This is a genomic window from Streptosporangium saharense (genome assembly GCF_014203715.1).
GTDB classification, from domain to species: Bacteria; Actinomycetota; Actinomycetes; order Streptosporangiales; family Streptosporangiaceae; genus Streptosporangium; species Streptosporangium saharense.
This window is the reverse complement of sequence record NZ_JACHJP010000003.1, coordinates 287,769-344,524: the sequence shown is the minus strand read 5'-3', so window position 1 is coordinate 344,524 and position 56,756 is coordinate 287,769. Positions and strand designations below refer to the sequence as shown.

Annotated in this window: 53 protein-coding genes and 1 pseudogene (2 of these 54 cut by a window edge); 28 read left to right on the top strand and 26 right to left on the bottom strand. The window is 70.0% G+C overall.

Going from position 1 to position 56,756, the window contains the following annotated elements; genetic code table 11:
* From FHS44_RS17545 to FHS44_RS17510, 8 genes are all read left to right on the top strand, one after another.
* Positions 1-240 carry the 3' portion of an iron chelate uptake ABC transporter family permease subunit gene (locus FHS44_RS17545; RefSeq protein WP_184715908.1) on the top strand. The gene continues 798 nt to the left of window position 1, outside the view, so only the last 240 of its 1,038 coding nucleotides appear in the window; its start codon lies off the left edge, out of view; the stop codon is at positions 238-240.
* Positions 237-1,283 (top strand): FecCD family ABC transporter permease, encoded by a 1,047-nt coding sequence (locus FHS44_RS17540; protein WP_184715906.1) that lies wholly within the window; start codon positions 237-239, stop codon positions 1,281-1,283. The genes FHS44_RS17545 and FHS44_RS17540 overlap by 4 nt, the downstream gene beginning before the upstream one ends.
* Positions 1,284-1,307: 24 nt before the next feature.
* Positions 1,308-2,111 (top strand): ABC transporter ATP-binding protein, encoded by an 804-nt coding sequence (locus FHS44_RS17535; RefSeq protein ID WP_184715904.1) that lies wholly within the window; start codon positions 1,308-1,310, stop codon positions 2,109-2,111.
* Positions 2,112-2,190: 79 nt separating this feature from the next.
* The gene (locus FHS44_RS17530; RefSeq protein WP_184715902.1) at positions 2,191-2,700 is read left to right on the top strand and encodes an RNA polymerase sigma factor; all 510 of its coding nucleotides are present in this window, start codon (positions 2,191-2,193) and stop codon (positions 2,698-2,700) included.
* The gene (locus FHS44_RS17525) at positions 2,697-3,479 is read left to right on the top strand and encodes a hypothetical protein (protein ID WP_184715900.1); all 783 of its coding nucleotides are present in this window, start codon (positions 2,697-2,699) and stop codon (positions 3,477-3,479) included. The genes FHS44_RS17530 and FHS44_RS17525 overlap by 4 nt, the downstream gene beginning before the upstream one ends.
* Positions 3,476-4,177, top strand: a complete 702-nt coding sequence (locus FHS44_RS17520; protein WP_184715898.1) for a hypothetical protein — start codon at positions 3,476-3,478, stop codon at positions 4,175-4,177. The genes FHS44_RS17525 and FHS44_RS17520 overlap by 4 nt, the downstream gene beginning before the upstream one ends.
* The gene (locus tag FHS44_RS17515) at positions 4,174-4,974 is read left to right on the top strand and encodes an ABC transporter permease (protein WP_184715897.1); all 801 of its coding nucleotides are present in this window, start codon (positions 4,174-4,176) and stop codon (positions 4,972-4,974) included. The genes FHS44_RS17520 and FHS44_RS17515 overlap by 4 nt, the downstream gene beginning before the upstream one ends.
* Before the next feature lie 14 nt (positions 4,975-4,988).
* Positions 4,989-5,855 (top strand): ABC transporter ATP-binding protein, encoded by an 867-nt coding sequence (locus FHS44_RS17510; RefSeq protein ID WP_184715894.1) that lies wholly within the window; start codon positions 4,989-4,991, stop codon positions 5,853-5,855.
* Between the two features lie 3 nt (positions 5,856-5,858).
* Here FHS44_RS17510 and FHS44_RS17505 read toward each other — a convergent pair whose 3' ends face one another.
* Entirely contained in the window at positions 5,859-6,296 is a 438-nt protein-coding gene (locus FHS44_RS17505; protein WP_184715892.1) for a hypothetical protein, read from the bottom strand.
* Between the two features lie 70 nt (positions 6,297-6,366).
* On the opposite strand from FHS44_RS17505, the gene FHS44_RS17500 reads away from it, so the two are divergent.
* From FHS44_RS17500 to FHS44_RS17490, 3 genes are read left to right on the top strand one after another with little or no spacing between them, the layout of a single operon-like run.
* Positions 6,367-7,053, top strand: coding sequence for a response regulator transcription factor (locus tag FHS44_RS17500; protein ID WP_184715890.1), 687 nt, complete (start codon positions 6,367-6,369; stop codon positions 7,051-7,053).
* The gene (locus tag FHS44_RS17495) at positions 7,050-8,324 is read left to right on the top strand and encodes a sensor histidine kinase (protein ID WP_184715889.1); all 1,275 of its coding nucleotides are present in this window, start codon (positions 7,050-7,052) and stop codon (positions 8,322-8,324) included. The genes FHS44_RS17500 and FHS44_RS17495 overlap by 4 nt, the downstream gene beginning before the upstream one ends.
* Before the next feature lie 57 nt (positions 8,325-8,381).
* Entirely contained in the window at positions 8,382-8,744 is a 363-nt protein-coding gene (locus tag FHS44_RS17490; protein WP_184715887.1) for a PepSY domain-containing protein, read from the top strand.
* Positions 8,745-8,775: 31 nt separating this feature from the next.
* Here FHS44_RS17490 and FHS44_RS17485 read toward each other — a convergent pair whose 3' ends face one another.
* Both FHS44_RS17485 and FHS44_RS17480 read right to left on the bottom strand, forming a co-directional pair.
* A complete protein-coding gene (locus FHS44_RS17485) occupies positions 8,776-9,123 on the bottom strand; it encodes a YciI family protein (RefSeq protein WP_184715885.1) in 348 nt (115 codons plus the stop codon).
* Positions 9,124-9,292: 169 nt separating this feature from the next.
* A complete protein-coding gene (locus tag FHS44_RS17480; RefSeq protein WP_184715883.1) occupies positions 9,293-9,913 on the bottom strand; it encodes an HNH endonuclease family protein in 621 nt (206 codons plus the stop codon).
* A gap of 404 nt (positions 9,914-10,317) precedes the next feature.
* On the opposite strand from FHS44_RS17480, the gene FHS44_RS17475 reads away from it, so the two are divergent.
* From FHS44_RS17475 to FHS44_RS17465, 3 genes are all read left to right on the top strand, one after another.
* Positions 10,318-11,517 carry a thiolase family protein gene (locus FHS44_RS17475; protein ID WP_184715881.1) on the top strand — a complete coding sequence of 400 codons (1,200 nt, stop codon included), beginning with the start codon at positions 10,318-10,320 and terminating at the stop codon, positions 11,515-11,517.
* Positions 11,514-13,598 carry a 3-hydroxyacyl-CoA dehydrogenase NAD-binding domain-containing protein gene (locus tag FHS44_RS17470; protein WP_184715879.1) on the top strand — a complete coding sequence of 695 codons (2,085 nt, stop codon included), beginning with the start codon at positions 11,514-11,516 and terminating at the stop codon, positions 13,596-13,598. Before FHS44_RS17475 ends, FHS44_RS17470 begins: the two co-directional genes overlap by 4 nt.
* Positions 13,599-13,699: 101 nt before the next feature.
* The gene (locus FHS44_RS17465; RefSeq protein WP_184715877.1) at positions 13,700-14,077 is read left to right on the top strand and encodes an SSI family serine proteinase inhibitor; all 378 of its coding nucleotides are present in this window, start codon (positions 13,700-13,702) and stop codon (positions 14,075-14,077) included.
* A gap of 3 nt (positions 14,078-14,080) precedes the next feature.
* Here the strand turns inward: FHS44_RS17465 and FHS44_RS17460 are convergent, their stop codons facing one another.
* On the bottom strand, positions 14,081-15,574 hold the full coding sequence (locus FHS44_RS17460) for an amino acid permease (protein WP_184715875.1): 1,494 nt from the start codon (positions 15,572-15,574) through the stop codon (positions 14,081-14,083).
* Between the two features lie 155 nt (positions 15,575-15,729).
* Here FHS44_RS17460 and FHS44_RS17455 point away from each other — a divergent pair, with 155 nt between their 5' ends.
* A complete protein-coding gene (locus FHS44_RS17455) occupies positions 15,730-16,398 on the top strand; it encodes a DedA family protein (protein ID WP_184715873.1) in 669 nt (222 codons plus the stop codon).
* On the opposite strand, the gene dxs is transcribed toward FHS44_RS17455, so the two are convergent.
* Positions 16,343-18,277, bottom strand: coding sequence for a 1-deoxy-D-xylulose-5-phosphate synthase (gene dxs / locus FHS44_RS17450; RefSeq protein WP_184715871.1), 1,935 nt, complete (start codon positions 18,275-18,277; stop codon positions 16,343-16,345). The genes FHS44_RS17455 and dxs overlap by 56 nt on opposite strands.
* A gap of 119 nt (positions 18,278-18,396) precedes the next feature.
* On the opposite strand from dxs, the gene FHS44_RS17445 reads away from it, so the two are divergent.
* Both FHS44_RS17445 and FHS44_RS17440 read left to right on the top strand, forming a co-directional pair.
* Complete coding sequence (locus tag FHS44_RS17445) at positions 18,397-19,329, top strand: neutral zinc metallopeptidase (protein ID WP_184715869.1); 933 nt, start codon at positions 18,397-18,399, stop codon at positions 19,327-19,329.
* A gap of 411 nt (positions 19,330-19,740) precedes the next feature.
* Positions 19,741-20,511 (top strand): neutral zinc metallopeptidase, encoded by a 771-nt coding sequence (locus tag FHS44_RS17440; RefSeq protein WP_184715867.1) that lies wholly within the window; start codon positions 19,741-19,743, stop codon positions 20,509-20,511.
* A 740-nt stretch (positions 20,512-21,251) separates the two neighbouring features.
* Here the strand turns inward: FHS44_RS17440 and FHS44_RS17435 are convergent.
* Positions 21,252-22,001 carry a hypothetical protein gene (locus tag FHS44_RS17435; RefSeq protein WP_184715865.1) on the bottom strand — a complete coding sequence of 250 codons (750 nt, stop codon included), beginning with the start codon at positions 21,999-22,001 and terminating at the stop codon, positions 21,252-21,254.
* 197 nt (positions 22,002-22,198) lie between these two features.
* Here FHS44_RS17435 and FHS44_RS17430 point away from each other — a divergent pair.
* A pseudogene (locus tag FHS44_RS17430) lies at positions 22,199-22,961 on the top strand (transposase family protein).
* 362 nt (positions 22,962-23,323) lie between these two features.
* On the opposite strand, the gene FHS44_RS17425 reads toward FHS44_RS17430, so the two are convergent.
* From FHS44_RS17425 to FHS44_RS17405, 5 genes are all read right to left on the bottom strand, one after another.
* Entirely contained in the window at positions 23,324-24,097 is a 774-nt protein-coding gene (locus FHS44_RS17425) for a M48 family metalloprotease (RefSeq protein ID WP_184715863.1), read from the bottom strand.
* Positions 24,098-24,480: 383 nt separating this feature from the next.
* The gene (acnA, locus tag FHS44_RS17420; RefSeq protein WP_184715861.1) at positions 24,481-27,249 is read right to left on the bottom strand and encodes an aconitate hydratase AcnA; all 2,769 of its coding nucleotides are present in this window, start codon (positions 27,247-27,249) and stop codon (positions 24,481-24,483) included.
* 195 nt (positions 27,250-27,444) lie between these two features.
* Positions 27,445-28,173, bottom strand: coding sequence for a metal-dependent hydrolase (locus tag FHS44_RS17415; RefSeq protein ID WP_184715859.1), 729 nt, complete (start codon positions 28,171-28,173; stop codon positions 27,445-27,447).
* A gap of 193 nt (positions 28,174-28,366) precedes the next feature.
* Complete coding sequence (locus FHS44_RS17410; protein ID WP_184715857.1) at positions 28,367-29,002, bottom strand: hypothetical protein; 636 nt, start codon at positions 29,000-29,002, stop codon at positions 28,367-28,369.
* Between the two features lie 263 nt (positions 29,003-29,265).
* On the bottom strand, positions 29,266-30,525 hold the full coding sequence (locus tag FHS44_RS17405) for an MFS transporter (protein WP_184715855.1): 1,260 nt from the start codon (positions 30,523-30,525) through the stop codon (positions 29,266-29,268).
* Positions 30,526-30,663: 138 nt separating this feature from the next.
* Here FHS44_RS17405 and FHS44_RS17400 point away from each other — a divergent pair, with 138 nt between their 5' ends.
* Both FHS44_RS17400 and FHS44_RS40190 read left to right on the top strand, forming a co-directional pair.
* A complete protein-coding gene (locus FHS44_RS17400) occupies positions 30,664-31,416 on the top strand; it encodes a PadR family transcriptional regulator (RefSeq protein ID WP_184715853.1) in 753 nt (250 codons plus the stop codon).
* 7 nt (positions 31,417-31,423) lie between these two features.
* Positions 31,424-32,059 (top strand): DUF1707 SHOCT-like domain-containing protein, encoded by a 636-nt coding sequence (locus FHS44_RS40190; RefSeq protein WP_221460922.1) that lies wholly within the window; start codon positions 31,424-31,426, stop codon positions 32,057-32,059.
* Between the two features lie 33 nt (positions 32,060-32,092).
* On the opposite strand, the gene mug is transcribed toward FHS44_RS40190, so the two are convergent.
* From mug to FHS44_RS17375, 4 genes are all read right to left on the bottom strand, one after another.
* Positions 32,093-32,668 (bottom strand): G/U mismatch-specific DNA glycosylase, encoded by a 576-nt coding sequence (gene mug, locus FHS44_RS17390; RefSeq protein WP_312863691.1) that lies wholly within the window; start codon positions 32,666-32,668, stop codon positions 32,093-32,095.
* Positions 32,669-32,677: 9 nt separating this feature from the next.
* Positions 32,678-34,087 carry a sugar porter family MFS transporter gene (locus tag FHS44_RS17385; protein WP_184715851.1) on the bottom strand — a complete coding sequence of 470 codons (1,410 nt, stop codon included), beginning with the start codon at positions 34,085-34,087 and terminating at the stop codon, positions 32,678-32,680.
* Positions 34,088-34,257: 170 nt separating this feature from the next.
* Complete coding sequence (locus tag FHS44_RS17380) at positions 34,258-35,415, bottom strand: VLRF1 family aeRF1-type release factor (protein WP_184715849.1); 1,158 nt, start codon at positions 35,413-35,415, stop codon at positions 34,258-34,260.
* 121 nt (positions 35,416-35,536) lie between these two features.
* Positions 35,537-36,463 (bottom strand): LLM class F420-dependent oxidoreductase, encoded by a 927-nt coding sequence (locus FHS44_RS17375; protein WP_184715847.1) that lies wholly within the window; start codon positions 36,461-36,463, stop codon positions 35,537-35,539.
* 160 nt (positions 36,464-36,623) lie between these two features.
* Between FHS44_RS17375 and FHS44_RS17370 the strand changes: the two genes are divergently transcribed.
* The 5 genes from FHS44_RS17370 to FHS44_RS17350 all read left to right on the top strand — a co-directional run bounded on the left by FHS44_RS17370 (position 36,624) and on the right by FHS44_RS17350 (position 41,949).
* Positions 36,624-37,697: a glycoside hydrolase family 18 protein gene (locus FHS44_RS17370; protein ID WP_184715845.1), complete on the top strand. Its 1,074-nt coding sequence runs from the start codon at positions 36,624-36,626 to the stop codon at positions 37,695-37,697.
* 60 nt (positions 37,698-37,757) lie between these two features.
* Positions 37,758-38,507 carry a Clp protease N-terminal domain-containing protein gene (locus FHS44_RS17365; RefSeq protein ID WP_184715843.1) on the top strand — a complete coding sequence of 250 codons (750 nt, stop codon included), beginning with the start codon at positions 37,758-37,760 and terminating at the stop codon, positions 38,505-38,507.
* Positions 38,508-38,605: 98 nt separating this feature from the next.
* Complete coding sequence (locus tag FHS44_RS17360; RefSeq protein WP_184715841.1) at positions 38,606-39,181, top strand: DUF1269 domain-containing protein; 576 nt, start codon at positions 38,606-38,608, stop codon at positions 39,179-39,181.
* 75 nt (positions 39,182-39,256) lie between these two features.
* Positions 39,257-41,383: a TerD family protein gene (locus FHS44_RS17355; RefSeq protein ID WP_184715839.1), complete on the top strand. Its 2,127-nt coding sequence runs from the start codon at positions 39,257-39,259 to the stop codon at positions 41,381-41,383.
* Between the two features lie 263 nt (positions 41,384-41,646).
* Positions 41,647-41,949, top strand: coding sequence for a hypothetical protein (locus FHS44_RS17350; RefSeq protein WP_184715837.1), 303 nt, complete (start codon positions 41,647-41,649; stop codon positions 41,947-41,949).
* A gap of 225 nt (positions 41,950-42,174) precedes the next feature.
* On the opposite strand, the gene FHS44_RS17345 is transcribed toward FHS44_RS17350, so the two are convergent.
* Positions 42,175-43,422, bottom strand: coding sequence for a class I SAM-dependent RNA methyltransferase (locus FHS44_RS17345; protein ID WP_184715835.1), 1,248 nt, complete (start codon positions 43,420-43,422; stop codon positions 42,175-42,177).
* Between the two features lie 62 nt (positions 43,423-43,484).
* Positions 43,485-45,527, bottom strand: coding sequence for an APC family permease (locus FHS44_RS17340; protein ID WP_184715833.1), 2,043 nt, complete (start codon positions 45,525-45,527; stop codon positions 43,485-43,487).
* A gap of 115 nt (positions 45,528-45,642) precedes the next feature.
* Here FHS44_RS17340 and FHS44_RS17335 point away from each other — a divergent pair, with 115 nt between their 5' ends.
* Both FHS44_RS17335 and FHS44_RS17330 read left to right on the top strand, forming a co-directional pair.
* Positions 45,643-46,308, top strand: coding sequence for a potassium channel family protein (locus FHS44_RS17335; RefSeq protein ID WP_184715831.1), 666 nt, complete (start codon positions 45,643-45,645; stop codon positions 46,306-46,308).
* Complete coding sequence (locus tag FHS44_RS17330; RefSeq protein ID WP_184715829.1) at positions 46,308-46,979, top strand: potassium channel family protein; 672 nt, start codon at positions 46,308-46,310, stop codon at positions 46,977-46,979. Before FHS44_RS17335 ends, FHS44_RS17330 begins: the two co-directional genes overlap by 1 nt.
* Positions 46,980-47,039: 60 nt before the next feature.
* Here the strand turns inward: FHS44_RS17330 and FHS44_RS17325 are convergent, their stop codons facing one another.
* The 6 genes from FHS44_RS17325 to valS all read right to left on the bottom strand — a co-directional run bounded on the left by FHS44_RS17325 (position 47,040) and on the right by valS (position 53,782).
* A complete protein-coding gene (locus FHS44_RS17325; protein ID WP_184716607.1) occupies positions 47,040-47,702 on the bottom strand; it encodes a DUF3159 domain-containing protein in 663 nt (220 codons plus the stop codon).
* A gap of 32 nt (positions 47,703-47,734) precedes the next feature.
* Positions 47,735-48,127: an OB-fold nucleic acid binding domain-containing protein gene (locus FHS44_RS17320; protein WP_184715827.1), complete on the bottom strand. Its 393-nt coding sequence runs from the start codon at positions 48,125-48,127 to the stop codon at positions 47,735-47,737.
* A gap of 48 nt (positions 48,128-48,175) precedes the next feature.
* The gene (locus tag FHS44_RS17315) at positions 48,176-48,868 is read right to left on the bottom strand and encodes a DUF3710 domain-containing protein (RefSeq protein ID WP_184715825.1); all 693 of its coding nucleotides are present in this window, start codon (positions 48,866-48,868) and stop codon (positions 48,176-48,178) included.
* A 57-nt stretch (positions 48,869-48,925) separates the two neighbouring features.
* Positions 48,926-49,369, bottom strand: a complete 444-nt coding sequence (gene dut, locus FHS44_RS17310) for a dUTP diphosphatase (protein WP_184715823.1) — start codon at positions 49,367-49,369, stop codon at positions 48,926-48,928.
* A gap of 289 nt (positions 49,370-49,658) precedes the next feature.
* A complete protein-coding gene (locus FHS44_RS17305) occupies positions 49,659-50,837 on the bottom strand; it encodes an AI-2E family transporter (protein ID WP_184715821.1) in 1,179 nt (392 codons plus the stop codon).
* Positions 50,838-51,241: 404 nt separating this feature from the next.
* A complete protein-coding gene (gene valS, locus FHS44_RS17300; RefSeq protein ID WP_184715819.1) occupies positions 51,242-53,782 on the bottom strand; it encodes a valine--tRNA ligase in 2,541 nt (846 codons plus the stop codon).
* A 129-nt stretch (positions 53,783-53,911) separates the two neighbouring features.
* On the opposite strand from valS, the gene FHS44_RS17295 reads away from it, so the two are divergent.
* Complete coding sequence (locus FHS44_RS17295) at positions 53,912-54,208, top strand: DUF4235 domain-containing protein (RefSeq protein ID WP_184715817.1); 297 nt, start codon at positions 53,912-53,914, stop codon at positions 54,206-54,208.
* A 50-nt stretch (positions 54,209-54,258) separates the two neighbouring features.
* Here FHS44_RS17295 and FHS44_RS17290 read toward each other — a convergent pair whose 3' ends face one another.
* From FHS44_RS17290 to FHS44_RS17280, 3 genes are all read right to left on the bottom strand, one after another.
* Entirely contained in the window at positions 54,259-55,632 is a 1,374-nt protein-coding gene (locus FHS44_RS17290; protein ID WP_184715815.1) for an alpha,alpha-trehalose-phosphate synthase (UDP-forming), read from the bottom strand.
* A 53-nt stretch (positions 55,633-55,685) separates the two neighbouring features.
* Positions 55,686-56,567, bottom strand: coding sequence for a hypothetical protein (locus tag FHS44_RS17285; RefSeq protein WP_184715813.1), 882 nt, complete (start codon positions 56,565-56,567; stop codon positions 55,686-55,688).
* 79 nt (positions 56,568-56,646) lie between these two features.
* A protein-coding gene (locus tag FHS44_RS17280; protein ID WP_184715811.1) for a DUF4193 domain-containing protein crosses the window boundary here: on the bottom strand, positions 56,647-56,756 show its 3' portion. The gene runs 190 nt beyond the window's last position; 110 of the gene's 300 nt are visible here — the last part of the coding sequence; its start codon lies beyond the right edge, outside the window — the gene reads right to left on this strand; it ends in the stop codon at positions 56,647-56,649.

Genomic DNA, 56,756 nt, shown 5'->3' with positions numbered 1-56,756 from the left:
GGGCCGATCGGGTTCGTCGGGCTGATGGTCCCGCACGTCGTCCGCTGGTTCGTCGGGCCCGACCAGCGCTGGATCATCCCCTACACGATCGTGTGCGCGCCGATCCTGCTCACGGTCGCCGACGTGGCCGGGCGGGTCGTGCTGTCGTCGCAGGAGCTGCGGGTCAGCGTGGTGACCGCCTTCGTCGGCGCCCCGGTGCTGATCCTGCTGGCCCGCCGCGCGAAGGTGAGCGCCCTGTGACCCCGGTCGACTTCGGGCGCGGGACGCTGGTCGTGCGCACCCGCGCCCTCTCCCTGCGCCTGGACACCAGGACGATCGTGACGACGACGGTCTTCCTCGCCCTGGCCGTCGTGGTGCTGCTGCTCTCGCTGGCCTCGGGTGAGGCCCCGATCCCGCTGCCGCGGGTCGTGCGCGCCCTGTTCGGCGGTGGAACGGCCGCCGAACACATGGTCGTCGTCGACTGGCGGCTGCCCAGGGCGCTGCTGGCCGTACTGCTCGGCGCGGCCCTCGCCGTCAGCGGCGCGATCTTCCAGTCGCTGACCCGCAACCCGCTCGGCTCCCCGGACGTCATCGGGTTCTCCGCGGGCTCCTACACCGGCGCGCTTGTCGTCATCGTGATCATCGGCGGCGGCTACTACCAGATCGCCGCGGGCTCGCTCGCCGGTGGCCTCACCACCGCGGTGCTGGTCTACCTGCTGGCCTACCGCAGGGGCGTCCAGGGGTTCCGGCTGATCATCGTCGGCATCGGGGTCACCGCCATGCTCGGCGCCGTCAACACCTGGCTGGTCCTGACCGCCAGCCTCAACGAGGCGATGCAGGCCGCCACCTGGGGGGCCGGGTCCCTGAACGGGCTCGGCCACGACCAGCTCTGGCCGGTGCTGACCGTCACGGCGGTGCTGCTGCCCGTCACGATCGCCTTCGGCCCTGTCATGCGGCAGCTCGAACTCGGTGACGACGCCGCGGCCGCGACCGGGGTGCGTGGCGGTACGGCCAGGCTCGCCCTGGTGGTCGTGGGCGTCGCCTCGACGGCGCTGGCCACGGCGGCGGCGGGGCCGATCGCCTTCGTCTCCCTCGTGGCGCCGCAGATCGCCCGGCGGATCACCGGCACCTCCGGCGTCGCCCTGATCCCCTCGGCCGCGCTGGGAGCACTCCTGCTCGGCGCCGCCGACCTGGCCGCGCAGCGCCTGTTCGCCCCGTCCCAGCTTCCGGTCGGCGTGATGACGGTCTCCATCGGCGGGTGCTACTTCGTCTGGCTGCTGCTGCGCGAGTCCAACCGGAGCTGACCACCACCCCCGTACAGGAGCGCCATGACCACCACCCAGGCCCCCCGGCTGCGCGCGGACGGCGTCACGATCGGCTACGACAGGCGGGTCATCTCCGCGAACCTGTCGCTGCGGATCCCCGACGGCTCGTTCACCATGATCGTCGGCCCCAACGCCTGCGGGAAGTCCACCCTGCTGCGCGGCCTGTCCGCGCTGCTGCGGCCCACGGCCGGGCGGATCGTCCTCGACGGCAGGACGATCACCTCCTACCGGTCCAAGGAGGTCGCCCGCCTGCTCGGCCTGCTGCCGCAGAGCTCGATCGCCCCCGAGGGCATCACCGTCGCCGACCTGGTCGCCAGGGGCCGCTACCCGTACCAGAAGCTCATCAGGCAGTGGTCGGCCGCCGACGAGGCCGCCGTGGTGTCCGCGATGCGGGCGACCGACGTCACCGGCCTGTCCGCCCGGCACGTGGACGAGCTGTCCGGCGGCCAGCGCCAGCGGGTCTGGATCGCCATGGTCCTGGCGCAGGAGACCCCGCTCCTGCTGCTGGACGAACCAACGACCTTCCTCGACATCGCCCACCAGATCGAGCTGCTTGAGCTGCTCACCGACCTCAACCGTGACGGCCGTACGATCGTCGCCGTCCTCCACGACCTCAACCACGCCGCGAGGTACGGCACGCACCTCGTCGCCATGAAGGACGGCGCCGTCCACACCGAGGGCCCGCCCGCCGAGGTCGTCACCGAGGCCGTGGTCGGCGACGTCTTCGGCCTGCCGTGCACCGTCGTCGCCGACCCCGTCTCCGGCACCCCCATGGTCGTCCCCCTGGGCCGTAGCAGACAGCCGTGAACCCCGGCCTGGGCGCGCCGCTACAGACCCGTCGAACGGGCCATCATGACGGGACGGCGACGGACGGACGCGGGGACAGGTGGATGACACGCGGGTGTTGGCGAGGGTCGCGGACGGCGACGCGGAAGCGCTCGGTGAACTGTACGAACGGCACGCCGGGCCGCTGTTCGGCTTCCTGTACCGGCTCGCGGGAGACCGGGGCACGGCCGAGGAGATCCTGCAGGACACGTTGCTCGCCGTGTGGCGCTCCGCCACGACCTACCAGGGCCGCTCCAGCGTGAGCACCTGGCTGTTCGGGGTCGCGCGCAGGCAGGCGCACAACCGGCTGCGCGGACTTCCCCCGCCGTCGGCGGCCGAGCCGTACGAGCGGGCCGACGACGTGCCCGGTCCGGAGGAGCTGGCCGTCGGGGCCGGGCGCGTGCAGGACGCCCTGGTACGGCTGCCGCTCGCGCAGCGCGAGGTGGTGGTGCTCGCCTTCCTGTGCGACCTCGGCCACCGGGAGATCTCCGAGATCCTCGGCATCCCGCCCGGCACGGTCAAGAGCCGCCTGCACCACGCCCGCGCGACCCTCAGGGGGGTGCTCCGATGAGCGAGCAGGACCGGTGGCCGGAGCTGACGGGGATCGGCGACGGCCTGCCGCCGCCCCCGGGGCGGGAGATCGTGCGGGAGGCGCTGCGCAGGTCGGCGCTCACGGGCGGGCGGGCTCCCTCGGTGCCGAGGATCGTCAGGGCGTGGGAGCTGCTGGTGATGGAGGCCCGCGTCCAGCCGGTGTCGATCTGGCTGGTCTCGGCGCTGGTCATGGCGGCCGGAATCGCCCTCATGCTGGCCAGGCCGTACACGGCGGGGCCCGTGCTCGCCCTGCTCGCGCCGCTGGTCGCGGGGGCGGGCATCGCGGCGGCGTACGGCCCGCGCGACGACGGGGTGGCCGAGCTGGTGGCCGTCACGCCGACGTCGCCCCGGGTGATCCTGCTGGCCAGGATGACGCTGGTGTTCGGCTACGACCTGCTGCTGGGGCTGGCCGCCTCGGTGCTGCCTTCCCTGTCGCCCTTCGGCCCGGTCCCGGCCGGGCCGTTCGCGCTGGTCATGGTGTGGCTCGGGCCGACGGCGGTGATCTCGGCGCTCAGCCTGCTGCTTTCTGTGTGCTGGCGCGCCGAGGCCGCCGCCGGGGGCGCCCTCGTGGCGTGGGGCCTGTACGCGTTCTCCTTCACCGGCTCCCTCACCGGTTCGTTCACCGGCTGGTCCTCCTGGTGGCCACGGGCGACAGGTCCCGGGACGATCGGCCTGGCGCTGGCGCTCACGCTGGCCGCCGTCGCCGTCGCCGGTCTGGGTGAACCGTTCCGGCGTCCGCGCGCAACCAACCGATCATGAAGCACTTCCACCTGTGGTCGCACGAGACCCGAGGGGCCGGTCCCGCGGCCCTGATCACGCCCCCGGCGCTGGCGCTCACGGCCGTGCTGCTCGGCCTGCTCGCCCCCCGGATCGGCGCGCGTGAGCCGGTCGCGGCACGTCTGCTCCTCGGCGTGGCCGAGATGGGGGTCCCACTGCTGACCGGCCTGCTCGCGGCCTCGCTCGTCGGCGGGGACCGGGCCGCCGAGCTGCGGCTGTCGCTGCCCTCCCCCTACCGGGCCACGGTGCTGCGCCGCGTGGCCGTCACGGTCGGCTGGGCGGGCCTGTGCGCCCTGCCGGTCCTCGCGCTGCTGTCGGCCAGGGACTGGTGGCGGCTGCTGCCCGTCTCCCCCGGCGTTCTCGCCGGTCAGCTCGTCTGGCTCTCCCCCACCCTGTGGCTGACGGCCCTCGGGCTGCTCGCCTGGACCCTCTCCAGGAGCACGGTCGCGGCGGCGGCCACGGTCGCGCTGGTCTGGCTGGCCGGGCTGACGCTGTTCGGCGTCTCCGGGGGCGGCACGGTCCCGGGCCCGCTCGACCTCTTCGCCACCACGCGGGGCGTGGCGGAAGAGAGCTGGCTGCCCAACCGCCTGCTCCTGCTGGTGAGCGCCGTACCCCTGGCGGTGGCCGCGTGGCTTCTGCTCGGGAACGACGAGCGTGTCCTCGGGGGTGGGGAGCGGTGATCGCGACCCTGCGCCACGAGTTCGGCATGCAGATCCGCCGCCCGGCCCTGTGGATCGTCTACGGCCTGGCGTTCGTCCTGCTGGTGATCTCCTTCCGGCAGGGATACCTGATCCCCGACATCGGCCGCGTCCCCAGGAGCGTCACCACGGACCTGCTCGCCGTGGTCGGCACGGTCAACGTGCTGATGCCGATGGCCTACGGCTGCCTGCTGGCCGACCGGCTCGTCAGGGACGGGCGGCTCGGCGTCTCCGAGGTGCTGGACGCCGCCCCCGCGAGCCGTACGGGCCGCCTGCTCGGCAAGTATCTGGGCGCCTGCGCGGCCACCGCGGTGCCGATCGCGCTCGTCTACTTCGGCCGGGTCGCCGTCTACGCGGTCACCGAGGGCGGGCCAGGGGCGCTTCCGCTGTCCGTGCTGGTCTTCGCCGCGACGGCCCTGCCCGGTCTGCTCTTCGTCGGGGCGCTCGCGCTGGCCGGGCCGCTGCTGGTCCCGCTGCCGCTGTTCCGGGTGCTGTTCGTCGGTTACTGGTTCTGGGGGAGCCTCATCCCCGCGGACATGATGCCCACCCTGTCCCACACGGTCCTCTCACCCGGCGCCCACTACGCGGAGTTCGGGCTCCTCTACACCGCCCCGTCCGACCCCTACGTGCTGCCCTACGGCCCCTGGCCCGACGCGGTGCTGAACGTCCTGCGGCCCGTGGCGAGCCCCGGCGCCGCCTTCCTGTGGATGGGGGTGATGGCCGTGCTCACCGTGGCCGTCCTGCTGCTCGTCCGCCTGCACACCTCCCGTACCGCGTGACCACGGAGCATCACATGCGCATCGAGATCTCCCGGCTGACCAAGACCTACCGGGGCGGGGTCCACGCCCTCGACGGGATCGACCTGGACGTGCCCACCGGCATGTACGGCCTGCTCGGCTCGAACGGGGCGGGCAAGACGACCCTCATGCGGGTCCTGGCCGGGCTGCTCAGGCCCACCTCGGGGACCGTCAGGATCGGCGGGCACGACGTCACGACCTCGGCGGGGCGGCTGGCCGTACGGCGGGAGCTGGGGTATCTGCCGCAGGACCTGGGCGTCTACCCCGACATGACGGCGCGCGGGTTCCTCGACTACGTCGCGCTGCTCAAGGGGCTCGACTCGCGTCCCTTCAGGCGCCGCAGGATCGGCGAGCTGCTGGACGTGGTCGGCCTGTCTGGGGTCGCCGACCGCAGGCTGGGCCGCCTGTCCGGGGGGATGGTACGGCGGGTCGGCGTCGCCCAGGCGCTGCTCGGCGATCCGAAGCTGCTGGTCGTCGACGAGCCGACGACCGGCCTCGACCCGGAGGAGCGGATCCGGCTGCGGATCATGCTCGGCGAGCTGGCCGGGGAGCGCACGGTGCTGCTGAGCACGAACCTCGTCGAGGACGTGGCCGAGACCTGCCGGTCGCTGGCCGTGCTGGCGGCGGGGCGGCTGCTGTTCGACGGTTCCACGTCGAGGCTGGTCGCCCGGGCGGAGGGGCTGGTGTGGACGGTCACCACGCCGGGTCCGGCGCCCTCGGGCAGGATCGTCTCGGCGCTGCCCACGGACGCGGGGACGCGCTACCGCGTGGTCGCCCCTGAGCGCCCCGCGCCCGAGGCCGAACCCGTGGAACCGACCCTTGAGGAGGGCTATCTGGCGCTGATGGAGACCACGCGCGTCTGAGTTCTACGGCTTCACCGTGTGGACGGGCTGGTCGCCGGGGGCGCAGCGGACCTCGACCTTGAGTTCCGTGTCGCCCGACTCGAACTCGACGGTCGCCTTCGAGGCCGGGCCCGGTTCCGCGTCGTCGACGGAGTAGCCCTGGGCCGGGCTCCAGGAGCGCAGCCGTACCAGACCGTCCTGGCAGGCGGCGACCACGCTGCCGCCGGGGGTGCTGATCACCTTCGTGCGGGCGGAGGCGCCGGGAGAGGAGGCCGGGGAGGGCAGCGGCGGACGCGCGGAGGCGGCGGCCAGCTCGGCGCGGACCTCCTTGGGCGTCAGCGCGTGACCGGCGGCGCCGCTGAGGGGGGCGCCGAGCACATTCAGGACGGCGACCCCCGCGACGGTCGCGGCGGCCGCAGTGGCCAGCCACCCGGTCAGGGCCAGCAGCAGCCGTCTTCGCATCTCCCTCTCCCCTCCGTCAGGGCCAGGGTAGGTCACGCACCCCGGTTCAGCGTCTACGGTGGGCATCACCATGGCCGAGATCCTGCTCATCGAGGACGACGTGACGATCCGCACGGCCCTCACCCGGGGCCTGCGGGAGCTGGGTCACGCCGTCTCCTCCTGCACGACGGCCCTCGACGGGCTGCGCGTGGCCCTGCGTGACCGCCCCGACCTGGTGGTTCTCGACCTCGGGCTGCCCGACCTCGACGGTGCCGAGCTGCTGCGCATGCTCAGGGCGGTGAGCCGGGTGCCCGTGATCGTCGCGACCGCCCGGGGCGGGGACGCCGAGATGGTGCCCGTCCTCGACGCGGGGGCCGACGACTACGTGACCAAGCCGTTCAGCGCGGCGCAGCTCGACGCCCGGGTCCGGGCGGTCCTGCGCCGCGCCGGGCAGGAGCGGGCCCAGGAGGACACGGCGGTCACGGTCGCCGGGCTGCGCCTTGACCCGCGCACGCGCGAGGCGACCCTGGACGGGGCGGCGCTCGAACTGACGCCCCGCGAGTTCGACCTGCTGCACTTCCTGGCGGTCCGCGCGGGCGAGGTGGTGACCAAGCGGGAGCTGCTGACCGAGGTCTGGCAGGTCCCGTACGGCGGAGCCGACAAAACGGTGGACGTCCACCTGTCGTGGCTGCGGCGCAAGCTCGGTGAGACGGCGCAGGAGCCCCGCTACCTGGTGACCGTGCGCGGGGTCGGCGTCAAGCTGGTCGAACCGTCGTGAGGCGCTGGCTGGCGCTGGTCATGGCGGCCACCACCTCGCTGGTGCTGGTCGCCCTTCTGGTGCCGATGGCCCTGCTGATCGGCACGGTCGCGGAGAACGCCGCCGTCGACCGCGCTACCGACACGGCCGAATCGGTAGCCGCGGCCGTCGGCACCCTGTCGGCGGGAGACCTGACGCTCACGGTCGAGCAGGTCGCGGCGTCCGGGGGCTACCCGCTGACGGTCTTCCTGCCGGGCGGGGAGACGATCGGCCAAGCCGCGCCCCGCTCCGACGCGGTCCGCCTGGCGGCGCTCGGTCGCAGCGTCACCGCGCGGGTGCCCGGTGGCGTCGAGGTCCTCGTCTCGGTGCAGAGCCCGACGCTGGGCACCGTGGTCGTGCGGGCGTTCGTGAGCGACGCCGACCTCGGCCGGGGGGTGCGGGAGGCGTGGGCCGGGCTGCTGATCCTCGGGCTGGCGCTGACCGGCCTCGGCATCGCGGTCGCGGACCGGCTGGCCAGGACCGTGACGGCGTCGATCACCGCCCTGGCCGGGGTCTCCCACCGGCTCGCCGGGGGTGACCTGACCGCCCGCGCCGTACCCGAGGGACCGCCGGAGGTCCGCTCCGTCGCCTCGGCCCTCAACCACCTGGCCGGGCGGATCGACGACCTGCTGGCCGCGGAGCGGGAGTCGGTCGCCGACCTCTCCCACCGCCTGCGCACCCCGCTGACCGGGCTGCGGCTGACCGCGGAGGCCCTGTCCGACCCCGCAGAGGCGGCACAGATCGGGGCACGCGTTGACGAGCTGGAACGGGCCGTGACCTCGATCATCGACACGGCCAGGCAGCGTTCACCCGTGGGGAGGTCGTGTGACGCCGCCTCGGTGGTGGCCGACCGGGTGCGGTTCTGGTCGGTGCTGGCCGAGGACCAGGACCGGACGATGGATCTCGACCTTCCCGGGGAGGAGCTGCCGGTCGCGGTCTCCGCGGGTGAGCTGGCCGCGTGCGTGGACGCGCTGCTCGGCAACGTCTTCGCGCACACCCCAGAGGGCACCCCATTTGGTGTACGGCTCACGCCCGGCGCCGGGGGCGGCGCGGTGCTGGCCGTGACCGACGCGGGTCCCGGCTTCGACGCCGGGCTGCTGGACCGGGGCAGCAGCGGGGGCGGTTCGACCGGCCTGGGGCTGGACATCGCCCGCCGTACCGCGGAGTCGTCGGGTGGGTCGCTGGACGTGCGCGCGTCCGGGGAGGGCGGCGCCCGCGTCGAGGTGGCCTTCGGCCCGCCCGCGCGGTCTTAACCTTCCCTTAGCGTTCCCGCAGCGTGGCGCTATCGCGGCGGGCCGCACAGTAAGGGCATGCGAAACATCATGAGAGCCACCATCGTCACCGCCGGTCTCGCCCTCGCCGTCGCCGGAGGTGGCGCGGCCTTCGCGGCGAACCCCTCCCCGGCGCCCTCCTCCACCTCCGCCGAGCAGGCCCCCGCCCCCGGTGAGGCCCAGGCGAAGATCCAGCGGGACGCGGCCGTCAAGATCGCTCTGGACAAGGTGCCGGGCGCCCAGCTGACCGAGGCGGAGTTCGACGGCGACGAGACCCCGACCACCTGGGAGATCGAGCTTCGCAAGGACTCCGTCGAGCACGACTTCGAGATCGACGCCACGACCGGCGCGATCCTGGAGCACGACCAGGAGACCGACCAGGAGACCGAGGACGACGACTGACCTGCCCGGCCCCCCTCACGGGACGCGCCCGTCAGGGGGGCTCGACCGGCCGGACCTCGATCGCGCAGATCCTGGCGTCGGGCCAGCGGACGGCGATCTCCAGGGCGCGTTCCTCGGTGGCGCAGTCGATCACGCAGTATCCCGCCAGATACTCCTTCGCCTCGACGAACGGCCCGTCGGTGATGATGGGGTCTCCGTCCCGCACCCGGACGGTCCTGCCCCGCGACCAGGCGGCCAGGGCCTCGCCGCCGACCCACTCCCCCGAGGCGGTCAGCTCCGCCACCAGCGCCCTGGCCTCGCCGATCAGGCCGCCCTGCTCCTCGCTCGACAGGTCTTCCCAGGTCTCGGGGTTGTTGTAGATCATCAGCACGTACTTCACGTGTGTGTTCCTCGCTGTCACGGCGACCGAAGCGGACCTCTGCTCACAGACTTATCGAAACAACAGCAGGTAGCAAGGCATAAGCCTTTTCCGGAAATTTCTGGAAACGCCGGAAAAGGGGTACGGCCGTCGCCCGGTCATGGGGCGGCGGCCGTACGGGAAGAAGGGGTCAGCAGGAGGCGAGCATGTTCTGCAGGGCGGTCTTCTCCGAGCTCTGCAGGGACAGGCCGTAGGCCCACTTCACCTGGATCCACGCCGAGGCGTAGGCGCAGCGGAAGGCGGGCAGGGACGGCTGCCAGGTCGAGGGGTCCTGGTCACTCTTCTGCTGGTTGACGTTGTCGGTGACCGCCCAGAGCTGGGGGCCGTTGAGGTCGTTGGCGAAGGCCTGTCGCTGGGCTGTGCTCCACGCCCAAGCCCCCGAGCGCCACGCCTCGGCGAGCGGCACCATGTGGTCGATGTCGACGTCACCAGAGGCGGTCCAGGTGGCGCCGTCGTAGGGGGAGTACCAGCTACCCGAGGTCGGGGCGCAGCTTGAGTTGACGACCACGCCGGAACCGTCGCGCTTGAGCACGGTCTCCCTGGTGTTGCAGGTGCCGCTGATGGTGATCCAGTGGGGGAAGAGAGCGCGGTCGTAGGTGGACTGGTGCGACTCGCTCGCGACGGTGAGCGTGCCGAGCCTGGCGGCGGCGGTGGACGGCGAGGGGATACCGGGCGGGGTGGCCCATGCCGTACCGGTCGTGAGGAGGGTGAGAAAGAGGGCGGCGAGAGCCGCGGTGACGACTCGTCTCACGAGTTGCCCCTTCTGTCTCCCGCCCCGGCCAGTCGAGGGCCTGGACTTCAACGAGGCGGGAACAGACGGAACGTCTCAAGCAGCAATAACCGCACAAATATCAGTGTTTGACGATGATATAGATGTCGATTAGGCGGATAATGCCGCCAACCATCCAAAAATATATCTCTACCTGCGGCGACACCCGAAAAGCGCGTTGGATGGATGCCATTTCTCCCATCAAACACGGAGCGAATCTCCGGTTAACTGATATTTCCGAGAAATACCCCTAATCGTCATCTCAACCGGAAATTCGATATACCGACACCCCCCACAACCGGGACACAGCCCGCCCGGTCGTACCAAAGGTTGTTACCGACGAGTAGCATGGGGTGGGTAGCCACCCAGCAACGAGGAGCGAACCCGTGCCTTCGTCTCGTGACGTCGTATTCGTCGACGGTGTGCGCACGCCCTTCGGCAAGGCGGGTCCCAAGGGCCTGTACGCCGAGACGCGAGCGGACGACCTCGTGATCCGTGTCATCCGTGAGCTGATGCGGCGTAACCCGAACCTGCCGCCCGAGCGCGTCGACGAGGTGGCGATCGCGGCCACCACGCAGATCGGCGACCAGGGCCTGACCATCGGCCGCTCCGCCGCCGTCCTGGCCGGGCTGCCGAAGACGGTGCCCGGTTACGCGATCGACCGGATGTGCGCGGGCGCCATGACCGCGGTGACCTCGGTCGCCGGGGGCATCGCCTTCGGCGCCTACGACGTCGCCATCGCCGGGGGCGTCGAGCACATGGGCCGCCACCCGATGGGCGAGGGCGTCGATCCCAACCCCCGCTTCCTCGCCGAGCGGCTCGTGGACGGCTCCGCCCTGGTCATGGGGATGACCGCGGAGAACCTGCACGACCGCTACCCGTCGATCACCAGGGAGCGCGCGGACGCCTTCGCCGTCGCCTCCCAGGAGAAGGCAGCCAAGGCCTACGCCGACGGGAACATCCAGCCCGACCTGGTCCCCATGGCGACCCGCTCCGCCGAGCGGGGCTGGGGGCTGGCAGGCGCGGACGAGGCGCCCCGCCCCGGCACCAACCTGGAGGCGCTCGCCACCCTCAAGACCCCCTTCCGCCCGCACGGCCGGGTCACCGCGGGCAACGCCTCCGGCATCAACGACGGCGCCACCGGCTGCGTCGTGGCCGCCGCCGACGTCGCCCAGGAACTGGGCCTGACGGCCAGGATGCGCCTGGTCTCCTACGCCTTCGCGGGCGTCGATCCCGAGGTCATGGGGGTCGGTCCCATCCCCTCGACCGAGCGGGCACTGCGCCTGGCCGGGCTCTCGGTCTCCGACATCGGCCTGTTCGAGATCAACGAGGCCTTCGCCGTGCAGGTGCTGGCCTTCCTCGAACACTTCGGCATCGCCGACGACGATCCCCGGGTGAACCCGTACGGCGGCGCCATCGCCTACGGTCACCCGCTGGCCTCCTCTGGGGTGCGGCTGATGACGCAGCTCGCCCGCGAGTTCGGGGAGCGCCCCGCCGTACGGTATGGCGTGACCACGATGTGCGTCGGCATGGGCATGGGCGGAACGGTCGTCTGGGAGAACCTCGCCTGGGAGGGCGCGAAGTGACCGAAAACGGAAAGAACCTCGAAACACTGTTCCCCGACGAGGTCGTCACGAAGGCGATCGTCCACGACGTCGAGCTGCCCCACGGCGCCGGTCTGATGGCGTTGATCACCCTGGACAACGGCTTCGACCACACCAAGCCGTCCACCTTCGGCCCCGCCGGGCTCGCGTCGCTCGGCGAGGCGCTCGACGCGGTCGCGGCCAGGAGCGACCTGGCGGCCGTCGGCGTCGTCGGCAAGCCGTTCATCTTCGCGGTCGGCGCCGACCTCAAGGGGCTGCCGGTGATCACCGGCCAGGAGCAGGCGCTGCGCATCGGTCAGCTCGGCCACGAGGTGTTCCGCCGCCTCGGCGAGCTGGACGTGCCGTCGTTCGCGTTCGTCAACGGCGCGGCCATGGGCGGCGGCCTTGAGATCGCCCTGCACTGCACCTACCGGACGATCTCCTCCGGGGTGACGGCCGTGGCGCTGCCCGAGTGCTTCCTCGGCCTGGTGCCCGGCTGGGGCGGCACCCAGTTGCTGCCCCGCCTCGTCGGCCCGGCCACCGCCATCAAGCTGATCGTCGAGAACCCGCTCTCCCAGAACCGCATGATCAAGGGCCCCGAGGCGTTCGCGGCGGGCGTCGCCGACGCGATGTTCGAGCCCGCCGACTTCCTTGAGGAGTCGCTGCGCTGGGCGGCCCGGGTACTGCGCGGCGAGGAGACCGTCTCCCGGACCGACCACACCGTGGACGACTGGTCCAAGACCCTCGCCGACGCCCGCTTCCTGGTCGACATGAAGCTGCGCGGCGCCTCCCCCGCCCCCTACCGCGCCCTCGACCTGATCGAGCTGGCCCGGACCGCCTCCCGCAGCGAGGGTTTCGCCGCCGAGGACCAGACGCTGGCCGACCTCCTCATGGGCGACGAGCTGCGCGCCGGTCTGTACTCCTTCGACCTGGTGCAGCGCAGGGCCAAGCGGCCCGCCGGAGCCCCCGACCGGGAGCTGGCCCGCAAGGTCACCAAGGTCGGGGTCGTCGGCGCGGGCCTGATGGCCTCCCAGATGGCGCTGCTGTTCGCCCGCCGCCTTGAGGTGCCGGTCGTGATGACCGACCTCGACCAGGAGAGGCTGGACAGGGGCGTCGGCCACGTGCACGCCGAGATCGACCGGCTGCTCGGCAGGGGCCGCCTGTCCGCCGACCAGGCCAACCGGCTCAGGGCTTTGGTGACCGGGTCGCTGACCAAGGACGCCTTCGCCGACGCCGACTTCGTGATCGAGGCGGTCTTCGAGGACCTCGGGGTCAAGAAGAAGGTGTTCGCCGAGGTCGAGGAGGTCGTCTCCGCCGAGTGCGTGCTGGCGACCAACACCTCCTCCCTGCCGGTCACCGAGATGGCCGCGGGCCTGCGGCATCCCGAGCGGGTCGTCGGGTTCCACTTCTTCAACCCGGTCGCCGTGATGCCGCTGTTGGAGATCGTCCGGGGCGCGGAGACCGACGACGCGACGCTGGCCACGGCCTTCGCCGTCGGGAAGACACTGAAGAAGTCGTCGGTGCTGGTCAAGGACGCGCCCGCGTTCGTGGTCAACCGGCTGCTGACCCGGTTCATGGGCGAGGTCATCGGCGCCGTCGACGAGGGCACCCCGATCGAGGTCGCCGACCACGCGCTCGACGGGCTCGGGCTGCCGATGACCCCGTTCACGCTGCTCCAGCTCGTCGGTCCCGCCGTCGCGCTGCACGTCGCGGAGACCCTGCACGCGGCCTTCCCGGACCGCTACGGCGTCTCGGAGAACCTCGCCCGGCTGGTGGCGGCGGGCAAGCCCGGGGTCTACGCCCCCGACCTCTCGTTGGACCGGGAGGCCACGGCCCTCTTCGCCGGTGGGACCTCTCCCTCGACCGCCGAGGAGGTACGGCTGCGCGCCCTGCGCGCGCTGGCCGAGGAGATCCGCATCATGCTCGACGAGGGCGTGGTCGCGGCGGCCCAGGACATCGACCTGTGCATGATCCTCGGCGCGGGCTGGCCGTTCCACCTGGGGGGCGTCACCCCCTACCTGGACCGCGCCGGTGTCGCCGAGCCGCGTTTCCTCCCCCGGGGCGTCGCCTCCGTCCCCGCGTGACACGCGCGGTGGCCGTCCCCTCGCCGGGGGCGGTCACCGCCGGATGATCTTTGGGACGATCCGGTCCCGATCTTTGCCCGGTGGCGGGAATGACCGATGGCATGAGAACCGTCAAGATCGTGGCCACCGTCCTGACGCTCACCGCCGCGACCATGCCCTCCCCGCTCTCCGGAGCGGTCTCCGAGTCGGCGGTCACGCTCAGCCTGTCGGTCGGCGACAGTCCGGCCAGGAGCGTCCTGCTGCGGTGCGACCGGGACGACTCCCGTCCCTCCTTCGCCACCGCCTGCGGCATGCTCGGGAGGTTCGGGGGCGACCTGACGAGGATGACCTACGACATCGACATGATCTGCGACGAGGAGCGGGTGCCGCACACCGTGAGCGCCTCGGGGACGTGGGAGGGCAGAGCCGTGCGTTTCGAGCACACCTACGACAACCGGTGCGAGCTGACGGCCCTCACCGGCCCGGTGTTCTCCTTCTGACCGCTACACCCCGGTTCCGGTCTCGGTCGGGTGGGCGACGCGGCTGTGGCGGTAGCCGTACAGGCCGTAGATGACGACACCGATGATCATCCACACCACGAACCTGAGCCAGGTCTCCACCGGCAGGTTGAGCATCAGGTAGAGGCAGGCCAGCACCGACAGGATCGGCACCAGCGGGACCAGCGGCGTGCGGAACGAACGCGGCAGGTCAGGACGGGTCCGGCGCAGGATGATCACCGCGATCGAGACGACCACGAACGCGAAGAGCGTACCGATGTTGACCAGCTCGGCGATCGTGGACAGCGGCACCAGCCCGGCCAGCACCGCGACGACGACGCCCATGATGATCGTGATCCTGGCCGGGGTGCCGTACCTCGGGTGGACCTTGGCCAGGCTCCTCGGCAGCAGGTTGTCCCGGGACATCGCGAACAGCACCCGCGACTGGCCCAGCATGAGGATCATCACGACGGTGGTGAGACCGGCCAGCGCGCCGATGCTGATAAGCGTGGCCGCCCAGGTCTGCCCGACCGCCTTGAAGGCGTCCGCCAGCGGCGCGGCCTCACTGAGCTTGGAGTACGGCTGCATGCCCACGACCACCAGGGAGACCGCGACGTACAGGACCGTGCAGATGCCGAGTGAGGCAATGATGCCGATCGGCAGGTCGCGCTGCGGGCGGCGGGTCTCCTCCGCGGCGGTCGCCACGATGTCGAAGCCGATGTAGGCGAAGAACACGATCGCCGCCGCGCCGAAGACGCCGAAGACCCCGAACGCGACCGGCGTGACGCCGAACAGCACCTGGATCAGCGGGGCCGCCAGCCCCTCGACGGCGGGCGTCTGCTGCGCGGGCGGGATGAACGGCGTGTAGTTCGCCCCGTTGATGAAGAACAGCCCCGCGACGATCACCAGCAGCACCACGGCTATCTTGATCGCGACGATGATCAGGTTCACCCGGGACGACAGTTTGACCCCGGCGACCAGGACCGCGGTGAGGATCAGCACGATCAACGCGGCGGGCAGGTTGAAGGCCGCCCCCTCCCCCGCTATCGCCTCGGGCAGATGTATCCCGAAGGAGGTCAGCAACGACGTCAGGTAGCCCGACCAGCCGACCGCGACGACCGCGGCGGCCAGGGCCATCTCCAGCGTCAGGTCCCAGCCGATGATCCAGGCGGGGAACTCCCCCAGCGTGGCGAAGGAGAAGGTGTAGGCCGACCCGGCGACGGGCACGGTCGAGGCGAACTCCGCGTAGCACAGCGCGGCCAGCGCGCAGACGATCCCGGCCACCACGAACGACAGCGCGACCGCGGGCCCGGCCAGGTCTCTCGCGACCCGTCCGGTGAGCACGAAGATTCCGGTGCCGACGATGACGCCGATGCCGAACACGGTCAGGTCGATCGCCGAGAGGTCCTTGCGCAGCCGGTGCTCGGGGGCCTCGGTGTCCCTGATCGACTGCTCGACCGACTTGACGCGTAACACTCCTCTGGAACGCCGCGCACCCATGGGGTCCTCCTTGACCATCCACAGTCGCCAACCTTTATGAGGCATGTCATGCCCAACCCGATCAGTTGATGAACGGTGATACTCGGGGTTCTTTAGGGGAAAATCCGGATGTCTCCCTGCCCGTCCAGGGGAAGCATGGGGTCATGCTCTTGGACATGCTGGGCCAGCTGGACCCATTTCTGGTCGGTACGGCGCTGCTGGCACTGCTCGCGCTGGACGGCTCCCTGCTGGTCGGGACCGTGGTCCCCGGGGACGCCGCGATCTTCGTGGCGGGAAGCGCGCTGACCGGCCCCGCCGAGATCGCCGTCGCGGCGCTGGCCGGGGTCGTGGGCTGCTTCCTCGGCTCGACCGGTGGCTGGCTGCTCGGCCGCCGGTACGGCTCACGCGTGCGCCACAGCAGGGCGGGCCGGTGGATCGGCGAACGCCGCTGGAACCGGGCCGAGCGGATCGCCACGAGCGAGGGCGGCGGCCCCGCCCTGGCCGCCTCCTACTTCCTCCCGCTGGTCAACGGGCTGACCCCGGTCCTGGCGGGCAGCCTCGGCGTGCCGTACGGGCGGTTCATCCGCTGGGCGGTCCCCGGCAGCGCCCTGTGGGTGACGACCTACCTGACGCTCGGCTCCGTGGCGGGCACCTTCGCCCGCGAGCACCAGCACCTGCTGGTCCCGATCTCCGCCTGCGCCGCCGTACTGGCCGTCGGTCTCTTCGTGATCGTACGGCGCAGCCGCGCCGCCAGGGCGGCCGTGTCACCGGCCGCCGAGGCGGCGGAGGTCAGCGGGCCGGCTGGTTCTCCAGGTCCGGAGAGCGCCGCGCGACCGTCTCGGTGATCTGCCGGGCGACGTCCTGCGCGGTCAGCCCGATGTCGCCGAGGATCTTCGCCCGCTTCGCGTGGTCGAGGAAACGCTGCGGGATGCCGTGGGTGCGCACCGGGACGTCCACCTCGGCGTCGCGCAGCACCCTGGCCACCGCGTCGCCGACGCCGCCGACCCGGCCGTTGTCCTCGACGACCACGACCAGCTTGTGCGCCGAGGCGGCCTTGACCAGCGCCTCCTCGTCGAGCGGCTTGACCCAGCGCGGATCGACCACGGTCGCCGAGATGCCCTGGGCGTCGAGCAGCGCGGCCGCCTCGACCCCCAGCTCGGCCATCGGGCCGACGCAGACCAGCAGCACGTCGTGGTCGGCGCTGCGCCGTCCGGCGTGCAGCACGTCCATCCTGCCGAGCCGTCCGACCGCCTCGATCTCGGTGGACACCGGCCCCTTGGGGTAGCGGACCACGGTCGGGCCGTCCTCGACCGCGACCGCCTCGGCCAGCAGCTCGCGCAGCCGCGGCTCGTCACGCGGCACCGCGATGGACAGGCCGGGGATGACCTGGAGGATCGACAGGTCCCACATGCCGTTGTGGCTGGCGCCGTCGTCGCCGGTCACGCCCGCCCTGTCGAGCACGACGGTGACCGGGAGGCGGTGCAGGGCGACGTCCATGAGCAACTGGTCGAAGGCGCGGTTGAGGAAGGTCGAGTAGAGCGCGACGACCGGGTGCAGGCCGCCGAGGGCCAGGCCCGCCGCGCTGGTCAGCGCGTGCTGCTCGGCGATGCCGACGTCGTAGAGGCGCTCGGGGTAGGCCTCGGAGAACGGGATCAGGCCGACCGGGCCGAGCATCGCGGCGGTGATGGCCACGAGGTCCTCGCGCTCGGCGGCGAGCCGTACGATCTCCTGGCTGAAGACGTTGGTCCAGCCGTGCGGCTTGGGCTTCTCCTCGCCGGTCAGCGGGTCGAAGGCGCTGGGCGAGTGGAAGCAGTCCTCGTCGTGGTTCTCCGCGAAGGAGTAGCCGAAGCCCTTCTTGGTCAGGACGTGCACGATGACCGGGCGGCGGAAGTCGCGGGCCCTGCGCAGCGCGGCCTCGACGGCCTGCTCGTCGTGGCCGTCGACCAGGCCGATGTACTTCAGGCCGAGGTCCTCGAACATCACCTGCGGGGCCAGGACGTCCTTGATGCCCTTCTTCACGCCGTGCAGCGCGTCGTAGACCGGGGAACCGACCACGGGCACCTTCGCCAGGTTGTCCTTGACGAACTCCAGCATGTCCTCGTAGCGCTGGGTGGTGCGCAGCGAGGCCAGGTGCGAGGCGAGGCCGCCGATGGTCGGCGAGTAGGAACGGCCGTTGTCGTTGACCACGATGATCAACGGCAGGTCCCTGTGCGCCGCGATGTTGTTGAGCGCCTCCCAGGCCATGCCGCCGGTGAGCGCCCCGTCGCCGATCACCGCGACGACCGTGCGGTCGTGCTCCCTGCGCAGCTTGTGGGCCTTGGCCAGGCCGTCGGCGTAGGACAGCGCGGTCGAGGCGTGCGAGTTCTCGATGACGTCGTGCTCGGACTCGGCCTGGCTGGGGTAGCCGGACAGGCCGCCCTCCTGGCGGAGCCTGTCGAAGTCGGCGGCCCTGCCCGTGAGCATCTTGTGGACGTAGGCCTGGTGGCCGGTGTCCCACAGGATGTTGTCACGCGGGGAGTCGAAGACCCGGTGCAGGGCGATCGTCAGCTCGACCACACCGAGGTTGGGGCCCAGGTGACCGCCGCCGCGCGCCGTCGAACTGATCAGTAGATCCCGGATCTCCGCGGCGAGCCGGGGCAACTCGTCCGCCCCCAGCGCCTTGAGGTCCCGTGGCCCCTTGACCGAATCCAGCAGACTGCCAGGCCGCCCGGTCCGCTCACTCACGGAATCATCCCCTCTGTCGGTCAGCGTCAGAGCCGAGTCTAGTTCGCATGGCGGACACCTCCCCCGGAGACGGTGATTCTGCACGTTTTATCCACACTTGCAATACCCTTTGCCTCACCATGCGCACTCCCCCCTTCCGGCAACAACCATCACTCATCACCGCGATCACGACACTCCTCCTGCTCGTGATCGTCGGCACCGTGAGTGCGTGCGCACCCTTCGCCCCCTTCCCCGGCGCCAACCCCGCCACGGCCGCCTCGGCGACCACGAACCTCGACACCCCGGCGGCCGACTCCCCCGCCGCTTCTCCGTCTCCCACCCCGGGTGGTGCGCGGCGTGAGCCGCCCGTCGGGCGTGCCGCCGCCACGACCAGCCCCCTCTACCGGGTGCGCGGCACCCTGCCGCCCTCACGCTGCGCCGCCGGAGGGATCCAGGAGGGAAGCGCCTCCTCCTACCGGCAGTTCATGACCCGCATCACCCGCTGCCTCGACCGGATGTGGCGGGCACGGCTCACCGCCGCCGGGCTCCCCTTCTCCCGGCCGTCCCTGCGCTTCACCACCACGACCAGGGTGAGCAGCCCGTGTGGCAGGTGGCCGGCCAAGGCCGCGGGGTTCTACTGCTCGACGAACCGCACGATCTACATCGGCATCCTCCGCGACGCGCTGCGCAACCCCTACCCGATCAACCACGCGCAGTTCATGGCCCACGAGTACGGTCACCATGTGCAGAAGCTCATGGGCGTCATGGACTACTACGGCAGGAGCGTCTGGAACGCCGGGCCCTCGACCAAGCTCGCCTTCTCCCGCCGCCTGGAGCTGCAGGCCGACTGCCTGGGCTCCGCCTTCCTCCGGCAGGTCTCCACGGACCTGGCCGTTGAGCGGGCCGACTGGGACTCGATCATCGAGTGGGTCACGGTCAACGGCCACAAGAACTGGCTCAGGAACGACCACGGCAGGGGCCGCAGCCAGGCCTACTGGATGCAGCGCGGCTTCACCGTAGGCTCCCCCTCGGCCTGCAACACCTGGACGGCCCCGGCGAACCGGGTCTCCTGAGCGGGCTGAACCCCTTCGTGCCGGGCCTGTTGAACAACTTCCTCCTGAACGCGTGCCCGTCCGGGCTGAACACCCCCGCAAACACGGTCCTCCTGACGCTCTTCCTTGGGCACCTCCTTTCTTGGGCTCTTCTGGCACTTTCAGGATTTTTCGTCTTTCATCCTTCTTTTTCGGATTTTTTCGGTTGTCCCTTATCTCGCCTTTCAGCCATCTCTAAGTCGTCCCCGGGTTGTCTTCCAGCCGCGGCAGCCCACCGGGGCGCCCGGTCAATCTTGGTCGGCCCAGGTCGCCTTCCCTACCACCTTCAGCCCCAACGTCCGATAGTTACTGCTTTCCTCCACGCCGTTGACCATACCCACCCGGGGCATTTCGCTTTACCCTCCCCCTTTACCTCCATTAAGGTTCGGGAACATGCGTATCCCCGCCATCCCCCTTATTTCCGGTGTGCTGGCGAGCCTCCTGTTCGCCGGTACGGCCGACGCGGGCACCCTCGCGCAGGCCGCCGCGAGCAAGGACCCCACGAAGAGCAACCGGATCTACAACAGCGGGCAGCTCAGGATCAAGTCGTGTGACGAGCAGCCGACCCAGCCCGACGACCTCGACGCCGCCCGCGTTGACCTGGAGTTCCTGCTCGACTGCCTGAACACCGGCTGGGGAAACCATCTCACCGAGGCGAACTTCGCCTTCTCCAAGCCCAAGCTCGTCACGACCACTCGGACGAACCTGGAGACCGGCTGCGGCAGATATCCCAAGACCGCCCAGGCCGTCTACTGCCCGAACAACCAGCGGATCACCTTCCTGCTCAACCCGAGCATCCTCTCGAAGCAGACGGAACTGCTCCTGTTCGCGACGATCGCCCACGAGTACGGCCACCACGTGCAGCAGCTCACCGGGATCATGTCGTCGTATCTCAACCGCAAGTACAGGAGCAAGGCGGCGAAGCTCGACGCGACCCGCAGGATAGAGCTCCAGGCCGAATGCCTCAGCGGCGCCTTCATCGGCAGCGTCTGGATGTCCCTGGGCCGCCGCAAAAGCGCCCTGAACTACATGATCAAGGTCTCCATCGGCAACTCCACCCACGGCAAACACGCCAACATCAACTACTGGATCCGCCGAGGCTTCGCCGCCGACTCCCCCGATGCCTGCAACACCTTCACCGCCCCGGCCTCCAAGGTCGCCTGACGCCGTTCTTTTCGGGAAGCATCGTCTTGCTGGGCCTGGACAAAGGACTTCACCAGGTCCTGATGGGCCGGATCCTCCCGGGCCCTTTGGAAGGACAGCGAGAAAGCGTACAACTCCCTTCCATAACATCCGACATTCGTGTGCCCTGCCCTCGCCGGGCCAGGGCGTGGGCCTAGTCGTGATCAAGGAGCTGCTCGGCCACGCCCACATCTCCATCACCGCCGACCCAGTTGTCCAGTCTCATCGGACCCAAGGCATGTCGCACCGATCGTGAGGCATTCGGTCGGATGCCTCAGATGCGTGAGACGGCATGCCCCTGGCCAGGTTCAACCGACAGGAGTCGGAATCGAAAGGAGGATCTGCCTCATGATCGATGAGACGCCTCAGATTCCCCGCGTCTCATCCAATCTGAGGCACCGCAGCCCAGCGCCATCCCGTACCTCAAGTTCAACGAGACAGGACACCAGTAGAAGAAGTGGTGCAGAAGACAGTGAGCGTGGCGCGCCTCAGCGAAGGTGGCACATCGCCAGGTCGCGTTATCGCGCCGTGAACCAGAACGCTAGCCGGTCAACACCGCCCTCGCCCTCCCATTCGGTCAGTACGGCGTGTTCGCCGGATTTGGCGGCTAGGGCGCGTAGCGCGATGTCGTACGCCCGCCTGGTGTTGAGGTTGGTGATTGTGGCCAGGAACGCCGAGATTGAGGCTTCAGCGCGAGCTGCCCTTCGCCAACAATGATCATTTTAAGCGTATTCACTCCTGTAGAGGCCAGTCTCTACTACTTCACGATATGCGGAATTGATTATCGAATCCAAGTCAGATTCGATAATCCAGGACGGACAAGTCACGGCAAGAAGTTGAGCGACCTTGAGCCGAACCAACGAGTCGCCCTCCAGCAGAAACCTTTCCGCGAATTTTCTCGCCTCTTCCGCCTCCCCCTCCCTTTCGGACCTTATCAAAGAAGAAACCAACGCTGCGGAGGCATCGGCGCGCAGTATCGGGTCACTCTCTTCGCGCAGAATCTTCAGTAGAAAAGGAACGATGGCATCGGAAGGTGCGGCATCTCCCAGAATCTCTATACTTGACCCTCTGAGATTGACATTTGAGTCATTAATAAGGGACCAGGGGATATGAAGCCCGTCCTCAATGGCTTTCCGGCAGGAATCAATAATCTTGCCCCCCTCTAACCTCCGATAAAACAGGCCATCGACGGCGGCAACAGCGTCTACGAACTGGATCGCGAAATGCCGCCATTCAAAATCCTCGACGCCAGCAATTCGCCACATGACTCTCACAGCAGGGGCGGTAGCTTCGACAACCTCCTCGCCCGCGTAGCAGACCCTCTCCGCCAGGGAACCGACTGCTCTGGCTGCCCCCTCATCGCTGGAAGCCGAAAAAAATTCTCTAAATATCACCGGGAGATCGCTCGCATTCCCTTGATCGTGATGGAGGGTTTCCCAGTCAAAGTCACCGAGTCTAAGTATATCTAGCATCGTGCATTCCATTCGGAATAATCAGTAGCCAACATCGAGATTGTCCAGCATAGGCATGCACTTACTGAGCCTTTTTCAACTTGAAGGCGCAGGTCATGGGCGCGGTGCGCAGTGCGACATCTGATCGACAAAGAAAGAAGCCCCTAGTAGAAGGGTTGTCGACCAAGATCAACCTATGCACCAGAGGTTCCGAGTCGTTGTTCTACCGTGCCGCGCTGTCATTGTCACATCAGATACTGTCCTACCTATCTGGCCTCATCCGCCGCCACCGTCAGGTGATCGGTTCGCCCTGGCGCCGTCTCGACCCCGGACGCCAAGCCCTGCTCGTTCTCGTTCACCTGCGCGAAGGAGAGACCCTCGCCGAGATCGCGGCCGGTTTCGGAGTCGGCGTGGCCACCGCCTGGTGCCACATCCGTGAGGCGATCACCCTGCTCGCCCGTCGATCGCCGACCTTGAACCAAGCCCCTGCGGGCCGCCAAACGCTCCGGATGCGCCTTTGTCGTCCTGGACGGCACCCTCATCCCGATCGACCGAGTGGCCGCCGACCGGTCCTACTACTCCGGCGAACACCGCCGCCACGGGACGAACATCCAGGTCCTGGCCGCACCGGACGGCACCCTGCTGTGGACCTCCGGCTCGCTACCGGGGTCGGCACACGACCTGACGGCCGCCCGGATCTGGGGCATCCCGCACCGCTTGAAGACCACCGGTCTGATCACCCTCGCCGACAAGGGCTACATCGGTGCCGGTGAACACGTCCGCGTGCCGTACAAGGGCAGGAACAAGCCCACCTCGCAGAAGGACGCCAACCCCGCCCACGCCAGGCTTCGTGGCCCCGGCGAGCGAGCGAACGCGCAGTTGAAGGCCTGGCGCATCCTGCGCAAGCTCCACTGCTGCCCTCTTCGCGCAGGACAACTCGTCAAAGCGATCCTCACGCTTCAACTCCGCGAAGCAAGATGAAAAAGGCTCAGTCAACGCACCACTCCAGCCCCAAACCCCTAGTGGGGCCGCATCAGCGCCTGGAGCACAAATCAGCACAAACGATCAAAATATAGACATAGATCATCGAGGAAAACAAGGCCTACGAGAGGAAAAACAGGCGAAGAACCAGAGGACGACAGAAGCGCTCAGAATTCACACAAACGATCACTCAGGGTAGCGACCAATCCCCTGAGCATCGAAATGCAACCTACATTTCGCCCATCCGCAAACAGCAAAACAGGAAACGTTTCAGCGACAATCCCCAGCGCATTCCAACGGCTTCGTACAGTGATGGACTCCGACTTCAGGAACGGAGTTATGGCCTGCGCGGTGCTGTCCGATCATTCGCGGGTCAGCGACCTCAGGTTGTCCATTCTTCGGGTCAGTGAAGAGTGAGGAGCCACCAGGCCGAGGGCGGGGAGGCGGAGGGGGTACGGATCCGCGTCGAGAGGCGTGTGGACCTTCGCGAGGGTGGAGGCGAGCAGGGCGGGGTGGCCGAGTTGTACGGCGGCGCCTCGGTCGGCGGCCAGTTCTCGGTAGCGGCTGAGGGGGCGTAGCGGAAGCTGGGCCAGGGCGATGAGGGTGCCGGCGACCACGATGGGCAGTCCCGTCTCGAAAAGTTCGCCGAGGCCGCGGCCCGCCCAGGCGAGCACGATGGCGAACGAGCCCGCCAGCGTCGCCACCGCGACGTCACGGTGGCGGATGTGCGCGAGTTCGTGGGCGAGCGCCGCGGTGAGTTCGTCGGGTTCCAGGGCGCGTAGCAGCCCGCTGGTGACGATCAGGGTGGTGTGCCTGCGGGAGCGGCCGACGGTGAAGGCGTTGGGGACGGGGTCGAGGCTGACGGCGACGCGAGGCTTGGGCAGGGCGCTGAGCGCGCAGAGCCGGTCGAGCGCCGCGTGCAGCTCGGGTTCGCGCTCCGCGTCGACGAACCTGGTCCCCGCGACCCGCCGGGCGAGCCGCTCGGTGCCCAACCACTGCAATGCGACGGTCAGTACGGCCAGGCCGACGACGACGGGCGAGGGGACCCCGGCCAGCAGGGCGACGGTCACCGGGATCGCGTAGACCGCGCCGAGCAGCACCATCGCGATGAGCATCCGAATGTACAGGCCGCGCATGCCTCTCCTTCCAGCCACGTCGACGTAGCCGGAAGGTCTCCCCTGGTCCGCGCGGACCCTGCCTGACCGGGCGCAGGCCGTACTGACGACCAGGCAGCGTGAGGGTACTCCCCTTCCCCGTTGAGGAGATTGTCCCGATGATCCGCCTTCGAGACAACTCCCCATCCTGATGAACAGCCCATCAGAACGCTCGAGAACAACCCTAGGGAACCCCCAAGGCCCCAAGAACTGCCCCCGAAGAACGCCTCCAAAGGGCAACGGCCCCCAGGACAAAAGCCCTCAAGAACAACCAAGGCCCCGGGAACGGGCTCCCAAGGACAACGGTCCCCAAGAACGCCGAAGCGGGCGAGACCCCGGAAGGTCTCGCCCGCTCGAACACGTGCCTACTTGGCCAGCAGGGAGCGCAGGACGTACTGCATGATGCCGCCGTGACGGTAGTAGTCGGCCTCTCCCGGCGTGTCGATGCGCACGACCGCCTGGAACTCCTTGCCGTCCGCCCTGACCGTCACCGTCCGCGGGATGCCGCCGCCGTTGAGCTCCTCGACCCCCACGAAATCGAAGGTCTCCTCACCGGTCAGGCCCAGCGAGTCGACCGTCTCACCCTCGGGGAACTGCAGCGGCAGCACGCCCATGCCGATGAGGTTGGAGCGGTGGATGCGCTCGTAGGACTCGGCGATGACGGCGCGGACGCCGAGCAGCGCGGTGCCCTTGGCCGCCCAGTCACGCGAGGAGCCGGAGCCGTACTCCTTGCCCGCCAGGACGACGAGCGGGATGCCCAGGGCCTGGTAGTTGACCGAGGCGTCGTAGATGAAGGACTGCGGCCCGCCCTCGACGGTGAAGTCGCGGGTGTAGCCGCCCTCGACGCCGTCGAGCAGCAGGTTCTTCAGCCGGATGTTGGCGAAGGTGCCGCGGATCATCACCTCGTGGTTGCCGCGGCGGGAGCCGTAGGAGTTGAAGTCCTTGACCTCGACGCCGTTGGCCTTGAGATAGTCGGCGGCCGGGGTGCCGACCTTGATGGAGCCCGCCGGGGAGATGTGGTCGGTGGTGACCGAGTCGCCCAGCTTGGCCAGGACCCTGGCGCCCGTGATGTCGTTGACGGGGTCCGGCTCCTGCGGCATGCCGTCGAAGTAGGGGGCCTTGCGGACGTAGGTCGAGGCCGGGTCCCACTCGAAGGTGTTACCGGTCGGGATCGGCAGCGACTGCCAGGTCTCGTCGCCCTTGAACACGTCGGCGTAGTCGCGCAGGAACATGTCCTGGTCGATGGAGGAGGCCACGACCGCGGAGACCTCCTCGGGCGAGGGCCAGATGTCGGCGAGGAAGACGGGCTTCCCGTCGAGGCCGGTGCCCAGCGGCTCGTTGTTCAGGTCGATGTCCATGGTGCCCGCGAGGGCGTAGGCGACGACCAGCGGCGGCGAGGCCAGGTAGTTCATCTTGACGTCGGGGTTGATGCGCCCCTCGAAGTTGCGGTTGCCGGACAGCACCGCGGTGACCGCCAGGTCGTTGGCCTGGATGGCGGCGGAGATCTCCTCCTGCAGCGGACCGGAGTTGCCGATACAGGTGGTGCAGCCGTAGCCGACCAGGTTGAACCCGATCTTGTCGAGGTACGGCTGCAGCCCCGAGCGCTCGAAGTAGCCGGTCACGACCTGGGAACCGGGGGCCAGGGAGGTCTTCACCCACGGCTTGCGGGTCAGACCCTTGTCCACCGCGTTCTTCGCCAGCAGGGCGGCGCCCATCATGACGTACGGGTTGGAGGTGTTGGTGCAGCTGGTGATGGCCGCGATCGTGACGACGCCGTGGTCGATCTCGAAGCTCGTGCCGTCGGCCAGGGTGACCTGGACGGGCCGGTACGGACGGTCGCCGTTGAGCCCGGCGGCGTGCGGCTTGTCGCCGTTGCCGTCGTGGCCGACCGCCGGGGAGTCGGAGGCGGGGAAGGACTCGGCGGAGGCCTCGTCGACCGGCCCCTGGATGCTGGGCGCGTAGTCCTTGACGGCCGCCCGCCAGGCCCGCTTGGCGTCGGACAGCGCGATGCGGTCCTGCGGACGCTTGGGACCGGCGATCGACGGGACGACCGTGGCCAGGTCGAGCTCGATGTACTCGGAGAAGACGGGCTCGGGCGCGGACGGGTCGAGCCACAGGCCCTGGGCCTTGGCGTAGGCCTCGACCAGCGCGACCTGCTCCTCGGAGCGGCCGGTGAGGCGCAGGTAGTTGACCGTCTCACCGTCGATCGGGAAGATGGCGCAGGTCGAGCCGAACTCGGGGCTCATGTTGCCGATGGTGGCGCGGTTGGCCAGCGGCACGCTGGAGACGCCCTCGCCGTAGAACTCGACGAACTTGCCGACGACGCCGTGCTTGCGCAGGATCTCGGTGATCGTGAGGACCAGGTCGGTCGCGGTGGCGCCCGCGGGGAGCTTGCCGGTGAGCTTGAAGCCGACCACGCGCGGGATGAGCATGGAGATCGGCTGGCCGAGCATCGCGGCCTCGGCCTCGATGCCGCCGACGCCCCAGCCCAGGACGCCGATGCCGTTCTCCATGGTGGTGTGGGAGTCGGTGCCGACGCAGGTGTCCGGGTAGGCCTTGCCATCGCGGATCATCACGACGCGGGCGAGGTGCTCGATGTTCACCTGGTGCACGATGCCGGTGCCCGGCGGGACGACCTTGAACTCGTCGAAGGCCGTCTGGCCCCAGCGCAGGAACTGGTAGCGCTCGCGGTTGCGCTCGTACTCCCTGTCCACGTTGCGCTGGAAGGAGTCGGGGCCGCCGAAGAAGTCGACGATCACGGAGTGGTCGATGACCATCTCGGCGGGGGCCAGCGGGTTGATCCTCGCGGCGTCGCCACCGAGGTCGCGGACGGCCTCGCGCATGGTGGCCAGGTCCACGACGCAGGGCACACCGGTGAAGTCCTGCATGATCACACGGGCCGGGGTGAACTGGATCTCCACGCTGGGCGCGGCGTTCGGGTCCCACTGGCCGAGAGCCTGGATGTGGTCGGCGGTGATGTTGGCGCCGTCCTCGGTGCGGAGCAGGTTCTCCAAGAGGATCTTCAGGCTGTACGGGAGGCGCCCCGACCCCTCGACGGCGTCCAGCCGGTAGATCTCGTATTCCGCGTCTCCGACGCGGAGCGTGTCACGGCTGCCGAAGCTGTTCGCGGACACGGTTCGCCTCCCTATGTCACCCTGTGTTGTCTGAAGCACCCACACGAAAAGGGCGCAACTGAATCCTGCCGCACCGCCGGATCGCCTCATTCGGTTAGGTATGCCTAACCGGTAGACCGTCCACAGGTTGCAGCGGTTGTCTCGATATCAAGATATATGGGCATGTATCTCGATATCAAGTTACCCATGGGTAAGTCAGAGCTGGACGAGACGGAAGTAGAGCAGCCCGAGAACGACCACGGACAGCACCGGGGCCAGAAACTTCTGCTCGAAGGCCCGCCCCGTCTTGATGCCTATCTTCCAGGGCAGCAGCCAGCGCTGACGCATCGGCCACAGCACAGGACAGCCCTGTTCGGTACAGCAGTCTCCCACGACGTGCACCAGGCAGCCGACCGCGACGGCCACCCCCAGCCAGGCGTATCCCACGTTCTCGTTGTGGAAGACCGCGAACAGCCCGAAGGTCAGGCCGATGTTGACCATCGCGGAGGCGACCTTCTTGCCCGGCACGCCGATGCCGATGGCCCGCAGCGCCAGGCCGATGAGCAGCACGACGAGGACGTCCCTGCCGATCGGATAGGTGTTGGCCAGGTAGTGCGCCCCGAACCCGACGGCGATCGCGAACAGCAGCGAGTGGGTCGCGTGCCGGTGCCCCCCGCTCAACCACGAGACGGCCTTGCTCAGCCCCCAGGTGATCGGGCCGAAGGTCTGGGCGATCGTCGCGCTCGGATGGTCCAGGTCCGGCAGCATCGCGGCCCCCGCGCAGATCAGCGTCCCGGCGATGAACTCCGCGGGACTGAGCGCGTGCACCATGACGCCGGTCTCGATGAACCTGGAAGACTCGGTGAGCAGCGGCAGGGCCGCCAGCGTCGGCGCCACTCCCAGCCACGCCACCGCCCCCGTCAGCGCGTGCGTGTGCCCCATCATCGGCCAAACACTCCCATCAAGATCACTTTGGTCGACTGTACGGCAAAGCCCACCCCAAGCGGAGGATCTATCATCCTCCACCGTCGGCGTGTCGGCCGTATGTGTCCGACGGGAAACCTACTCATGACGAAGCCCGGGGGAGCGCCTTCCAGCCGCTCCCCCGGGCCATTCACATGAAGTCAGCGCGCCGACGTCAGCCGGCCGTCCAGGGCTCCCTCTGCCGCGCCCGGCGCGAACCCTCCCACGGAGGCCGTACGGCACGCCGCTCCCGCGTCATCCCGTCACCCCGCTCGTATCCGCGTCCACGGAACCGCCCGCCACTCCAGGACCGGTCGTCGTTCCAGGATCGCCCGCCGTACCGAGACCGGTTGTCGTTCCAGAACCGGCCGTCACGCGAGAAGCGGTCGTCCCCACGACCACCCGACCGCCCGTAGCCCCGGCCTCGGCCGTCGGAGCGCTCGAACGTCCACCTCCTGGAGGCCCGCCCGTCACGCCCGCCGTACACGCCGTCCCCGAAGAAACCCCGCCCGCCTCCGGTGCGCGGGGTGTTCCGGTCCGCCGAGCGTCTCGACCAGCCGGAGCGCCAGTTGTCGGCCCACTCGGTGCCCGCCGAGCGCCTGTTCCCCCGGCCCCAGTGCCAGCCGCGTCGCCCGTTGCCCTGATTCGCCCGCCGGGTGGTCCACCTTCCGGCGTGCTTGCCCGCCGACGGCCCCTGCCGCTTGACCGTCCAGCTCGTCGATCTGTCGTGTCCCGGCTTCGAGTGCTGCACGGCTCCCACGGCCGCGGTCCCCACGAGCACGGCCATCAGTCCGGCGCGCATCATGCTCATCCGGGTTCTCCCCCCTGGTCCGTTCGATCTTCAGGGGGCAGATCTCCAGGACGGTTCTACCCGGGGCCCGGGAGCGGCTAACAGCGGCCGTCCCCCGCACAACGAGAGGCGGCCCGCGGGAAGATTTCCCGCGGGCCGCCTCGATACTCCACAAACGACAGACGGGACCGTTCCGTGCCGAAAGCACCCCCCAGCCCTTCCGGCGCGGAACGAATCCCGTCTATGTCCTTTGTAACGTGCAGGTCTCAGGAGTTGTTCCAATTTCAGCCGGGAATTACGTGATCTATCTCACTTTCTCGTCGCGCGAGGGTTAGCTCACTCTCGGTGACGGTCAGCAGGAAGGGCACAACCGGCAGCAGGGCCAGTACGGCGAAGCCCGCGAAGGCGGCTCTCACCCCCACCAGTTCGGCGAGCACCCCGGCCAGTCCGGCACCGATGGGCAGGGTTCCCCAGCTCAGCAGGCGTGAGGCGGCCGAGTAGCGTCCCAGCAGGTGGTCGGGGACGATCAACTGCGCCAGGGTGCGGCTGTTGACCGTCCAGAGCGTGCCGCCCATGCCGCCCGCGAACGCGGCCACGCCGACCGCCCAGGCCTGGGGGAAGACCGCGGGGACGATCATCATCAGGATCGTGCCGACGAGGTCGGCGAACAGCGCCCACCGCACGCCGAGCAGGCGGTTGATCGGAGCGGTGAGCACCGCGCCGGCCAGGCCGCCGACCCCGATCGAGCCGAGCAGCAGGCCGTACGCGGCGGGGTCGAGACCGAGGGTCCGCACGGCGTAGGTGGGCAGCAGGGCCAGCCAGGCACTCCAGCAGGCCACGAGCACCGCGATGGTCAGCGACATCGTGCGCAGCAGGCGGTGCCGCCACAGGAAGCCGAGCCCCTCGGCCATCTCCTCCCGCACCCGGCTGGGTCGCATGGCCGTACCGGCCGGGCGGGTGACGCGGAAGCGGCCCGCGAGCAGGGCGAGCAGTACGGCGCCGAGCGCGAAGGCCGCGGCGGAGGAGCCGAGGGCGAAGGCGGCGCCGACGCCGACCAGCAGGCCGCCGACGGCGGGTCCCGCGAACTCGTTCGCGACGGTCTCCGCGCCCGCGATCCAGGCGTTGGCCCGGCCGAGCCGTTGCCTGGGCACCGCGGCGGGGACCAGGGCGCCGACCGCGGAGTTCGCGACGACCTCGGCCAGGCCGATGAGGACGCCCGACAGGTAGAGCAGCGGCAGGGTCAGCGCCTCCGCCCCGATGGCGGCCAGCAGGGCGAGGGCGACCGCGAGCCTGACCAGGTTGGCCAGGGCGGCCAGGCGTCTGCGGTCGCCCCGGTCGACGAGGACGCCCACGTGGAGGGAGGCGAACAGCCAGGGCAGCGTCAGGGTCAGGCCGACCCCGGCGACCAGGCCGGGTGAGTCGGTCAGCTCGACGGCGAGCAGGGGCAGCGCGATCTTGGCCACCCCGTCGGCGAGGTTGGTCGCGACGGTGAAACCGACGAGCACCGCCTCGTTGCGCCGCGGCGCCCGTTCCACGTGAACCATCGCTAGCTAACCTCCAAAACGATTTAGATGGTTACAGCATAATGCCATATCGAAGGGTTGCTCTTAGAACGCTCTCGATATATCTTTGACGCATCAAGAGCGGTCGAAAGACGATCGCCGAGAACAGGGGGTACCCACATGTCAGCGGAAGCGATGGGCGGTTGGGCCGCGGGAGCCGTACCGCACGAGATCAGGCGTGAGATGAAGCGCGCCGCCAGGCAGGTCTTCGGGAACATGTCCGCCGCCTGGCACCACGGCCCCGAGGCGCACGAGCACGGCCCGCACGAGCACCGGCACCGGGAGCACCGGGAGCGCGGTGGCCGTCGCGGCGGGCCGTTCCCCGGTGGCCCCTTCCCCTGGGACTTCGGCAGGGGCGGTCCATTCGGACGCGGAGGTCCGTTCGGCGGAGGGGGGCCCTTCGGGCGGGGGCGCAAGGCGAAGCGGGGTGACGTCCGCGCCGCGATCCTCGCGCTGCTCTCCGAGGAGCCGCGCAACGGCTACCAGATCATCCAGGAGATCGCCAAGCGCAGCCAGGGAGGCTGGAAGCCCAGTCCCGGCGCGGTCTACCCGGCGCTCCAGCAGCTCACCGACGAGGGCCTCGTCCTGTCCGAGGAGACCGACGGGCGCAAGTCCTTCCAGCTCACCGAGGCGGGCAGGGCCTACGTCGCCGAGCACCAGGAGGAGCTGCGCGCCCCGTGGGAGGACATGACTCCCGATCTCGGGGAGAGTTCCTGGGAACTGATGGATCTGGCCCGCCAGTCAGCCGTCGCGCTCTTCCAGGTCTTGCAGAATGGCAGTGAGGCGCAGATCGGACAGGCCAGGCAGATCATGATCGACACGCGCCGCAAGCTCTACCAGATCCTGGCAGACGGCGAACCCGGCGAGGAGTGATCCCACGATGACGTTTCCCGACGATCTCCGCATCGGAGACGCCGAACGCGACGCCGCCACCGAGTCCCTGCGCGAGCACTACGCGCAGGGCAGGCTGACCCACGAGGAGTTCGAGGAGCGCCTCGAAACGATCATGACGGCACGTACCGGTCGCGAGCTGGCCCGCGCGGGCGCCGACCTGCCTGACCTGCCCGGCATGTACGGCTTCGGCACCCCCGGGCACGACGGACACAGCGCCGTCCCGGTGGCCGAAGCGGAGTACGGGGAGCGGTGGGATCCCTCATGGGACCGGCAGGAGTGGCGCAGGCAGTGGCGGGCGCAGTGGCGGGAGGCGCGCAGGCTCCACCACCACGCCCACCGCCGGGGGCACCACGGCTGGTCCCACCCCGGTCAGTGGCAGCAGCAGTGGCAGAACCAGGCCGCGCTGCAGCGGCTGACCGCCCAGCGGTGGGCCGCCGCCCAGCGCCACCGGGCTGGCCGCCGGGGGGCTCCCCCGTTCGCGCCGGTGCTGATCGGGGTGGTCGCCCTGACGGCGATCATGGGATTCGGCATTCTCAAGATCCTGTTCCTGCCCCTGATGGTGATGGCGCTGGTGGGCATGTTCCACCACAGGCGCAGGCACCACCGGATGGGCCACAGGTGATCCGCCCCTGACCCCTTCCTTCCAAGGAAGGGGTCAGGCCAGGGACTCTCTCAACTCCCGCAGCTGACCGGCTATCCGGTCCAGCGTCCAGTGGGCGTTCAGCCCGCTGGGGTTGGGCAGCACCCACACGGCGGTCTCGCCGATCCTTCTCTCCTGCGGCCCGACCGCCGCCCCGCGTTCTGCGAAGGCCGTCCGGTAGGCGGTGACACCGAGGACCGCCAGCACCCTCGGCTTGACCTCGCCGACCAGCCGCGCCAGCCGTACGCCTCCCTCGCGGAACTCCTCGGGGGACAGCTCCGCCGCCTGCGCCGTGGCCCGCGCGACCACGTTGGTGATGCCCAGGCCGTAGGAGGGCAGTTCCCACTGCTGCGCGGGGGCCAGCAGCCTGGGGGTGAAGCCCGACAGGTGCAGCGCGGGCCAGAAGCGGTTACCCGGCCTGGCGAAGTGGTGACCGGTCACCGCGGAGTACAGACCGGGGTTGATGCCGCAGAACAGCACCTCGATCGAGGGGCCGAGCACGTCGTCGATGGTCAGGTCGGCCGCGGCGGCCAGCTCGGCCTTCGTCGGCTTTATCGGCTTTGTCGAGGGCGGGATGTCCGAGGGGCTCACCGGACGAACCTAGCCCATCTCCTCCAGTCTCCTGCCCTTCGTCTCGCGCACCTTGAACAGCACGAAGACGAAGGAGAGCACGGCGAAGAAGGAGTAGCCCACGTAGGCGCCCGCGAGGCTCCACGCGGCCAGGGACGGGAACGAGACGGTGATCAGCCAGTTGGCCACCCACTGGGCCGCGGCGGCGACGGACAGCGCGGCGGCCCTGATCCTGTTGGGGAACATCTCTCCCAGCAGCACCCAGACCACGACACCCCATGACAGCGCGAAGAACAGCACGAACACGTGCGCGGCGACCAGGGCGACGGTGCCCTGCAGCGACGGCAGCCGTACGGTCTCCCCGACGTGGACGCCCGCGCTGAAAGCCCAGGCGGCGACGCCGAGCGCGACCGCCATGCCCGCGGAGCCGATCAGCAGCAGCGGTCTGCGGCCGATCCTGTCGACCAGCGCGATGGCGATGAACGTGCCGACGATGTTGATGATCGAGGTGGAGAAGCTGATCAGCAGCGAGTCGCTCTGGTTGATGCCGACCGACTGCCACAGCGACGCCGAGTAGTAGAAGATGACGTTGATTCCCACAAACTGCTGGAACACCGACAGCAGGATGCCGATCCAGACGATCGGCAGCAGGCCGAGGCTGGGGCCACGCAGGTCGCTGAGCCGGGGCCGGCGCTCCAGGCGCAGCGAGTCCTGGATCTCCTTGAGCCGGTCCTCAAGGTCGGCCCTGTCCCCCTCGACCTCCTTGAGCACCCTGCGCGCCATCTCCGTCTTCCCGACGGCGACGAGGAACCTCGGTGACTCGGGGATGATCGTCGAGAAGAGCAGATAGAGCAGGGCGGGCACCAGGCAGGCGCCCAGCATCCACTGCCAGGCCTGCAGGCCGAGCAGCCTGTTGTTGACGTCTCCCCCGGCGAGCTGCGCGATCGCGAAGTTGACGAGCTGCGAGATCGCGATGCCCAGCACGATCGCGAGCTGCTGGAAGGAGCCGAGGCGTCCCCGGTAGGCGGGCGGCGCGACCTCGGCGATGTAGGCGGGGCCGATCACCGAGGCCATGCCGATGCCGACACCGGCGAGCACCCGCCACAGGGCCAGGTCCCAGATCGCGAACGGCAGCGCCTGGCCGATGGAGCTGACCGCGAACAGCAGTGCGGCCACCTGCATCGTCCTGGTGCGTCCCCAGCTGTCGGCGATGCGCCCGGCGATCCACGCGCCCAGCGCCGAGCCGAGCAGCGCGATGGCGACGACGAACCCGATCTGGACGGGACCGACCTGGAAGTGCTTCTGGATGCCGGTGACGGCGCCGTTGATGACGGCGCTGTCGTAGCCGAAGAGGAACCCGCCGATGGCGGCCGCGGCGGTGATGAAGACGACGTGCCCGAGGTTCTCCTTGGGGGTGCCCGAAGGGGCGGTACCGACCATGACAGTCCTTTCCCCGAAACCCAAGTGCCTAACGGGCCGCCCCGCGAGGTCCCCCTGCCTGGACCGTAGCCTCGAAACCTAATCTGAACTGCGGAAACACCCCTATCTGGAGTGTCTCACGACACCCCACGCGAAAGCCGTACGGCTCGCCCGCGAAGCGTCGGAACGGGTCACCAGCGCAGCATGGCGGCTACCCCGCCGGACTCGGCGAGATGCTGTGCGGCCTCGCCGTCCAGGACGATCACCTCGGCGTCGATGTCGAGGGCGCGCTCGATCATGCGCTCCCCCATCGTGGGGTCGGGCGGGACCGCCTCCGCCGACCCGCCCGGGGCGTAGAGCAGGCCGTCCGGCGCCTGGCCGCCCTCCCACTCGCCGGACTCGTCCAGCAGCAGCTGGGCCACCCGGCTGTCGTTCAGCGCGCCGAGTGTCGCGTCGAGGCCCAGGGCTCCCGGACCTCCGGACAGGGCGGCGTCCCTGGTCCGGTCGACCAGCTCGACGCCGTGCCTGGTGCGCGCGGCCCGCAGCTGCGGTTCGACGTACTCGGCGAGCTTGGCCGGGGGCAGCGAGTCCACCACCGCGTCCACCTGGAGGACGTCACCGCCGACCAGGGGCGCGACGATCTCGGTCAACTGGACGTCGCCGAGGAGCACGACCGTCTGCCAGCCTCGCCGCCTGGCCTCCTCGGCCACCCCCGGCGCCGCGGCGCGCAGCTGACGGGTGAGGTTCTCCTCGACGCGGCGCTCGAACTTGTCGCGGTGCGTGGCGGCCGACCTGGCGAGTTCCGCGGTCGCCGGGCCGCGCATCTGCTTCCACTCCTCGACGGGGATCTCGAAGGACGTGCCGCCCAGGTCCTCCGCCAGGCCGTACCGGTAGTCGATCATCTTCAGGCCGTCCCTGGAGAGCACGACGAGTCCCGCGGGCGGGGCGGTCTCGACCGCGTTGACCAGCGGGCGCACGTAAGCCGTCGACTCCATGACGACCTGGTCGGTGACCGGAAGCTGGAAGGAGAACGAGCGCACCCGGTCGTCGCCGACCGGCGCGAACATGACGCGTCCCACGCCCGACTCGGTCGGGTCGAGCAGCTGCTCGAAGTCGGCCTCCAGCTCGTCGAGCCGGTTCAGTACGGCCAGCCGCCGTTCCCTGTCCGGGACGGCGGCCATCTGCTCCCGCAGCTCCGACAGCTCGTTGCCGAAGCGGATCCGCCAGGCGGGCTTGACCGCCGCCTCCTCCTGCGGGGAGGCCGTCACGTAGAACGACAGCACTCCCTGTTCGTCGTGCATGGAGACGACCTCCCGCAGAGCTGCACGATCGAATCGCTCGAATTCCACGGCGCCTCCCCTGATGGTCGGGTTCTCACCACAGTAAGGAGGGATATGGGAGGGACAATGGATACATCGGGGAATATGCCCTCCCGCTGCACGTGTCTTTACCGAGGACCCGGCGTCCGGCCTACACCCGGGGCAGCACCTCGGCGGCGATCAGTTCGAGCTGGTCGAGGTCCGACAGGTCCATGACCTGCAGGTAGACCCGCTCGACACCAAGCTCGGCGAACCGCCCGATCTTGTCGACCACCTCGGCCGGGGTGCCCGCCAGACCGTCCGTCCGCAGCGCGTCCAGCCCGTGACCCGTGGCCCGGGCGCGGCGCGCGACCTCGGCCTCGTCGGTGCCGACGGCGACGGTCTGCGCGACGGAGAGGAGGATCGGCCGCTCGCGTCCCTCCTCCTCGCAGGCCTTCCTGACCCGGCCGAAGGCGGCGGCGCTGTCGCCGGGGGTGTGGAAGGGGGCGTTGTACTCGTCGGCGAACCGCGCGGCCAGGCGCGGGGTGCGCTTGGCGCCGGTCCCGCCGATGATGATCGGCGGCCTGGGGCTCTGCTCCGGCTTGGGCAGCGCGGGCGAGTCCGCGAGCCGGTAGTGGGCGCCCTCGAAGGAGAACGTCTCGCCGACCGGCGTCCCCCACAGCCCGGTCAGGATCTCCAACTGCTCCTCGAAGCGGGCGAAGCGCTCGCCGAGCGGCGGGAAGGGGATTCCGTACGCGGTGTGCTCGGTGTCGAACCAGCCGGTGCCCAGGCCGAGTTCGACCCGTCCGCCGCTCATCCTGTCCACCTGGGCCACGCTGATCGCCAGCGCGCCAGGATACCTGAAGGTGGCGGGGGTGACCAGGGTGCCGAGCCTGATCGTGGAGGTCTCCCTGGCGAGGCCCGCGAGGGTCACCCAGGCGTCGGTCGAGCCGGGCCCGGGGTCGCCGGGGCCGATCCGCAGGTAGTGGTCGGAACGGAAGAAGGCGTCGAAGCCCAGTCGCTCCGCGGTCTGCGCGACCGTCAGGAGCTCGTCGTATGTGGCGCCCTGCTGCGGTTCGGTGAAGATCCTCAACTCCATGAACATCATTATCCGGGCACTACGGACGCCATCCGTGGAAACTCGACGGCGTGGCGAGAACACTTGCTACCGTTCATTCTCCGGTGCGCAAAGTGACCGTACAGGCACCCATCGCCACCGTTCTGTTCCGTAAGGCCGTGCCGTCGAGGAGGAAGATCCCATGTCGGTGGCGACAGAGCCGGAACCCGGACCGGAAACGGGGGCGACGACCGACCGCCGTCTCCGGGAGCCCGGCACCCCACCGCGTTCCCTCGTCGTGCTCGCCTCCCTGGCCCTCGCCGCGGGGACGGGCGCCGCCCTCTGGATACTGCCCAGCGGTGCCGTACGGCCCGCACGGGCACAGCGGCCCATCCACGTCCCACCGGCCCCCGTCGCGCCCAGCCCCACGCCCTCCGCCGTCGGGCGGCCCGGTCCCGTCACGCGTCCCTCCGGTTTCGTGACGTTCGTCGACGCCGCCCGGACCCCGTCGTTCGCGCCACCCGAGACGTCCGCGCCAGGCCGGGCGCACTGGTTCACCCTGGGGCACCTCACCGCGGGCGGGGACGGCTGCACTCCCGTGTGGAGCGGGCGTGACCGCGACCTGTCACCGGCCAGGCGCCTGGAGGCCCTGCGGGCCGCCGGTGGTGAGGCGGGGCTCGTCTTCGGCGGTCCGGGCAGGGAACTGGCCGCGACCTGCACCGATCTCGGGCGCCTCACCGGGGCCTACCGGCGCGCGGTGAGCGCCTTCGACGCGGGCTACATCGACTTCGAGCTCGGGGGGCGGGACGGCGGGGCGACCGTCCTGCGCCGCGCGGCGGCCATCGCGTCCCTGCAACGGGAGGCCGCCGCCACGGGCAGGACCCTCACGGTGAGCTTCACCCTGCCCGCCGACGGCGACGGCCTCAGCCGCGCCGACCAGGAGATGCTCAGGATGACCCGGGAGCGCGGGGCCGAGATCTCCACGGTCAGCCTCATGGTCCCGATCCGGGCCGGTCAGGGACGCCGTTCCCACCTGAGGCCGATCGCCGCCGCCGTACGGGCCGCCCATCCCCAGATCGTCAGGTCCCTGGGCGGGACGGGCACGAGATGCCGTATCGCCCTGTCCCCGTTCCTGACCGGCGCGAAGGACCTGACCACCACGGACGCCCGCAAGCTGGTCGCCTTCAGCACCCGCAAGGGAATGGCCTGGCTGTCCACCAGAGGAGCCACCCCCTCCTGGAGCGTGTCCCGGCTGCTGGTGGGTCTGACTCACTAGACAGACACCCCACATGGGGTTATACATGCGCCGCAGCCTCGTCGAGCCCACAGGGGAGACATGCCGAAGATCAACGTGTATCTGCCCGACGAGCTGGCCGAGGCGGTGAAGGCGGCCGGGGTCCCGGTCTCCGCCGTGTGCCAGCGCGCCCTGGAGCAGGCAGTACGGCGCATCACCGCCATCAGGGAGACCGGGCTCGGCTCCCCGGGGCTCGACGGTTCCGACGCCCGTTTCGCGAGCTTCACCCAGCGGGCCCGTACGGCGATGAGCCTCGCGATCGAGGAGGCCCGCGCGGGCGGGGCGGCCGAGGTCGGCACCGAGCACCTGCTGGGCGGTCTGCTCGCCGAGGGCACCAACCTGGCCCTGCACGTCCTGCGCGCCGTCGAGGTCGATCCCGGGCAGGTACGGCGGGAGCTGGACGCCCTGGGCCGGAGCGACGCCACCCCTGCCACCTCCACCATGCCCACCGCTCCCGCGCGTTTCGGCGGGCCCGCCGCGGCGGCCCTCGAACTGACCGTCACCGAGGCCGTCGCGCTCGGGCACAACTACGTCGGGTGCGAGCACCTGCTCCTCGGCCTGGTCGCGGAGCCGGAGGGGACGGCGGGACGCGTCCTGCGGGGGCTCGGCGCCGAACCGAGGCTGACCCGCCGCGCCGTCACCGCCGCGCTCGCGGGCTACGTCCACCTCAGGGCACAGCACCGGAGCGTGGATACCGACCCCCTCACCGAGACCGTGCGTCAGGAGCTGCGGCCCTTCGTCCAGCGGCTGGAACGGCTTGAGGAACGGCTCGGCCGTACCGCACGAGAGTGAGCCGGACCGGGCAAAGTTCCCGCAAACATGCCGCCGGGAGGGACGGCACGGGCCGGTGGCGGGAATCGCTCCAGGGAACCGGCCTGTCGGGAGGAACCATGAGCGAACTCGTCGCCGTCGCCTACCCCCACCTGGACGACGCGCTGCGGGCCAGGCGGGCGCTGCTGTCATCGAAGCCCCGCCCCGGGCTGGCCGATCTCGAGCTGGTCGAGCACCGGGCGGACGGCCGGGTCGCCGTGCACCCCACCCACCACAGGGCCTCGACCTACGCCGTCGAGGGGGCGGTCACGGGAGCGCTGATCGGCCTGGTCACGCTGGGCCCGATCATCGGCATCGCCCTGGCCGCGGCCGGGCTCACCGCGGCGGCGGCAGGGGGAACCGTCCTGGGAGCCGGTACGGCGGCGCTGGCCGGGGCCGGGACCGGCGCGGCCATCAAGGAGGCCGACAACGACAGCCTCGACACCGGCTTCGTCAGGGAGCTGAGCGAGCATCTTCCCCCCGGCGGCGCCGCCCTGTTCCTGCTGCTGACCTCCGGCATCGAGGAGACCATCGACGTCATCGCCCCGTACGGCGGGCACGTCATCCGCACCACGCTCGGCGCCGCCGAGGAGGAGCGCGTCCAGAAGGCCGTCGCGACCGCCAGGTCCACCCGGGACGCCTGCCCACCCGACTGAGCCATACCGCCTCATCCCCTGCAAAACCCGGAAAATCCCCTGAGTCGCCATCTGCCCTGGCTATAGGGTGCGCTCGTGGACAATCTTGAAAGCCTCGTCATCACGAGACGGCTTCGGGTCCCCATCGACGCTCTCCACGAGGCCACGTCGGACTGGGGGGAGACGGCCGCCCGCCAGCTCGACGCCGCCCTGCTGAGCGTCGGGTTCACCTGCTCGGCGGACCTGCTCGAACGCCTGTCGCGCCTGCCCGGCGGGGACGTGATCGACCTCGGGGTGCGGGTCCTGTCCGCCGTCCGCGAGCTGGTCGGCGACCACGTCCAGCACAACGTCTACTTCGCCGACTTCCCCAGGAACGTGCCCGACACCCTGGAGTTCTGGGCGGGCCTGCTGCGTGAGACCCTGCTCGACCCGGTCGCCGCCGACCGTGTCCAGGGGCCCGCGCTCAACCTGCTGGACCTGCCGGGCTACGGCCGCTACGGGCACACGCACGCCGACCTGCTCGCCGTCCACGCCGAGCTGGTCCCGCTCGCCGGGGACCGGGTTACCGTGCTCGAACTCGGCGGGAGCCTGGAGGCCGAGGCGCGGGAGCTGTACTTCTCGCTGGCGGGCTCCGAGGCGCCGCTGGCCGCCGAGGACCTGGTCGCGCTGCGCGCCCTGGCCTCCTTCCACGCCAGCTCCGGCGCCGCCCACCCCGAGCGCGTTCCCGTGCGGGAGAACCGCGCGGTCCTCAACGAGGTACGGCTCGCCGCCGGTCTTCCCCTCCTCGTCGACACGGTGACCGACGTGCTCAGGCTCGCCTGCGGCCTGTCCGGGGGCGACGTCACGCTGGCCGTACCCACAAAGTTCCGCTCGTTCCGCCGCGCCGAGCGGCGGGCCCTGCTGCGGGCGCTCGACTCCGTGGCCACCCAGGCCGGGCTCGGCGACGTGGCACGCCACCGGGAGCGGTGGAAGCGGCTCGGGGAGCGGCTGCACCCCCACGAGCACCCCGCCTTCCCGCGTGCCGCCCGGGTCTTCGAGGTGGCCAGGGGTGACCTGCGGGTCGAGGGACCCGGCAGCCGGGTCGAGGCCGCCCTGGCTGCGGGCCGTACGGTCGAGGCCGTCGGGTTGCTGGAGAGGTCGCCCGGGGCGCTGCTGCGCCGTCTCGACCACCTGCTGCGGACCGGGCCGGATGAGCGGGTCGTGCTGGAGGCCGCAGAGAGGGCGGTCACCGGCGCCTCAGGCCGTGTCCTGCTGTCCCTGCGCGAGCACCTGCAGAACCGCCTCGCCCCCGCGGCGGGCCGCGTCTTCGTCAACCGGCAGGCCAGGGCGTGGACGGCTCCCGACGTCCGTCCGCCGCTCGCCAGGGAGGTCCTGACGCGGGTGCTGGCCGTACTGGACGCCGAGATCGTCCGGCGGCTTCCCGACCCCGGGCGACTCATCGTCGATCCCGACATGCTGGATGTCGCCCTGCCGCTGTCCGCCAAGGCCGTCTCCCCCGGGTTCGGCATGCTGCCCAGGGGATCGCTGTCGGCGGTGGACGGCGAGCTGCTCAGGTTCTTCGTCCACTGGCGCGAGGCCGGGCAGCGCACCGACTACGACCTGTCGGCGCTCATGCTCGACGCCTTCTACGGTTCCCCCGAGCACATCTCGTGGACGAACCTCGCCAACGGCTTCGCCCAGTACTCCGGTGACCTCGTCGAGGCGCCCGCGCCCCACGGCGCCTCGGAGTTCGTCAACATCCGGCTCGCCGACGCCACCCACCCGATCGTCATTCCCCAGGTCAACGTCTTCTGCGGGGAGCGGTTCAACGAGGCGGCCGAGGCGTTCTTCGGCTACATGACCAGGGACGCCGAGCAGGAGGGCATGCCGTTCGAGCCACGGACCGTGCGGATGAAGTCGGACCTGCGCGGCTCCGGGCAGATCGCCCTGCCGCTCGTCTTCCTGCGCGGTGACGACGACCGCTGGCGGGTGAAGTGGCTGCACCTGTACCTGCAGGGGTATCCCCGGTTCAACCAGGTCGAGACCAACCGGCTCACCACCTCCCTGCTGGTGCGCTCGATCGTGGAGCGCGACTACCTGCGCGTGCGTCACCTGGTCGAGCTGTGGCGCGCGAAGGAGTCGTCGGAGGAGCACGTCACCTACCTCGGGTTCGACGCCTCGGCCGCGCCGCCCGGCGCCCGGGTGCTCACCCCGGCGACCCTGCACGAGGTGATCCCCGCCTGATACGGTTGGGGCCGCGAGGCCATGAGGGGACTTCCTTCTCACACACCTTTTCCCGGTAGTCTCCCCGCTCTCCTCGCCCCCGGTCGTGAGGCCATTCGAGGGCTTCCTTCTTCCTGGTTCGATTCCAGGTAGGCCCCATGGGCCTACTGGCGCTCAGCTCCCGAGCCTCCCTCACGACCGGCTCTTGACGCGGCTTCCTCTGCGGGTATCGTCCGATCTGGAAAGTTTCTTACCTGAAACCTTCGGACCCGGAGGAACCGCACGTGAGAACAAGCCGGACCACGGCCATATCCGCCACCGCCCTGCTCACCGCCTCGTTGCTGGTGGGCACCGCCTCCCCCGCCCACGCCACCCTGACGGGCTGCACCACCTGGCAGGAGGGATACGTCGCCCACAGCAGGTGCACCGGCGGCACGGGCACGCAGGCCGTCTACGTGAGCGGCGTGCACGTGAACCCCGCGGTGGGATGGGTCGCCATGACCGGCCCCCGGGTGGGGGTGGGCGAGACGTCGTCGGTCAACTTCCCGGGCACGGTGTGGTACCGGAGCACCACCCTGTACGACTGACGGCACTGCCTGCCATGGGCGACCGGGCGGGAACCGTGCACACTGCGGGTGATCCGTCCCTCGTCGATGGGAGTCCCATGATCCGCCGTGTTCTGTCCGTCCTGGGAATCGTCGCGGTCCTGCTGATGGTCGCCGGACCCGCGCACAGCGCGAACGTGATCCGGTCACCGCAGGTGGCCGCCCGCTGAGCACGCCGCCGCCCCCGCCCTTTCCCGGCGGGGGCGCCTAACTCACCGCGTTGGTCAGCAGGGCGACGCACTCCACGTGGTGGGTCATCGGGAAGGCGTCGAAGGCGCGCAGGTCGGACAGTTGGTAGGAGCGGTCGCCGAACCAGGCCAGGTCGCGGGCCATGGTCGCCGGGTCGCAGGAGACGTAGACGATCCGGGTCGCCCCGAGGGCGGTGAGGCTCTCGACGACGTCACGGCCGAGACCGGCGCGGGGCGGGTCGACGACGACCAGGTCTGCGCGCTCGATGCCGAAGCGGTCGAGGGCGTTCTCCACCCGGCCCCTGGCGAAGCGGGCCTGGGGCAGGTCGCGGAGGTTGCGTTCGGCGTCGCGCACGGCCACCGACTCGGACTCGACGCCGAAGACCGCGCCCTCGGGGCCGACCGCCTCGGCCAGGCCCGCGGCGAACAGGCCGACCCCGCAGTAGAGGTCGAGGGCCCACTCCCCGGGCCTCGGGGCGGCGAACTCCATGACCGTGTCGAGCAGGGTCTTGGCGGCGCCGGGGTGGACCTGCCAGAAGCCGCTGCCCGTGACCTGGAAGTCGCGGTCGCCGACCCGCTCGACGAGGTGGTTGCGGCCGTGGACGACCCGGCTCCTGCCGCCGCCCTCGTCCACGAAGACGGCCACGCTCGTGTCGATGTCGGGCACCGCGACCGTACGGCGCGGCCTCGGGGCGATCACGACTGCCTGGTCCCCGGTGTTGGAGGCGATGACCTCGACAGAGGAGGCGTTGCGCCAGTTCATGACCTCCACCCCGACGTTCTCCACCTCGGGGTGGGCGATCAGGCAGGCGTCGATCGGCTCGATGTCGTGGGAACGGTGGCGCCGCAGGCCGAGGACGCCGTCGCGGTCGACGGCGAACTGGACGCGGGTGCGCCAGCCGAGCCCGTCGGGGGCGCCGGGAACCTCCTCGACGACGCCCTTCCACTCGATCCCGGCGAGCCGTCCCAACTGTTCGGCGACCACGTCGGTCTTCAGCAGGCGCTGGGCGTCGAGGGAGACGTGCTGCCAGTCGCAGCCCCCGCAGCGGCCGGGGCCCGCGAACGGGCAGGGCGGGGTCACCCGGTCCGGGGAGGGGTCGAGGATCTCGACCGCGTCGGCCCGCAGGAACCGGGTGGTCTCCTCGGTGACCTCGGCGAGGACACGCTCACCGGGGAGCGCGTGCCGTACGAAAACGACCCGTCCTTCGTGGCGCGCGACGCACCAGCCACCGTGCGCGACGGGTCCCACCGTCAGTTCGATCGCCATCGTCACGCCCCCAGGTCTCTTCGTCGGTCCGGCCTCCTCGTGATCACGAGTCATACGAAAGGTTATGCCTTCGGGCTCCGGTCCCGAGCCATCTCGTGGCGGGGACGGCGGACCGCGCCGGGGGCGGCGGGCTCGGGACGGCCCCTGAGCCGGTCGGAGGAGTGCAGCTGCCAGGGCACGCTGGTGACCATCACGCCCGGCTGGAAGAGCAGGCGCCCCTTGAGCCGCAGCGCGCTCTGGTTGTGCAGCAGGTGCTCCCACCAGCGGCCGACGACGTACTCGGGGATGTAGACGGTCACCACGTCACGGGGCGAACGGCGGCGCAGCGACTTGACATACTCCAGGATCGGCCGGGTGATCTCCCGGTAGGGCGAGTCCAGCATCTTCAGCGGGACCGGGATGCCCCTGCGCTCCCACTCCTCCTGCAGGGCCCGCGCCTCCTCCCCCTCGACGCCGACCGTGACGGCCTCCAGCGTCGAGGGCCGGGTCGCCCTGGCGTAGCTGAGCGCGCGCAGCGTGGGCTTGTGGATCTTGGAGACCAGGACGATGGCGTGGTTGCGGGCGGGCAGCATCGACTCGTCCACCTGGAGCTCGTCGTCAACCGCGAGTTCGGCGGCCACGTTCTCGTAGTGGCGGTGGATGCCCTTCATGATCAGGAACAGCGTCGGCATGGCCACGCAGACGATCCAGGCGCCGTGGGTGAACTTGGTCAGCAGCACGACCACCAGCACCACGCCGGTCATGACGGCGCCGAAGAAGTTGATGATCCGCGAGCGCTTCATCTGCGCCCTGGACTTCGGGGCGGTCTCGGTCCTCAGGTGTCTGGTCCAGTGCCTGACCATGCCGATCTGGCTCAGCGTGAACGAGACGAAGACACCGACGATGTAGAGGTTGAGCAGGCGGCTGACGTCCGCCTGGAACCCCCACAGCAGCAGGCAGGCACCCGCGGCCAGGATGACGATGCCGTTGGAGAAGGCAAGCCGGTCGCCCCTGGTGTGTAGCTGACGGGGCAGGTAGCGGTCCTGGGCCAGGATGGAGCCGAGCACGGGGAAGCCGTTGAAGGCCGTGTTCGCCGCGAGGAACAGGATGAGGGCCGTCACCGCGGCGATCGCGATGAAGAACAGCGAGCCGTTGCCGAAGACCGCGTCGGCGACCTGGGCGATGATCGGCTGCTGGTAGTAGTCGGGTCCCGCGGGCCTGCCGTTGATGAGCACGTCGCGGGCGGCCGTGGCCGGGTCGGCGAGTTTGACGCCGGAGGCCAGGCCGAGCGCGATGATGCCCACGAACATCGTGACCGCGATCAGGCCCATCATCAGCAGGGTCGTCGCGGCGTTCTTGCTCTTCGGCTTGCGGAAGGCGGGCACGCCGTTGCTGATCGCCTCGACGCCGGTCAGCGCCGCGCAGCCCGAGGAGAAGGCCCGCAGGATCAGGAAGGCAGCGGCCAGCGAGGTCAGGTCGCCCTGCTCGGCGACGATCTGGTAGTCGGCGGTCGGCGCGTGCAGTTCGTCGCCCAGGACCAGCAGCCGGAAGCCGCCCCAGGCGACCAGGCCGATGACCGAGATCATGAAGGCGTAGGTGGGGATCGCGAACGCCACCCCGGACTCGCGGATGCCGCGCAGGTTGACCAGCGTGAGCAGCACGACGATGACGATGGCGACCATCGGCTTGTGCTCGGCGACGTAGGGCACTGTCGCGCCGACGTAGTCCACGCCGTTGGCCACGGAGACCGCGACGGTCAGCACGTAGTCGACCATGAGGGCGCTGGCCACGGTGAGACCGGCGTTGGGCCCCAGGTTGACCGTCGCCACCTCGTAGTCGCCGCCCCCGCTGGGGTAGGCGTGCACGTTCTGCCGGTAGGACGCGACCACCGTGAGCATCACCAGGACGACCGCGATGGCGACCCAGGGCGCAAAGTGGTAGAACGAAAGTCCGGCTATGGAAAGGATGACGAGAATCTCCTGCGGCGCGTAGGCGACCGAGGAGAGGGCGTCACTCGCGAAAACAGGCAGCGCGATGCGCTTGGGGAGCAATTGCTCATGTAACTGCGTGCTGCGCAGCGCGCGCCCGATGAAGAGGCGCTTGACGAGGTCCGTCACCTTTGACACGTCTGCCGATGCTAGTCCCCATCCATCCGTCCCACTGACGCGGCACTCCCGAACCGGGCCATACTGACTAGGTACGGATGAACAAGATCCGCCTCAATCTGAGCGGCGGGGGAGCATGCATATCGTGATCATGGGATGTGGCCGGGTCGGATCGACCCTGGCGCACATCCTTGAGGACAGCGGCCACTCGGTCGCGATCATCGACCGGGACCCGCAGGCCTTCCGCAGGCTGCGGGCCGGTTTCCGCGGCCGCCGGGTAACCGGCATCGGCTTCGACCGTGACGTGCTGGAGGAGGCGGGCATCGGCTCGGCCAGCGCCTACGTCGCGGTCAGCAGCGGCGACAACTCCAACATCATCTCCGCCAGGGTCGCCCGTGAGACCTTCGGCGTGGACAACGTCGTCGCCCGCATCTACGACCCCCGGCGCGCCGAGGTCTATCAGCGTCTCGGCATCCCCACCGTCGCCACGGTGCGCTGGACCGCCGACCAGATCCTGCGCCGTGTCCTGCCCGAGGGCGCCGAGCCGCTCTGGCGTGACCCCACCGGCTCCGTCGTGCTGGCCGAGGTGGCCTACCACCCCGCCTGGATCGGCACCAGGAGCAAGGACCTTGAGGAGGCAGCGGGCACCCGCGTCGCGTTCGTCAACCGGATGGGCGAGACCCTGCTGCCCAAGAACGACTCGGTGGTGCAGGAGGGCGACATCCTGCACGTCATGGCGGCCGAGAACGACATGGAGCGCATCAACAAGGTGCTCTCCGGCCCTCCCGAGGGGAGCCACTGATGCGCGTCACCATCGCGGGCGCCGGAGCCGTCGGACGGTCCATCGCCGCCGAGCTCCTGGAGAACGGCCACGAGGTCCTGCTCATCGACATCGACCCCAAGGCCATCAAGATCGACACCGTGCCGAGGGCGGAGTGGCTGCTCGCCGACGCCTGCGAGATCTCCTCCCTCGACGAGGCGGGCCTGGCCGACTGTCACGTGGTCGTCGCCGCCAGCGGTGACGACAAGGTCAACCTCGTCGTCTCCCTGCTCGCCAAGACCGAGTACGGCGTGCCACGCGTGGTGGCCAGGATCAACCACCCCAAGAACGAGTGGCTGTTCAACGAGTCGTGGGGCGTGGACGTGGCCGTCTCGACCCCGAGGCTGCTGAGCGCCCTGGTCGAGGAGGCGGTGAGCGTCGGCGACCTGGTCCGCCTGATGACCTTCCGTCAGGGCCAGGCCAACCTGGTCGAGCTCACCCTCCCCGAGGACGCGCCGGTCGTCGGCCACCGGGCGGGTTCGGTGCCCTGGCCCGCCGACACCGCGCTGGTGGCGATCCTGCGCGAGGGCCGGGTGCTGGTGCCCAGCGCGGACGACCCCCTTGAGGCCGGTGACGAGCTGATGTTCGTGGCCAGCCAGGAGGTCGAGGAGGAGCTGGGCAGGCTGCTCTCCCCGCACAACCGCCCCGCCTGACCCCCGCACAAACGAAACGGTCCCGTACGGCTAGGCCGTACGGGACCGTTCTTGTGAAGGTCACGGGGAGGCGGGTCTGACCGGGGTCCTGCCCTTCGTCAGCAGCCACACCATGGCGGCCAGGCCCGCGACCTGCAGCGGCCAGCCCATCACGATCTTCAGGATGCCGAGCTCGGCGACCGCGTCGTTCCCCCCGATGAGGTAGACGGGCAGCTGCACGGCCACCCGGACCACGCAGGGGATCATCAGCAGCCAGGTCAGCTTGGAGCACAGCCGCACCACGGCCGGGTCGGAGCGCCAGGCGGTCGGGTCGCCGGTGACGGATCCGATCAGGAAGCCGACCACCGGCCAGCGGACCACGATCGAGATCAGCATCGCCACCGCGTAGCCCGCGTTGTAGAGGATGCCGGGCAGGAAGACGTCCTTCGCCTCACCCGTCCGGGAGGCGAAGAACGCGCCGATGGCGATGCCGAACAGGCTGTTGAGCACGAACTGCGGCGTCGAGCGCTGCAGCACGCGCACCACCAGCAGGACCACCGAGGTGGCGACGCTGACGATCAGCGACGTCCTCAGGTCGGAGATGGTGATCCACATCACCGTGAAGACGATCGTGGGCACGGCGGCCTCGATGGTGCCCCGCACGCCGCCGAAGGCCTTGGCGAGTTGCCCGCGCATCGCCGCCTCGACGGTGACGTGCGCCGCGTTCTCCTCGGTGGTGCTCATCTTCTCGCTCACCGCTCCGTGGTCGTCTTCACTCACGCACCGCCCGCCGGGCGCAGCTCGTACTTGGGATTGAACATCACCTTGCGCCCGTCCTGGAGGCTGACCAGCCCCTCGGCGAGCACCATTCTGCCCGGCTCGATGCCCGCGATCTTCCTGCGACCGAGCCAGACCAGGTCGATCACGTCGGAGCCGTCGTAGAGCTCCGCCTCAAGGGCGGGCGCGCCACCCCGGGGGCGCAACGTGACCGTACGTAGCGTACCGGTTACGCAGAATCTGCGTCGCCCGCCACACGAGACGATCGGTGTCGCGCCGTGGCGATCGAGGTCCTGCTGGAGCTCGTCGGCCTCCAGCTCCGCCTGGCTCGTCGTCAGGCGACGGAAGAAGCCCCGAAATCCGCGCTGTTTATGCGGTTCCTGAGAACCCACGACCTCTCCTTCGCATACGTGTTGAATCAGCGTACGCGATCCCTCATGTCAGCGGAGTTCGGCGATCTCGGGACCGCGTTCGAAGGGGTTGAGGTCGGGCACCTCGGGGTCGGCCTCCTGCCGTTCCGCGGCCTGCCTGGCCTCGGGAGGAAGCCGCAGCTCGATCGACTCCTTCGGGGCCATCGGCTCGTCACCGCGGACCACGACGATGTCGCGGACGACCCCCTCCAGGATCGCGGCGACGTCCTCGTCGACCACGGCGCGGCCGCTGATCACCGCGCGCAGGAACCAGCGCGGCCCGTCGACGCCGATGTAGCGCACCGGCTGGGGCTCGTTCGCCCCCTCGGCGGGGATGCGCGCGGCCAGCTCGGGCCCGAACGGCCCCTCGCGCTGCTCGACCGTGCCGCCCGCGGAGCGCACGCCCTCGGCGAGGTCGGAACGGACCTCGTCCCAGATCCCGCTGCGCCTGGGCGCGGCGAACGCGTGCACCTGCAGGGCGCTGTCCTCGACCATGACGACCGCGCCGACGATCTGCTCACCGGCCAGGTTGAGCTGCACCTCGAAGCCGGAGTCGACCGGCAGGCGCAGCCCGCCGAGGTCAACCCTCTCCCGCTCCGGGTACGGCTCGGCCGAGTCCCACGGCCCCGAGGGCCGCGTCCGCGGCTCCTCGCCGCGCTCCTCGGTCTGCTCGACTTCCTCTGCGAGGGCCGGGGGCTCCTCGCGACGGCTCCTTCTGAACACTTTCCTCACGCTCCTCGAACGTTCACTGGAGGCTCGCCATCCGGGCCCCGTCCCGCATCAGCGTCCGGTGGACCCGAACCCGTCGGCGCCCCGCGCCGAGCCGGGCAGCCGGTCCACCTCGTAGAACACCGCCTTCTCCACCCGCTGGACGACGAGCTGCGCGATGCGGTCTCCCCTGCGCAGCCGTACGGCCTCCTTGGTGTCGGTGTTGATCAGGGTCACCCTGATCTCGCCCCGGTAGCCCGCGTCCACGGTGCCGGGCGCGTTCACGAGCGTCACGCCGTGCCGGGCGGCCAGGCCCGAGCGCGGATGGACGAACGCGGCGTATCCGTCGGGCAGGGCGATCGCCACGCCGGTGCCGACCGTGGCCCGCTCTCCCGGGAGCAGCTCGACGTCCTCGACGGCGCGCAGATCGGCTCCCGCGTCACCGGGGTGGGCGTACGAAGGCATGGGCAGGTCGGTGTCGAGCCGGTGGATCAACACCTCGACTTTGCCGGTCACGGGTTCCCCTCGTCATCGTGGTGCTCGTCGGTCGCCGCCCGGCCTTCGGCGCGGGCGGAGCGCTCCCTGTTCTCACCGGCGTGCTCTTCCGGGGGCGCGCCGGCGTCTTCGCCGATGCGGGACGCGACGGCACGCGTGGCGGCCGGGCCGTACCGACGGCCGCGACGTCCCTCAGCCTCACCGTACGCCTTCGGAGCCGCATCGGAAGCGCGCCGGGCGCACACCGGGAAAAGCGGGCCGCCGCGTGCGGGAACCGGGCACGGGGTGGAACGGGTCACGGAGGAGAACGTTACCCCCTGTGCTGGGCGGACTCCTCATCCACGGCGGAGTCCGGCTCCTGCGTCGCCGTCCCGGCGTCCGCTGGCTCGTCCCCGGGTGGCGGGTGCTCCGGCGCCGGAGGCAGGGCGATCGGTGGATCGGCCATGAGCTCGGGGATCGCCCGATAGATGACGGCGGCGACCGGGACCGCGACCGCCGCCCCGGCGATGCCCGCCAGGATGCCGCCGACGGCCAGCACCAGGATGATCGCCAGCGGGTGGAAGCTCAGCGCCCTGCCGACGATCAGCGGCTGCAGGACGTGGTTCTCCAACTGCTGCTCGACGATCAGGACGCCGAGGAAGATCAGCGCGTAGATCGGGCCCTTCGCCCCCAGGGTGACCAGGGTGGCGACGCCTCCGGCGAAGAAGATGCCGACGATCGGGATGAAGCTGGCCAGGAAGATCATCACGGCGAGTGGCGCCCAGAGCGGGACGCCCATCCCGGCGAGCACGATGCCCATGATCACGCCGTGCACGGCGGCGACCGCCACGGTGCCCTGCACGTAGTGCGACAGGGTCACCCAGGCCGTACGGCCCGCCCTGTCCACCCGGGGAGCCGCGGAGCCGAAGCCCTTCAGGAACCAGGTCCAGATGCGGTCGCCGTCCTTGAGCAGGAAGAAGGTGACGAACATCAGCAGCACGAGGGAGGCGAGCACCTCGAAGGCGACCGTGGCGCCGGTGAGCACGGTCTGGGTGATCTGGTTGCGCTGCGCGGTGATCTGGGCGGTGATCTCGTCGATCCAGGAGGTCAGCTGGTTGGGCTGCAGGTGCAGGGGGCCGGTGTAGAGCCACTGCTCGACGGTCTTGGAGGTCTCGCGCACCTGGTTGACCAGGCCGGGGAACTCGTCGTTGGCCCGCAGGCCGATGAACCAGCCCGTGCCGCCCAGCACCCCGAAGGCCACCAGCATCGTGATCCAGGTGGCGTATATGGGCCGGATGCCGACCGATCTGAGCCTGCGCGTCATCGGGAACAGCAGCGCCGTCAGCAGTAACGCGACGGCCAGCGGCAGCACCACGATGTGCAACGTCGCGATGAACTGCGCGAAGTAGAAGACCGCCCAGCCGATGATGATCAGGCACAGGCACCAGGTCGCCACCCGCAGCAGAATGCGGGGCACGAGGTTCGTCAGGCGTTCCCGATCGGAGATCACGCTTCCAGACTGTCATGCCACGGCCTGTGACGCGCATGGTTATCGGCCCGACACGTAAAGCGGCGGCCCGAAGACCGCAAGGAGACCGTGGGGCCCCGGCGGGCCCCACGGCGTGTGGATCAGCGCTCCTCGGGCGGCCGGGCGATCACCCTGTCGTCGAGTTGACGCGCTCTCCGACGTGAACCGAAGATTCAGTCCGCACCGCTGACGCGGCACCCCTGTGGCTTCCTGCTTCACCGACCCGCGCCGCCGAAACGGTCTTACCAGGTCTCCACAGGCTTTCGAGCCTTACGGCCCCGTTCCCGCCCGCCCGGCGGTATCCAACGCCGCGACGCTAACAGACACCGATCCGCCTCAGCAGCGAATCAGCTGTTTCCATCCGCCGCACGGAAAGGGAACACCCCTCAGGCGAGGGCGACCTCGACCAGCAGGTCTCCCTCGCTCTCCCTGAGCACGAACTCCTCGACGGCGCCCGCGGCGCACAGGTCGTCCTGCGCCTGACGCACCAGAGCGGCCGGTCCTCCGGTGACGGTCAGCCGGGCGACCTCGGCGCGCATCGACAGCCTGGCGTCGGACTTGGCCTTCCTGACGTGGCCGAGGACCTCGGCCACCGTGGGGAGCAGGTCCTTCTTCTCCGCCCGCTCGGCCAGGCCGTACGGCGTCGGCCAGGGGGCGCGGTGCACCGAGCCCTCGCGCCACCAGGACCAGACCTCCTCGGTGACGAAGGGCAGGAAGGGGGCGAACAGCCTGAGCATGACGTCCAGCGCCCGGCGCAGCGCGGCGTGCGCGGAGGCGGCCTCCGGGCCCTCCCCGTAGGCCCTGACCTTGACCAGCTCCAGGTAGTCGTCGCAGAACTCCCAGAAGAACCGTTCGGTCCTTTCGAGGGCGCGGGCGTAGTCGTAGTCCTCGAAGGCGCGCGTGGCCTCCTCGACCACCTCGGCGAGCCTGGCCAGCATCGACAGGTCGATCGGCTCGGTGACCTCGCCGGTCTCGGCGCCGTCCTCGCCGAGCCCCAGCACGAACCGGGAGGCGTTCAGGATCTTGATTGCCAGCCTGCGGCCGATCTTGATCTGGCCGGTGTCGAAGGTGGTGTCCGTGCCGGGACGCCCGCAGGCGGCCCAGTAGCGGACGGCGTCGGAGCCGTACTGTTCGAGCAGGCCGAGCGGGGTGACCACGTTCCCCGCCGACTTGGACATCTTCTTGCGGTCGGGGTCGAGGATCCACCCGGAGATCGCGACGTCGCGCCAGGGCAGGGTGCCCTCCTCCAGGTGCGCCCTGACCACGGTCGAGAACAGCCAGGTGCGGATGATCTCGTGGGCCTGGGGGCGCAGGTCCATCGGGAAGACCCGCGAGAACAGGTCCTCGTCGCGGCCCCAGCCGCCCGCGATCTGCGGGGTGAGCGAGGAGGTCGCCCAGGTGTCCATGACGTCCGGGTCGCCGACGAAGCCGCCGGGCCTGCCGCGCTGGTCCTCGGTGTAGCCGGGCGGCACGTCGGAGGCGGGGTCCATCGGCAGCGCCGACTCGTCGGGGGCGATCGGCGAGGAGAGGTCGGGCTCCCCCGTCTCGTCCAGCGGGTACCACAGCGGGATCGGCACGCCGAAGAAGCGCTGCCGGGAGATCAGCCAGTCGCCGGACAGGCCCTCGACCCAGTTGTCGTAGCGGACCTTCATGTGCGGCGGGTGCCAGGACAGCTCGGCGCCCCGGGCGAGCAGCGCCTTCCTGAGCTCCCGGTCCCGGCCTCCGTTGCGGATGTACCACTGCCGGGTGGTGACGATCTCCAGGGGGCGGTCGCCCTTCTCGTAGAACTTCACCGGGCGGGTGACCTTCCGGGGCTCGCCGTCCAGGTCGCCACCGGCGCGCAGCAGCTCGACGATCCGCTCGCGGGCGCCGTGCACGGTCTTTCCCGCCAGCTCGCCGTACGGCTGCGCGGGCACGCCGGGCGGCGCGTCGGGCAGCAGCCTGCCGTCCCTGCCGAGGACGGCGCGGGTCGGCAGGTCGAGCTCACGCCACCAGACGACGTCGGTGACGTCGCCGAAGGTGCAGATCATGGCGATGCCCGAGCCCTTGTCCGGCTCCGCGAGGCGGTGGGCGAGCACCGGCACCTCGACGCCGAACAGCGGCGTGGTGACCGTGGTGCCGAACAGCGGGCGGTAGCGCTCGTCGTCGGGGTGGGCGACCAGCGCGACGCAGGCGGGCAGCAGCTCGGGCCTGGTCGTCTCGATCCAGACGCGTTCGCCCGTTCCCTGGGTGGGGGTGAAGGCGACGCGGTGGAAGGCGCCGGGCCACGGCCTGTCCTCAAGCTCGGCCTGGGCGACTGCCGTACGGAACGTCACGTCCCACAGGGTGGGAGCCTGGGAGAGGTAGGCCTCGCCGCGGGCCAGGTTGCGCAGGAAGGCGCGCTGGGAGGCGGCGCGGGCCAGGCCGTCGACGGTCGCGTAGGTCAGCGACCAGTCGACCGACAGGCCGAGCCTGCGCCACAGCTCCTCGAAGACCTTCTCGTCCTCGATGGTGAGCCGTTCGCACAGCTCGATGAAGTTGCCGCGGGAGATGGGGATCTGGCGCTTGGCGTCCGGCTTGGCCGGGGGCTGGAAGGCCGGGTCGTAGGGGACGGAGGGATCGCAGCGCACCCCGAAGTGGTTCTGCACCCTGCGCTCGGTAGGCAGGCCGTTGTCGTCCCACCCCATGGGATAGAAGACCTCCCGCCCGCGCATGCGCTGGAAGCGGGCGATCGTGTCGGTGTGGGTGTAGGAGAAGACGTGCCCGACGTGCAGGGAGCCGGAGACGGTCGGCGGCGGGGTGTCGATGGAGTAGATCTCGGGGCGGGTGCGCGTTCTGTCGAAACGGTAGGTGCCCTCGGCCTCCCAGCGGCCCGACCATACGGCTTCCAGCCCGTCGAGAGAGGGTTTCTCGGGCATGGGCGCATAGCGCGGTCGCTGTGGTGTCATGCCTCCCTATGGTATGGCGTCACGTGCCCGGGTGACGGAGGAGACTAGTGTTCTTGTTCGAGGCGGGAATTCTCGCGCGACGCGAGAACGACGCGAGAATTGGGAGAGCGAAAGCGGGGAGGAGGCCACATGGCCGACAAGTCCGAGAAGCAGGATCTGGCGTGGCGGGTCATCGGCGGCCTCGCGGGGCTGGCGACCGCCTGGGCCGCGCGGAAGGTCATCGGCTTCGCCTGGGAGAAGACGACGGGCAAGAAGCCCCCCGCGGACAACGAGTCGCTGGACATCAGTCTTGGTGAGGCGATCGGCTACGCCGTGGTGATGGGGGTCGGCATGCAGGTGGCGCAGATCGTGGTCGCCCGCACCGCCAGGAAGCGCTACGACGCGTGGAAGTCCGTACGGGAGACGGCGAAGGAGATCTCGGTCTGACGCCGCGTCTCATCCCCGCGGGACTCCCGCGGGGATGAGACGTCCCGGGGTCAGGATTCGAGTGAGGCGAGGAACTCCTTGGCCCAGCGGTCCACGTCGTAGGTCGCGACCCTTCTGCGCAGCGAGCGCATCCGGCGTGACAGGTCGTGCGGCGTGGCCCGCATCGCGGCGAGCATCATCCGTTTGAGGCCGTCCACGTCGTAGGGGTTGACCATGAACGCCTGTCTCAGCTCGTCGGCGGCCCCGGCGAACTCGCTGAGCACCAGGGCTCCGCGCAGGTCGTTGCGGCAGGCGATGTATTCCTTGGCGACGAGGTTCATACCGTCACGCAGCGGGGTCACCACCATGACGTCCGCGGCCAGGTAGAGCGAGGCCAGCTCCTCCCTGCCGTAGGACTGGTGCATGTACTGCACGGGCTGCTGGCCGAGTTCGCCCTGTTCGCCGTTGATCCGGCCGACCTGGAGCTCGATGGAGTCGCGCAGGCGCATGTACTCCTCGACCCGCTCGCGGCTCGGGGTGGCGATCTGCACGAAGGCCGCCTCCCCCGGCTTGATCGAGCCCTCGGACAGCAGTTCGCCGAAGGCCTTCAGGCGCTGGCCGATTCCCTTGGTGTAGTCGAGCCGGTCCACGCCGAGCAGCAGGCACTCGGGGTCGCCCAGCTCGGAGCGGATCTCCTTGGCCCGCTCGATGATGTGCGGCTCGCGCACCAGCGAGTCGAGTTCCCCGAAGTCGACGGAGATGGGGAAGGCCGCGGCCCGCACCACCCGGTCCTCGACGTAGATCTCGTTCTTGTGGTGCTGCAGGCCGAGCAGCCTGCGGCACAGGCGGATGAAGTTCGAGGCGCCACCGGGGCGCTGGAAGCCGACCAGGTCGGCGCCGAGGAGCCCCTCGACGATCTCCCTTCGCCAGGGGAGCTGGGAGAACAGCTCGACCGGCGGGAACGGGATGTGCAGGAAGAACCCGATGCGCAGGTCAGGACGGAGTCTGCGGAGCAGGGCGGGAACCAGCTGGAGCTGGTAGTCCTGGATCCACACGACCGCGTTCTCCGCCGCCTCCTCGGCGGCGGCCCTGGCGAAGCGCTCGTTGACCGCCCGGTAGGCCTCCCACATGACGCGGGAGTAGACCGGGGTAGCCACCACGTCGTGGTAGAGGGGCCACAGGGTGGCGTTAGAGAAGCCCTCGTAGTAGAGCTCGACCTCCGACTCCGACAGCGGCACGGGGATGAGGTGCATGCCGTCGTGTTCGAAGGGGTCGAGATACTCGCCGGGGGCGCCGTGCCAGCCGATCCACGCGCCCTCACGTCGCTGAAGGACGGGAGCGATCGCGGTGACCAGGCCGCCGGGGCTACGCCGCCACATGTCGTCACCCACACGGTCGACGGGGAGGCGGTTTGCGACGATCAGAAACGAGCTGCGGCCCTGCACAAAATCCTCCAGGTAGTCGGACTACTCCTAACAACTACCCAATTCAGGCGTTTCTATGACTTACCGGGTGGAAGCGCCCGATTAATTCTTAGATCAGCCCTGACCGCCTCGGCGAGTCTCCGGGTGGCGGCGCGGTTGAGGGCCCCACCTGCGACGGCGCCCGTGAGGAAGGGGCCGAGGGTGGTCAGGTGACGGCCGAGGGTGCGCAGCAGCCTGTTGCGCAGCCCCGCCTTCGCGGCCGCGCCGAGCGCGATGCTGACCGTGGCGGGAGACAGGGGATCGACGCCGCGCTGTTTGGACCAGGCGGTCACGAAGACCATGGCGCGCTGCGTCCCGGTGCCCGGCACCTGTATGCCGTAGACCTCGTGGAGCTCGGCGAGAAGCTTGACCTCGATCGCGGCGACCACCAGGGTCTCGGCGACGAGCTGCGCGGGGGCGGACAGCAGCAGGGGCGGGGCGGCGAACTCGGCCGCGGCCAGGGCACCGCCGATGGCGCCGACCGTCATGGTCGCCTTGGCGGCCGTCCGCACGAGGTCGTCGGCCAGGGCCTCGGAGGCCAGGCCGTGATGGTGCTCGGAGAGGGTGGCGAGATCACGGATGGGGATGCGGGGGGCGACCGCGGTGAACACCTCGGCCAGCCAGCGGCCACGGCCGACTCCCGTGTCCTTCGCCCTCCTCGACCCCCTGGCCAGGAGTGTGGTCAGGCGGCCGAGCAGTCGCCGCCGTTCGGGGCCCGCCAGCCCCTCCTGCTCGGTGAGCCTGCCGACGAGTTCGGCCACCTCGCGGTCGACGGCCCCCTCGGCCGTGACCTCCGGTGTCTTCGCGGGCTCGGGGGATCCGTCCGTCTCGTGGTCCTTGTTCACGGGTGCGCCGGTCGACTCCCCGGCCGTGGAGTCGCCCGGCTCTGCACCGGTCTGTTTGTTCTCTGACGTCATGTCGCGGAACCTCCTCAAGGCTGTCCCGGAGTCCTGCCCACCGTGGGAAGGACAACCTCGGACGGCCGTCGGAATATCGTCAGGCCGCGCACTCCTTGCAAATCTGCTGGCCGTTCCTCTCGGTGGCGAGCTGACTGCGGTGGTGCACGAGGAAGCACCGCGCGCAGGTGAACTCGTCCGCCTGACGAG

What these genes read in the sequence shown, in the direction of transcription:
- FHS44_RS17510 (WP_184715894.1), top strand. Translation starts at nt 4,989, where the DNA reads ATGCGCATCGAGATCTCCCGGCTGACCAAGACCTACCGGGGCGGGGTC.
- FHS44_RS17400 (WP_184715853.1), top strand. Translation starts at nt 30,664, where the DNA reads ATGTCAGCGGAAGCGATGGGCGGTTGGGCCGCGGGAGCCGTACCGCAC.
- FHS44_RS17440 (WP_184715867.1), top strand. Translation starts at nt 19,741, where the DNA reads ATGCGTATCCCCGCCATCCCCCTTATTTCCGGTGTGCTGGCGAGCCTC.
- FHS44_RS17455 (WP_184715873.1), top strand. Translation starts at nt 15,730, where the DNA reads ATGCTGGGCCAGCTGGACCCATTTCTGGTCGGTACGGCGCTGCTGGCA.
- FHS44_RS17325 (WP_184716607.1), bottom strand. Translation starts at nt 47,702, where the DNA reads ATGAGCACCACCGAGGAGAACGCGGCGCACGTCACCGTCGAGGCGGCG.
- FHS44_RS17285 (WP_184715813.1), bottom strand. Translation starts at nt 56,567, where the DNA reads ATGACGTCAGAGAACAAACAGACCGGTGCAGAGCCGGGCGACTCCACG.
- valS (WP_184715819.1), bottom strand. Translation starts at nt 53,782, where the DNA reads ATGACACCACAGCGACCGCGCTATGCGCCCATGCCCGAGAAACCCTCT.
- FHS44_RS17330 (WP_184715829.1), top strand. Translation starts at nt 46,308, where the DNA reads ATGCGCGTCACCATCGCGGGCGCCGGAGCCGTCGGACGGTCCATCGCC.
- FHS44_RS17345 (WP_184715835.1), bottom strand. Translation starts at nt 43,422, where the DNA reads ATGGCGATCGAACTGACGGTGGGACCCGTCGCGCACGGTGGCTGGTGC.
- FHS44_RS17445 (WP_184715869.1), top strand. Translation starts at nt 18,397, where the DNA reads ATGCGCACTCCCCCCTTCCGGCAACAACCATCACTCATCACCGCGATC.
- FHS44_RS17295 (WP_184715817.1), top strand. Translation starts at nt 53,912, where the DNA reads ATGGCCGACAAGTCCGAGAAGCAGGATCTGGCGTGGCGGGTCATCGGC.
- FHS44_RS17435 (WP_184715865.1), bottom strand. Translation starts at nt 22,001, where the DNA reads ATGCTAGATATACTTAGACTCGGTGACTTTGACTGGGAAACCCTCCAT.
- FHS44_RS17360 (WP_184715841.1), top strand. Translation starts at nt 38,606, where the DNA reads ATGAGCGAACTCGTCGCCGTCGCCTACCCCCACCTGGACGACGCGCTG.
- FHS44_RS17505 (WP_184715892.1), bottom strand. Translation starts at nt 6,296, where the DNA reads ATGCGAAGACGGCTGCTGCTGGCCCTGACCGGGTGGCTGGCCACTGCG.
- FHS44_RS17465 (WP_184715877.1), top strand. Translation starts at nt 13,700, where the DNA reads ATGAGAACCGTCAAGATCGTGGCCACCGTCCTGACGCTCACCGCCGCG.
- FHS44_RS17500 (WP_184715890.1), top strand. Translation starts at nt 6,367, where the DNA reads ATGGCCGAGATCCTGCTCATCGAGGACGACGTGACGATCCGCACGGCC.
- FHS44_RS17490 (WP_184715887.1), top strand. Translation starts at nt 8,382, where the DNA reads ATGCGAAACATCATGAGAGCCACCATCGTCACCGCCGGTCTCGCCCTC.
- FHS44_RS17385 (WP_184715851.1), bottom strand. Translation starts at nt 34,087, where the DNA reads ATGGTCGGTACCGCCCCTTCGGGCACCCCCAAGGAGAACCTCGGGCAC.
- FHS44_RS17370 (WP_184715845.1), top strand. Translation starts at nt 36,624, where the DNA reads ATGTCGGTGGCGACAGAGCCGGAACCCGGACCGGAAACGGGGGCGACG.
- FHS44_RS17335 (WP_184715831.1), top strand. Translation starts at nt 45,643, where the DNA reads ATGCATATCGTGATCATGGGATGTGGCCGGGTCGGATCGACCCTGGCG.
- FHS44_RS17425 (WP_184715863.1), bottom strand. Translation starts at nt 24,097, where the DNA reads ATGCGCGGCCTGTACATTCGGATGCTCATCGCGATGGTGCTGCTCGGC.
- FHS44_RS17415 (WP_184715859.1), bottom strand. Translation starts at nt 28,173, where the DNA reads ATGATGGGGCACACGCACGCGCTGACGGGGGCGGTGGCGTGGCTGGGA.
- FHS44_RS17535 (WP_184715904.1), top strand. Translation starts at nt 1,308, where the DNA reads ATGACCACCACCCAGGCCCCCCGGCTGCGCGCGGACGGCGTCACGATC.
- FHS44_RS40190 (WP_221460922.1), top strand. Translation starts at nt 31,424, where the DNA reads ATGACGTTTCCCGACGATCTCCGCATCGGAGACGCCGAACGCGACGCC.
- FHS44_RS17405 (WP_184715855.1), bottom strand. Translation starts at nt 30,525, where the DNA reads ATGGTTCACGTGGAACGGGCGCCGCGGCGCAACGAGGCGGTGCTCGTC.
- FHS44_RS17520 (WP_184715898.1), top strand. Translation starts at nt 3,476, where the DNA reads ATGAAGCACTTCCACCTGTGGTCGCACGAGACCCGAGGGGCCGGTCCC.
- FHS44_RS17525 (WP_184715900.1), top strand. Translation starts at nt 2,697, where the DNA reads ATGAGCGAGCAGGACCGGTGGCCGGAGCTGACGGGGATCGGCGACGGC.
- FHS44_RS17410 (WP_184715857.1), bottom strand. Translation starts at nt 29,002, where the DNA reads ATGAGCATGATGCGCGCCGGACTGATGGCCGTGCTCGTGGGGACCGCG.
- FHS44_RS17460 (WP_184715875.1), bottom strand. Translation starts at nt 15,574, where the DNA reads ATGGGTGCGCGGCGTTCCAGAGGAGTGTTACGCGTCAAGTCGGTCGAG.
- FHS44_RS17375 (WP_184715847.1), bottom strand. Translation starts at nt 36,463, where the DNA reads ATGGAGTTGAGGATCTTCACCGAACCGCAGCAGGGCGCCACATACGAC.
- FHS44_RS17365 (WP_184715843.1), top strand. Translation starts at nt 37,758, where the DNA reads ATGCCGAAGATCAACGTGTATCTGCCCGACGAGCTGGCCGAGGCGGTG.